This is a genomic window from Actinacidiphila oryziradicis, assembly GCF_005047355.1.
GTDB lineage: Bacteria > Actinomycetota > Actinomycetes > Streptomycetales > Streptomycetaceae > Actinacidiphila > Actinacidiphila oryziradicis.
This window is the reverse complement of the sequence record NZ_SUMC01000047.1, coordinates 1-56314: the sequence shown is the minus strand read 5'-3', so window position 1 is coordinate 56314 and position 56314 is coordinate 1. Positions and strand designations below refer to the sequence as shown.

At 69.3% G+C, this 56314-nt stretch carries 57 protein-coding genes and 8 pseudogenes (1 of these 65 cut by a window edge); 42 read left to right on the top strand and 23 right to left on the bottom strand.

Features of this window, described 5'->3' with window-relative positions; all coding sequences use genetic code 11:
* Positions 1-481, bottom strand: partial view of a molybdate ABC transporter substrate-binding protein gene (gene modA, locus FCI23_RS34705; RefSeq protein WP_136728142.1) — the 5' portion only. 350 nt of this gene lie to the left of the window's left edge; the window shows 481 of its 831 coding nt (coding positions 1-481); it begins with the start codon at positions 479-481; the stop codon falls past the left edge of the window.
* A 38-nt stretch (positions 482-519) separates the two neighbouring features.
* Entirely contained in the window at positions 520-906 is a 387-nt protein-coding gene (locus tag FCI23_RS34700) for a TOBE domain-containing protein (protein WP_211265570.1), read from the bottom strand.
* 377 nt (positions 907-1283) lie between these two features.
* Between FCI23_RS34700 and FCI23_RS34695 the strand changes: the two genes are divergently transcribed.
* The 6 genes and pseudogenes from FCI23_RS34695 to FCI23_RS34675 form a co-directional block, all read left to right on the top strand.
* Complete coding sequence (locus FCI23_RS34695; protein WP_407646069.1) at positions 1284-1718, top strand: molybdopterin-dependent oxidoreductase; 435 nt, start codon at positions 1284-1286, stop codon at positions 1716-1718.
* Positions 1719-1824: 106 nt separating this feature from the next.
* A pseudogene (locus FCI23_RS34690) lies at positions 1825-2289 on the top strand (LysR family transcriptional regulator); the annotation flags it as partial.
* Between the two features lie 31 nt (positions 2290-2320).
* Positions 2321-2443, top strand: a pseudogene (locus tag FCI23_RS62550) (LysR family transcriptional regulator); the annotation flags it as partial.
* A gap of 181 nt (positions 2444-2624) precedes the next feature.
* A pseudogene (locus FCI23_RS34685) lies at positions 2625-3426 on the top strand (IS5 family transposase).
* A 211-nt stretch (positions 3427-3637) separates the two neighbouring features.
* Positions 3638-4185, top strand: a pseudogene (locus FCI23_RS34680) (DUF1062 domain-containing protein).
* A gap of 129 nt (positions 4186-4314) precedes the next feature.
* Positions 4315-4742 (top strand): annotated as a pseudogene (locus FCI23_RS34675) (DUF4158 domain-containing protein); the annotation flags it as partial.
* Between the two features lie 367 nt (positions 4743-5109).
* Here the strand turns inward: FCI23_RS34675 and FCI23_RS34670 are convergent.
* Entirely contained in the window at positions 5110-6096 is a 987-nt protein-coding gene (locus tag FCI23_RS34670; protein ID WP_136728140.1) for a hypothetical protein, read from the bottom strand.
* Positions 6096-6689: an RNA polymerase sigma factor gene (locus FCI23_RS34665; RefSeq protein WP_136728139.1), complete on the bottom strand. Its 594-nt coding sequence runs from the start codon at positions 6687-6689 to the stop codon at positions 6096-6098. Before FCI23_RS34665 ends, FCI23_RS34670 begins: the two co-directional genes overlap by 1 nt.
* 722 nt (positions 6690-7411) lie before the next feature.
* Between FCI23_RS34665 and FCI23_RS34660 the strand changes: the two genes are divergently transcribed.
* The 5 genes from FCI23_RS34660 to FCI23_RS34640 all read left to right on the top strand — a co-directional run bounded on the left by FCI23_RS34660 (position 7412) and on the right by FCI23_RS34640 (position 11629).
* Positions 7412-7678, top strand: coding sequence for a DUF2630 family protein (locus FCI23_RS34660; protein ID WP_136728138.1), 267 nt, complete (start codon positions 7412-7414; stop codon positions 7676-7678).
* A 24-nt stretch (positions 7679-7702) separates the two neighbouring features.
* A complete protein-coding gene (locus tag FCI23_RS34655) occupies positions 7703-7963 on the top strand; it encodes a UBP-type zinc finger domain-containing protein (protein ID WP_136728137.1) in 261 nt (86 codons plus the stop codon).
* Positions 7964-8030: 67 nt separating this feature from the next.
* The gene (locus tag FCI23_RS34650) at positions 8031-9707 is read left to right on the top strand and encodes an FAD-dependent oxidoreductase (protein WP_407646068.1); all 1677 of its coding nucleotides are present in this window, start codon (positions 8031-8033) and stop codon (positions 9705-9707) included.
* Positions 9704-11146 carry an ATP-binding protein gene (locus FCI23_RS34645; RefSeq protein ID WP_136728135.1) on the top strand — a complete coding sequence of 481 codons (1443 nt, stop codon included), beginning with the start codon at positions 9704-9706 and terminating at the stop codon, positions 11144-11146. The genes FCI23_RS34650 and FCI23_RS34645 overlap by 4 nt, the downstream gene beginning before the upstream one ends.
* Before the next feature lie 105 nt (positions 11147-11251).
* Entirely contained in the window at positions 11252-11629 is a 378-nt protein-coding gene (locus tag FCI23_RS34640; RefSeq protein ID WP_136728134.1) for a hypothetical protein, read from the top strand.
* Positions 11630-11861: 232 nt separating this feature from the next.
* Here the strand turns inward: FCI23_RS34640 and FCI23_RS34635 are convergent, their stop codons facing one another.
* Positions 11862-12527 carry an SDR family NAD(P)-dependent oxidoreductase gene (locus tag FCI23_RS34635; RefSeq protein ID WP_246144348.1) on the bottom strand — a complete coding sequence of 222 codons (666 nt, stop codon included), beginning with the start codon at positions 12525-12527 and terminating at the stop codon, positions 11862-11864.
* Between FCI23_RS34635 and FCI23_RS60515 the strand changes: the two genes are divergently transcribed.
* Entirely contained in the window at positions 12408-12818 is a 411-nt protein-coding gene (locus FCI23_RS60515) for a TetR/AcrR family transcriptional regulator (protein WP_246144349.1), read from the top strand. The two genes, FCI23_RS34635 and FCI23_RS60515, sit on opposite strands and share 120 nt — an antisense overlap.
* The gene (locus tag FCI23_RS56955; RefSeq protein ID WP_169317068.1) at positions 12791-12931 is read left to right on the top strand and encodes a hypothetical protein; all 141 of its coding nucleotides are present in this window, start codon (positions 12791-12793) and stop codon (positions 12929-12931) included. The genes FCI23_RS60515 and FCI23_RS56955 overlap by 28 nt, the downstream gene beginning before the upstream one ends.
* A gap of 124 nt (positions 12932-13055) precedes the next feature.
* Here FCI23_RS56955 and FCI23_RS34630 read toward each other — a convergent pair whose 3' ends face one another.
* Positions 13056-13997, bottom strand: coding sequence for a LysR family transcriptional regulator (locus tag FCI23_RS34630; protein WP_136728132.1), 942 nt, complete (start codon positions 13995-13997; stop codon positions 13056-13058).
* 134 nt (positions 13998-14131) lie between these two features.
* On the opposite strand from FCI23_RS34630, the gene FCI23_RS34625 reads away from it, so the two are divergent.
* Together FCI23_RS34625 and FCI23_RS62545 are read left to right on the top strand one after the other, a co-directional pair.
* Positions 14132-15421, top strand: a complete 1290-nt coding sequence (locus FCI23_RS34625) for an MFS transporter (RefSeq protein WP_169317067.1) — start codon at positions 14132-14134, stop codon at positions 15419-15421.
* Positions 15422-15598: 177 nt separating this feature from the next.
* Positions 15599-16093 carry a helix-turn-helix domain-containing protein gene (locus FCI23_RS62545; RefSeq protein ID WP_211265568.1) on the top strand — a complete coding sequence of 165 codons (495 nt, stop codon included), beginning with the start codon at positions 15599-15601 and terminating at the stop codon, positions 16091-16093.
* Here FCI23_RS62545 and FCI23_RS34615 read toward each other — a convergent pair.
* From FCI23_RS34615 to FCI23_RS63220, 4 genes are all read right to left on the bottom strand, one after another.
* Complete coding sequence (locus FCI23_RS34615) at positions 16059-16502, bottom strand: Ig-like domain-containing protein (RefSeq protein WP_136728131.1); 444 nt, start codon at positions 16500-16502, stop codon at positions 16059-16061. The two genes, FCI23_RS62545 and FCI23_RS34615, sit on opposite strands and share 35 nt — an antisense overlap.
* 481 nt (positions 16503-16983) lie before the next feature.
* Positions 16984-18036 carry an IPT/TIG domain-containing protein gene (locus tag FCI23_RS34610; RefSeq protein WP_136728130.1) on the bottom strand — a complete coding sequence of 351 codons (1053 nt, stop codon included), beginning with the start codon at positions 18034-18036 and terminating at the stop codon, positions 16984-16986.
* Between the two features lie 267 nt (positions 18037-18303).
* Entirely contained in the window at positions 18304-19047 is a 744-nt protein-coding gene (locus FCI23_RS34605) for an IPT/TIG domain-containing protein (RefSeq protein ID WP_136728129.1), read from the bottom strand.
* An 809-nt stretch (positions 19048-19856) separates the two neighbouring features.
* A complete protein-coding gene (locus tag FCI23_RS63220) occupies positions 19857-20678 on the bottom strand; it encodes a hotdog fold thioesterase (RefSeq protein WP_322973928.1) in 822 nt (273 codons plus the stop codon).
* Positions 20679-21000: 322 nt separating this feature from the next.
* Between FCI23_RS63220 and FCI23_RS34585 the strand changes: the two genes are divergently transcribed.
* From FCI23_RS34585 to FCI23_RS34565, 5 genes and pseudogenes are all read left to right on the top strand, one after another.
* Entirely contained in the window at positions 21001-23193 is a 2193-nt protein-coding gene (locus FCI23_RS34585) for a phosphocholine-specific phospholipase C (RefSeq protein ID WP_136728128.1), read from the top strand.
* A gap of 325 nt (positions 23194-23518) precedes the next feature.
* A pseudogene (locus FCI23_RS64040) lies at positions 23519-23704 on the top strand (RNA polymerase subunit sigma-24); the annotation flags it as partial.
* Positions 23705-24017: 313 nt separating this feature from the next.
* The gene (locus tag FCI23_RS34575) at positions 24018-24629 is read left to right on the top strand and encodes a GOLPH3/VPS74 family protein (RefSeq protein WP_136728152.1); all 612 of its coding nucleotides are present in this window, start codon (positions 24018-24020) and stop codon (positions 24627-24629) included.
* On the top strand, positions 24550-25164 hold the full coding sequence (locus tag FCI23_RS34570; RefSeq protein WP_136728127.1) for an LLM class flavin-dependent oxidoreductase: 615 nt from the start codon (positions 24550-24552) through the stop codon (positions 25162-25164). The genes FCI23_RS34575 and FCI23_RS34570 overlap by 80 nt, the downstream gene beginning before the upstream one ends.
* A gap of 215 nt (positions 25165-25379) precedes the next feature.
* Positions 25380-25559, top strand: coding sequence for a hypothetical protein (locus FCI23_RS34565; RefSeq protein ID WP_136728126.1), 180 nt, complete (start codon positions 25380-25382; stop codon positions 25557-25559).
* A 355-nt stretch (positions 25560-25914) separates the two neighbouring features.
* Here FCI23_RS34565 and FCI23_RS34560 read toward each other — a convergent pair whose 3' ends face one another.
* Positions 25915-26451: an NUDIX hydrolase family protein gene (locus FCI23_RS34560; RefSeq protein WP_211265566.1), complete on the bottom strand. Its 537-nt coding sequence runs from the start codon at positions 26449-26451 to the stop codon at positions 25915-25917.
* 22 nt (positions 26452-26473) lie between these two features.
* Here FCI23_RS34560 and FCI23_RS34555 point away from each other — a divergent pair.
* The 3 genes and pseudogenes from FCI23_RS34555 to FCI23_RS34545 all read left to right on the top strand — a co-directional run.
* Positions 26474-27502, top strand: a pseudogene (locus tag FCI23_RS34555) (AMP-binding protein); the annotation flags it as partial.
* A gap of 345 nt (positions 27503-27847) precedes the next feature.
* The gene (locus FCI23_RS60495) at positions 27848-29677 is read left to right on the top strand and encodes a galactose-binding domain-containing protein (protein ID WP_136728124.1); all 1830 of its coding nucleotides are present in this window, start codon (positions 27848-27850) and stop codon (positions 29675-29677) included.
* 209 nt (positions 29678-29886) lie between these two features.
* Entirely contained in the window at positions 29887-30459 is a 573-nt protein-coding gene (locus tag FCI23_RS34545; protein ID WP_136728123.1) for a TetR/AcrR family transcriptional regulator, read from the top strand.
* A gap of 96 nt (positions 30460-30555) precedes the next feature.
* On the opposite strand, the gene FCI23_RS34540 is transcribed toward FCI23_RS34545, so the two are convergent.
* Positions 30556-31155, bottom strand: a complete 600-nt coding sequence (locus FCI23_RS34540) for a hypothetical protein (protein WP_169317065.1) — start codon at positions 31153-31155, stop codon at positions 30556-30558.
* On the opposite strand from FCI23_RS34540, the pseudogene FCI23_RS34535 reads away from it, so the two are divergent.
* The 5 genes and pseudogenes from FCI23_RS34535 to FCI23_RS62540 all read left to right on the top strand — a co-directional run.
* A pseudogene (locus tag FCI23_RS34535) lies at positions 31036-31767 on the top strand (ATP-binding cassette domain-containing protein); the annotation flags it as partial. The gene FCI23_RS34540 and the pseudogene FCI23_RS34535 sit on opposite strands and share 120 nt — an antisense overlap.
* 265 nt (positions 31768-32032) lie before the next feature.
* Positions 32033-32947: a hypothetical protein gene (locus FCI23_RS34530; protein ID WP_136728121.1), complete on the top strand. Its 915-nt coding sequence runs from the start codon at positions 32033-32035 to the stop codon at positions 32945-32947.
* 197 nt (positions 32948-33144) lie between these two features.
* Positions 33145-33399: a Smr/MutS family protein gene (locus FCI23_RS34525; RefSeq protein ID WP_136728120.1), complete on the top strand. Its 255-nt coding sequence runs from the start codon at positions 33145-33147 to the stop codon at positions 33397-33399.
* A 149-nt stretch (positions 33400-33548) separates the two neighbouring features.
* Positions 33549-34340 (top strand): response regulator transcription factor, encoded by a 792-nt coding sequence (locus FCI23_RS34520; protein ID WP_136728119.1) that lies wholly within the window; start codon positions 33549-33551, stop codon positions 34338-34340.
* Positions 34337-35731: a sensor histidine kinase gene (locus tag FCI23_RS62540; RefSeq protein WP_136728118.1), complete on the top strand. Its 1395-nt coding sequence runs from the start codon at positions 34337-34339 to the stop codon at positions 35729-35731. The genes FCI23_RS34520 and FCI23_RS62540 overlap by 4 nt, the downstream gene beginning before the upstream one ends.
* A gap of 316 nt (positions 35732-36047) precedes the next feature.
* Here the strand turns inward: FCI23_RS62540 and FCI23_RS62535 are convergent, their stop codons facing one another.
* Positions 36048-36176 (bottom strand): hypothetical protein, encoded by a 129-nt coding sequence (locus FCI23_RS62535; RefSeq protein WP_265737788.1) that lies wholly within the window; start codon positions 36174-36176, stop codon positions 36048-36050.
* A gap of 39 nt (positions 36177-36215) precedes the next feature.
* On the opposite strand from FCI23_RS62535, the gene FCI23_RS34505 reads away from it, so the two are divergent.
* The 5 genes from FCI23_RS34505 (at position 36216) to FCI23_RS34485 (ending at position 40035) form a co-directional block, all read left to right on the top strand.
* Positions 36216-37199, top strand: coding sequence for an FAD:protein FMN transferase (locus tag FCI23_RS34505; protein WP_136728116.1), 984 nt, complete (start codon positions 36216-36218; stop codon positions 37197-37199).
* Entirely contained in the window at positions 37196-37942 is a 747-nt protein-coding gene (locus FCI23_RS34500) for a ferric reductase-like transmembrane domain-containing protein (protein ID WP_246144336.1), read from the top strand. The genes FCI23_RS34505 and FCI23_RS34500 overlap by 4 nt, the downstream gene beginning before the upstream one ends.
* Positions 37939-39297, top strand: coding sequence for an NADH-ubiquinone oxidoreductase-F iron-sulfur binding region domain-containing protein (locus FCI23_RS34495; RefSeq protein WP_246144335.1), 1359 nt, complete (start codon positions 37939-37941; stop codon positions 39295-39297). Before FCI23_RS34500 ends, FCI23_RS34495 begins: the two co-directional genes overlap by 4 nt.
* Entirely contained in the window at positions 39288-39527 is a 240-nt protein-coding gene (locus FCI23_RS34490) for a ferredoxin (RefSeq protein ID WP_136728115.1), read from the top strand. The genes FCI23_RS34495 and FCI23_RS34490 overlap by 10 nt, the downstream gene beginning before the upstream one ends.
* 106 nt (positions 39528-39633) lie before the next feature.
* On the top strand, positions 39634-40035 hold the full coding sequence (locus tag FCI23_RS34485) for a hydantoinase/oxoprolinase N-terminal domain-containing protein (protein ID WP_169317066.1): 402 nt from the start codon (positions 39634-39636) through the stop codon (positions 40033-40035).
* Positions 40036-40156: 121 nt separating this feature from the next.
* Here FCI23_RS34485 and FCI23_RS34480 read toward each other — a convergent pair whose 3' ends face one another.
* Both FCI23_RS34480 and FCI23_RS34475 read right to left on the bottom strand, forming a co-directional pair.
* Positions 40157-40594 (bottom strand): hypothetical protein, encoded by a 438-nt coding sequence (locus FCI23_RS34480; protein WP_136728113.1) that lies wholly within the window; start codon positions 40592-40594, stop codon positions 40157-40159.
* A gap of 129 nt (positions 40595-40723) precedes the next feature.
* Positions 40724-41584, bottom strand: coding sequence for a formate/nitrite transporter family protein (locus FCI23_RS34475; protein ID WP_136728112.1), 861 nt, complete (start codon positions 41582-41584; stop codon positions 40724-40726).
* Between the two features lie 367 nt (positions 41585-41951).
* Between FCI23_RS34475 and FCI23_RS34470 the strand changes: the two genes are divergently transcribed.
* The 4 genes from FCI23_RS34470 (at position 41952) to FCI23_RS34455 (ending at position 44117) form a co-directional block, all read left to right on the top strand.
* Positions 41952-42311: an ArsR/SmtB family transcription factor gene (locus FCI23_RS34470; RefSeq protein WP_136728111.1), complete on the top strand. Its 360-nt coding sequence runs from the start codon at positions 41952-41954 to the stop codon at positions 42309-42311.
* The gene (locus FCI23_RS34465) at positions 42308-42799 is read left to right on the top strand and encodes an SRPBCC family protein (protein WP_136728110.1); all 492 of its coding nucleotides are present in this window, start codon (positions 42308-42310) and stop codon (positions 42797-42799) included. Before FCI23_RS34470 ends, FCI23_RS34465 begins: the two co-directional genes overlap by 4 nt.
* Positions 42790-43572 carry an alpha/beta fold hydrolase gene (locus FCI23_RS34460; protein ID WP_136728109.1) on the top strand — a complete coding sequence of 261 codons (783 nt, stop codon included), beginning with the start codon at positions 42790-42792 and terminating at the stop codon, positions 43570-43572. The genes FCI23_RS34465 and FCI23_RS34460 overlap by 10 nt, the downstream gene beginning before the upstream one ends.
* Before the next feature lie 164 nt (positions 43573-43736).
* Positions 43737-44117, top strand: a complete 381-nt coding sequence (locus tag FCI23_RS34455) for an MmcQ/YjbR family DNA-binding protein (RefSeq protein WP_136728108.1) — start codon at positions 43737-43739, stop codon at positions 44115-44117.
* 38 nt (positions 44118-44155) lie between these two features.
* Here the strand turns inward: FCI23_RS34455 and FCI23_RS34450 are convergent, their stop codons facing one another.
* Together FCI23_RS34450 and FCI23_RS34445 are read right to left on the bottom strand one after the other, a co-directional pair.
* Positions 44156-45535 carry an aldehyde dehydrogenase family protein gene (locus FCI23_RS34450; protein WP_136728107.1) on the bottom strand — a complete coding sequence of 460 codons (1380 nt, stop codon included), beginning with the start codon at positions 45533-45535 and terminating at the stop codon, positions 44156-44158.
* Entirely contained in the window at positions 45535-46626 is a 1092-nt protein-coding gene (locus tag FCI23_RS34445; RefSeq protein ID WP_211265565.1) for a phenylacetate--CoA ligase family protein, read from the bottom strand. The genes FCI23_RS34450 and FCI23_RS34445 overlap by 1 nt, the downstream gene beginning before the upstream one ends.
* A gap of 107 nt (positions 46627-46733) precedes the next feature.
* Here FCI23_RS34445 and FCI23_RS34440 point away from each other — a divergent pair, with 107 nt between their 5' ends.
* The 3 genes from FCI23_RS34440 to FCI23_RS34425 all read left to right on the top strand — a co-directional run bounded on the left by FCI23_RS34440 (position 46734) and on the right by FCI23_RS34425 (position 50163).
* Positions 46734-47342 (top strand): TetR/AcrR family transcriptional regulator, encoded by a 609-nt coding sequence (locus FCI23_RS34440; protein WP_136728106.1) that lies wholly within the window; start codon positions 46734-46736, stop codon positions 47340-47342.
* A gap of 328 nt (positions 47343-47670) precedes the next feature.
* A complete protein-coding gene (locus FCI23_RS34435) occupies positions 47671-49689 on the top strand; it encodes a hypothetical protein (RefSeq protein WP_136728105.1) in 2019 nt (672 codons plus the stop codon).
* Positions 49690-49824: 135 nt separating this feature from the next.
* Complete coding sequence (locus tag FCI23_RS34425) at positions 49825-50163, top strand: aldehyde dehydrogenase family protein (RefSeq protein WP_136728104.1); 339 nt, start codon at positions 49825-49827, stop codon at positions 50161-50163.
* Between the two features lie 146 nt (positions 50164-50309).
* On the opposite strand, the gene FCI23_RS34420 is transcribed toward FCI23_RS34425, so the two are convergent.
* Together FCI23_RS34420 and FCI23_RS34415 are read right to left on the bottom strand one after the other, a co-directional pair.
* Positions 50310-50483, bottom strand: a complete 174-nt coding sequence (locus FCI23_RS34420) for a hypothetical protein (RefSeq protein ID WP_211265564.1) — start codon at positions 50481-50483, stop codon at positions 50310-50312.
* A 193-nt stretch (positions 50484-50676) separates the two neighbouring features.
* A complete protein-coding gene (locus FCI23_RS34415) occupies positions 50677-51489 on the bottom strand; it encodes an SAM-dependent methyltransferase (protein ID WP_136728103.1) in 813 nt (270 codons plus the stop codon).
* A 97-nt stretch (positions 51490-51586) separates the two neighbouring features.
* Between FCI23_RS34415 and FCI23_RS34410 the strand changes: the two genes are divergently transcribed.
* Positions 51587-52999, top strand: coding sequence for a PP2C family protein-serine/threonine phosphatase (locus FCI23_RS34410; protein ID WP_322973926.1), 1413 nt, complete (start codon positions 51587-51589; stop codon positions 52997-52999).
* Positions 53000-53128: 129 nt separating this feature from the next.
* On the opposite strand, the gene FCI23_RS34405 is transcribed toward FCI23_RS34410, so the two are convergent.
* The 4 genes from FCI23_RS34405 to FCI23_RS56950 form a co-directional block, all read right to left on the bottom strand.
* The gene (locus tag FCI23_RS34405) at positions 53129-53728 is read right to left on the bottom strand and encodes a cation diffusion facilitator family transporter (protein WP_136728102.1); all 600 of its coding nucleotides are present in this window, start codon (positions 53726-53728) and stop codon (positions 53129-53131) included.
* Between the two features lie 93 nt (positions 53729-53821).
* Positions 53822-54208, bottom strand: coding sequence for a hypothetical protein (locus FCI23_RS34400; protein ID WP_136728101.1), 387 nt, complete (start codon positions 54206-54208; stop codon positions 53822-53824).
* The gene (locus tag FCI23_RS34395; protein ID WP_136728100.1) at positions 54180-54599 is read right to left on the bottom strand and encodes a hypothetical protein; all 420 of its coding nucleotides are present in this window, start codon (positions 54597-54599) and stop codon (positions 54180-54182) included. The genes FCI23_RS34400 and FCI23_RS34395 overlap by 29 nt, the downstream gene beginning before the upstream one ends.
* A gap of 126 nt (positions 54600-54725) precedes the next feature.
* Positions 54726-54932, bottom strand: coding sequence for a hypothetical protein (locus FCI23_RS56950; RefSeq protein WP_169317064.1), 207 nt, complete (start codon positions 54930-54932; stop codon positions 54726-54728).
* Between FCI23_RS56950 and FCI23_RS34390 the strand changes: the two genes are divergently transcribed.
* Positions 54918-56168, top strand: a complete 1251-nt coding sequence (locus FCI23_RS34390; protein ID WP_407646066.1) for an MFS transporter — start codon at positions 54918-54920, stop codon at positions 56166-56168. The two genes, FCI23_RS56950 and FCI23_RS34390, sit on opposite strands and share 15 nt — an antisense overlap.
* Positions 56169-56314: the final 146 nt, after the last annotated feature.

The following is a 56314-nucleotide window of genomic DNA, read 5'->3' as shown; positions in this document are numbered from 1 at the left end:
CCTTCAGGCCGGACTTGGTGAGGTCCTTCAGGGAGGCGATCTTCTTCGGGTTGCCCGGCGGAGTGGCGATCTCCAGTTGGTTGCGCGCGAAGGTGACCGGCGTGCCCGTGGCGTCCTTGGCGTCGGTGACGGTCTTCATCGTCTTGGGACTCGCGGCGGCGAAGACATCGGCCGGGGCACCAGAGGTGATGCTCGCCGCCAGGACGTCACTGCCGCCGAAGTTGAACGTCACGTTGGTACCCGGGTGGGCGGCCTCGAACTCCTTGCCCAGGGCGGTGAAGCCCTCCTTCAACGAGGCCGCGGCGAACACCGTCACCGTCCCGGAGATCTTCGACACCGAGGACGCCGAGGACGCCGACGTGCTGGGAGAGCTGGAGGACCTGTCCGAGGACGAGGAGGAACAGGCGCTGACTGCAAGCAGCACCGCAGTGCCCCCGACGGCCAACTGCAGGGTCCGGCTGCGCGCGAAACGGATCGTCACAGGGTCTCTCCCTCTCTGCCGCACACAATCGCGCGGGTTCACGGTCTTTCCACGACCACGTTGGTCGACTTGATCACGGCAACCGCCGGAACGCCGGGCTCCAGCTTCAGCTCCTCGGCGGACTCCCGGCTGATCAGCGACACCACCCGGAACGGCCCGGCCTGGATCTCCACCTGCGCCGACACATCCCCCAGGATCACCTCGGTGACGATCCCGGCGAAGCGGTTGCGGGCCGAGGACCCGGAGCTGGCCTTCTCCTCACGGCCCAGCTCACGGGCGAACGCGGCCAGGTTCGGGCCGGGGATGATCCGGCGCCCCTGGTCGTCGCGGTCCGCCTGCAGCCGACCGCTGTCGACCCAGCGCCGCAGGGTGTCGGCGCTGACCCCCATCAAGGCCGCGGCCTCACCGATCCGGTACATGTGCATACGACGATCATAGAGCCGCGTCCGCAAGCACACTGCAGCACTTCCCATTGCATAAGCCCAACGATTTGATGACGGCCGGCAGCAGGTGCGACCCATCCTGGACTGTCGTCCCGTGCCGCGGGGCAGGTATGCCGCCTCTGTACCCGCGTCATGTGACCGGGGTTGCTTCTGCGATGGATGAGTGGCTATCAGTGCCGCACATGCCCAAGGAATCTTGTTTCTGGCTTGCCTGTGCGGATTATTGTCGGCAACGAGTGGGCATGACGGCAGGGTCGGCGCCCGACGCCGGCGTTCCGCGGAGGTGGAAGCCCGTGAGCAGTTGGCCTGTACCCGTCTCGCCTGTTTCCTCCGGCGAGCCTGCTCCCGGGCCGTTCGCCGTGGTCGTCCTGGCTGGTGACCTTGCTCGCCCTGCCCGGCTCAGCGTGCGTGACCTGTATGCCTGGCCGCAGCATCGGGCTCGGGTCAGCTTCGAGTGCGCGACCAGCGGCGTCCAGCACCACTACTTCGAAGGCCCGCTGCTGCACGACGTGCTGTACGCCGCCGGGCCCGGCTTCGACCCGGCCCGCCGCAAGGACCGCCTGCGTTTCCTGATCGCCGTCACCGGTGCGGACGGCCACCACGCGGTGCTGTCCTGGGGCGAGACCGATCCGGACTTCGGTCGCGCGCCCGTCCTGCTCGCCACCCGTATCGACGACACCCCGCTGGACCGGGCCGGCCCGCAACTCGTGCTCCCCCAGGACCGTTGCGGCGCCCGGCACATCAGCGCGATCACCGCCATCCATGTGGACGGCCACTACACGTCACTGACGTGAACCCCGCGACCGCTGACGGGTGCGGTCACTCCCGTCCCGCTCGCACATACGACATGACCTGTCCCGGGGTGTGGACTGTGGCCGGTTCGGTGGGTCAGGGTGAGCCATGCTGCTTCGCCAGTTGGAATACCTGGTCGCCCTCGCCCGGGAACGGCACTTCGCGCGGGCGGCGGCCGCCTGCTACGTCTCGCAGCCGTCACTGTCCGCGGCGATCCGCAAGCTGGAGCACGAACTCGATGTGCCGATCGTGCGGCGCGGCCGCCGCTTCGAAGGCCTGACTCCGGAAGGCGAGCGGGTGCTGGCCTGGGCGCACCGGATCCTGGCCGAGCGGGACGCGCTGCGCCAGGAACTGTCGGCGATGCGCGGCGGCCTGACGGGGACATTGCGGCTCGGCGCGATCCCCACCGCGCTGACCGCCGCCTCTCTGCTGACCACGCCGTTCTGCGAGAAACACCCGCAGGCCCGGGTCAGCCTCGAATCGCTGTCCTCACAGGACATCACCAAACGGCTCGCGGAGTTCGAACTCGACGTGGCGATGACGTACCTGGACGACGACACGCTGCGGCACGTGCGCAGATTCCCCGCTGTACGAGGAGCGCTACATGCTGCTCACCCCCGTCACCGGACCGCTGGCCACGGCGCCGACGGCCAGTTGGGCGCAGGCGGCCGCGCTGCCGCTGTGCCTGCTGTCGCCCCAGATGCGCAACCGGCAGATCGTGGACGAGTACTTCGCCGCCGACGGCGCCACCGCCACCCCGGCCATCGAGACCGACAGCATCGCGGGCGCCACCATGGCACGCCCGACGACGCACCGGGCTCCCGGCGGCCGACGCGCAGGCGGCCGTGGTCGGCCGCCTCCACACCCGGCTTCTACGAGATCGGCCATGGGGACCAGCGGTACAGCCGTTGGCGCCACGGAAGAGCCACCGCAGGGTGATCGACGGGATCCTCTTCCGGGAGCGGACCGGAGTGCCCTGGCGGGATCTGCCTGCACGTTTCGGCAAGTGGAAGACCGTCTACGAACGACTCAGACGCTGGTCGGCGAACGGCACGTGGGACAAGATCCTGCGGGCCGTCCAAGCCGGCGCCGACGCGGCAGGCCGCATCGACTGGTCCATGGCGAGCGTGGATTCCACCTCCTGTCGCGCCCACCAACACGCCGCCGGAGCGCGCAAGAAACCGCCGCGAGTGCCGGGAAGAAGACACACGCCCCGACAGCACCGCCCCGACGAGGGACTCGGACGCTCCCGGGGCGGACCGACCTGCACGATCCATCTGGCCGGTGAAGGTAGGCGCCGCCCGCTGTCATTCGTGATCACACCAGGGCAGTGGGGCGACGCACCGCATCTCATTCCAGTCATGGAAGGCATCCGCGTCGCCCGCCCGGGCGGCGGGCATCCTCGCACCCGCCCCGATCACCTCGGCGGCGACAAGGCGTACAGCTCCCGCCGCAACCGCCGCTACCTGCGCAGACGCCACATCAAACACACCATCCCCGAGCCGAAGGACCAGCGGGCCAACCGCAAGCGCCGGGGCAGCAAAGGCGGTCGGCCCGCCGGCTTCGACAAGACGATCCACAAGCGTAGGAGCGAGGTCGAGCGGACGATCAACAGGCTCAAGAACTTCCGGGCCGTGGCCACGAGGTACGACAAGCGGGCTTCCACGGCACGTCACCGTCGCCGCGATCTGGCTCTGGCTTCGTCCGTGATCCGCCGGACAGAACCTGGCGGTGAGGCGCTCGAAAACCAGTGGAACAGCGCCGCTGTGCGCCATTACCGTGCTGCCGAACCAAGCCGTCTAGTCAAGGACGTGCCGTTGTACACCCTGTGAGACCTCCCGAGCGCTGAATCGTCGCGCGTCGCACATGTGCGCCGCGCTCCTTTTTGCTGCGGACTTCTCACTGAAACCGGTGTACTTCTGTGCTCAAAAACTGGGTGGTCGTGCCCACCTGCCTGCCGCTCGTTCTCCACCGTTGCCACGCGTGCGCGTCCGAGCGCTTCCGGGCAAGCGGTAAATTTCGCGTCAACGCAAACCACAAGCTCATCGACGCCTGGCTCCTCGCGCTCTGTACCGCTTGCGGGGAAACTGCAAAGCTCACGGTCCTGGAGCGGATGAATGTGCGCTCCGTACGACCTGAGCTGCTGGACCGGCTGCATGACAACGACCCTGGCCTGGCAGCTGAGCTGCTCCAGGATCCGGTCGTGCGGCGCCGTAATCGCATCGCCCTCGACTGGGACAACGCCTGGCGCCTCGACACCGGCGGATCGGATCACCTGGACCGCGAGGTGATCGACGTCTCGGTCCGCTTTGCGGCGCGGATCCCTGTCCGGCCGGTGCGACTGATCGCTGAAGGTTGCGGTCTTTCGCGGGCCGAGGTCGAGAGACTGATCACGGAGGGGAAACTCGTTTCGGCAGCCGGCTGAGCGGCAAGCTCTCCGGCGACTTCACCTTCACGCTCAAGCGCTGAGCCCTCCTCGGGACCAGGGGCCTGTCCGGCAAGATCCGCCGGACAGGCCCTAGCACAGGCGATCGGCCTGGTGCCGGGGTTCTGCGGAAGATCCTCGATCACTGGCGGAGGGTGGCTACCGTCCGCCGCATGCCGGTGGAATTTCTGACTGCTGAGCAGGCCAAGGCCTACGGGAAGTTCACCGAGGAGCCGACGAGGCCCGAGCTGGAGCGGTTCTTCTTCCTCGACGATGAGGACCGGAAGCTGATCGCGAAGCGGCGTGGTGACCACAACCGGCTCGGCTTCGCCCTCCAGATGTGTACGGTCCGCTACATCGGGCTGTTCTCGGAGGACCCACTGGCCGTGCCGTGGCCGGTGGCGGAGCACCTGGCCGCGCAGCCGGAGATCGAGGACGTCTCCTGCGTCAAGGAGTACACCGAGCGGTTGAAGACGGCGTACGAGCACGCGTGGGAGATCCGCGACGTGTACGGCTACCACCCGTTCGAGGACCACGCTCAGGCCGGAGGTTCCGGGCGTTCCTGCACGGCCGGGCGTGGACGGCGCACGCCGAGGGGCCATGCGACGGACAAGAAGGCACACATCTTCGCAACCTTCGTCTCAGCCACCGACTGCCGGCAGGAGTTGGCGGTCGCGGAAAAGGGAAACCCGGGGAGAGGCACTGCACGGAGCACACCAGGTTTTGTGCCGTCTGCGCACGCGGTGAGATTTGACTGCAACAACCCGGTCGCATGTTCCTGACTCACCTCGGAGATGTCCCTGCAAGGTCCGGGGCGGGCGGCGCTACCGGGTCCGGGACGGTGGTGCGTCCCCCCGGTCAGGCGAGCATGTCAAGGTGGAGCGCCCGGTCCGCCCGGGGCGGTTTGGCCGATGGCCGTGCCCCGGGAGCGTTGAGTGCGCGCCGGGCACGGCCATCGGTGGTGGGGGTCAGCGCGACGCGGTCGCCGACTTCGTAGTGTGGAGCAGCTTGCCATTGGCGTCGTAGGCGCGGACGACGGGGCTGCTGTTATCGGTGCCGCTGGGCTGGGGGATCACGTCGGAGGAGAACCAGACGCCGTTGGACATCTGGGCGTTGTGCGCCTTCTGGCCGCTGTACTGGACGGTTACGCGGGCAACGCCGTTCGTGTAGTGACCCATGACGGTGGCGCTGTAGACGGACTTGCCCTTGCCGTCCAGAGTCGGACTGCCGACGCCGCCGGTGTTGTACTCCAGGGTGACGGGAGTCGTGATGGCGGTGATCGGGGAGAGCCAGGCCTCGCGGCCGTTGGGGTTGGCCGCGTCGTCCGGGACCGAGCAGCTGACGACCTCTCCGCTGCGGCTGCCCTTGCCGATGTACCAGGTGGCCAGCCCGTCCTCCATCGCCCGGTAGAGGTGCGGGACGGCGATCACCACGCGGTAGTCCGAGGCTGCTTCGGTGAGCTTGGGGTGGCCCAGCCAGCTGCCGGAGTCCAGCTTCCCCGTCTCACCGGCCTTCAGGCAGGCGGTCAGCTCGTTCTTGGCCTTGGCGGCCGGGATACCGTTCAGCACCGGGAGGCTGTCGGCAGACCGGGTTACCACCGCCGGAGCGGCGGCGGCCGGCCCCGTGGGGCGGTTGGATCCGTGCAGGGCGAGGCCACCACCGACCGCGCCGGCCGCGATCACGGCGGCCGCCGCGGCGAACGGCACCCAGCGGCGCAGGCTGCGGATCAGGAGCGCGCGATCGTCGGCGGCCGGGGCCGTGGTCACGTAGTCCAGGGAACTGGACGGGCGGAGGTCGGACATGGTGGCTCCGATGAGGTCGAGACTGCGGGTGAGGGGCTGGTGGTCGAGGGCGTCGTCGTCCTGCTCGTCCCTGATCAGGGCGAGCAGTTCCGCGTGGCGGCGGTCCTTGTCGGGCAGCGGCCGGTCGGCGGGCCGGTGCGGCAGTCCGTGCATCACGAGGCCCCCAGATCGGGCAGGTCGGCGGATGGGTGGCGGGCCGTCAGAGCATGGCCGAGGCGTTGGCGGGCGCGGGCCAGCCGTGACTTGACGGTGCCCACGGCGATGCCGAGCGAGACGGCGGCGGCTTGCTGGTCCAGGCCGGTCCAGACGCAGAGTTCGATCACGTCGCGCTCGTGGGCAGGCAGCCGCGCGACCGCCTTCCGCAGCCGTGCGAGGTCGGCGGCGTCGTCCACCCGTTCGGCGACGGCCTGGGCGTGGTCGGCGACGTCGGGCTCCGGGGCCAGCCGGCCGAGGGCGGCCCGGTAGCGGCCGAGCGCACGCCGCTGATTGGCTGCCGTGTGGTTGGCCACGGCCAGTAGCCAGGGCAGCACGGAGTCGCGGTCCAGCACCACCTCGTGCCGGCGCCGCCAGGCGTGCAGGAACACCGCCGAGGTGAGGTCCTCGGCGTCGGCCGATGACTGCAGGCGCCGCCGGAGATGGTTGTAGACCGTGTCCGCGTGGCGATCGAAGAGCGTACCGAAGGCGGCCTGGTCGCCGGAACGGCCCCGCTCCCAGAGCTCGCGGTCGGTGTTGTTGCTGTCTTCCACACTGCGTTCATGTCCGCACCGGCCGGATGGTTCCCGGTCCGCTCGCCCTCATGACCCGCTCTCCGGCCCCGGCCATGACTGACACGCATGCGGCTGCCCGCGGCCGGTGAGCAAGCCGCGGCAGCCCGGGCAAGCTCGGCGGTCGCAGTGGACGCGTGCGTCGATGGCCCGGTCCCCCGTGGTACGCCCACGCCGCCCGCCGGCGGGAGGCCGAGCCACCGTCGACACGTCCTTGGCAATCATGATTCCCGGTGCATACGGAGCGCGATTTGGAAAGCATCGCTGCACGTCAGGACGTGCCGCTCTCGCCCCGCTGGTCGTGGCCATCGCCACCACGAACTCCAACGACGCACCGTCTTCCGCCCGCGGCCCAACTCGTCCGCGATCGTTGACACCCGCAGCGCGCGACAGCCGACGAACCACAACCGAACCACCCGCCACCAGGCCATATACCCACGGAATGCGGAATCCAGCACTCGGAAGACGCGGAGCTTGGCGCGGGAGCGACCGGCCGCGGCGGGCGGCGCGCCGACACCTCCTGACGGTCGGCAGCCACGGACGGTGACCAACCCGGGCGTCAGCAGTCGGCTTTGGCCGTTGGGCTGCGGTCAAAACCCGGCTTGGTTTCCCCAAGTGTGCGAGCCTGGGAGTGTCACAGCGCAGACACGATGGCAACACAGATGCGGTCCGGCCACGGGCTGCGCCCAGCCGGGAGGTGCCCTATGGCACAGGAACAGAGCGGCGGCGCCGAAGAGCAGATCCTGCACCGGATCAACTCCATGATCGATGATGAGAAGACGCTACGGGAGCTGTTGGCCGCCGGCCGGATCGACGCCGGGACGGAACACCAGCGGCTCACGACCCTGGAGCGCGAACTGGACCAGTGCTGGGACCTGCTGCGGCAGCGCCGTGCCAAGGCGCAGGCGGGTCAGGACGCAACCGAGGCCCATGTCCGCCCCTCCAGCCAGGTGGAGGGATACCTGTCGTGACGGAACCGGACCGAGAGAGCCACGATGAGTGATGAGTGTGAACATGTCCCGGCCGGTGAGCCCGCCCTGGCCCGCACCCCCGACGGCTGTGAGGAGTGCCTGGCCGGCGGCGGGCGATGGGTGCATCTTCGGCTCTGTCTGGCATGCGGGCACGTCGGGTGCTGCGACGACTCGCCCGGTCGGCACGCCGGCGGCCACTTCGCCGAGGTGGGCCATCCAGTGATCCGATCGTTCGAGCCGGGTGAGGAATGGCGCTGGTGCTTCATCGACCAGCAGATGGTGTGACGGCGGGCGCCGTCCGGCTGAGAGCGGCCGGCAGCACGGCAGCGCGTGAGTGTGCTGTGCCGATTTCTTGGGGACGGTGAGCAGCATGGCCAACCCGACGATTTTGACCGTCGATGACGATCCGGCCGTCTCTCGCGCGGTCGCCCGCGACCTCAGACGCCGTTACGGGGACCGTTACCGAGTGGTGCGCGCGTCCGGCGGGGACGAGGCACTGGAGGCCCTTCGGGAGATCAAGTTGCGCGGTGGGCAGTTGGCCGTGCTGCTCGCGGACTACCGGATGCCGAAGATGAACGGGATCGAGTTCCTGGAGGCCGCGATGGACCTCTTCCCGCTCGCCCGGCGGGTGCTGCTGACCGCGTATGCCGACACCAGTGCGGCGATCGACGCGATCAACGTCGTCGACCTCGACCACTATCTGCTCAAGCCCTGGAGCCCGCCGGAGGAGAACCTGTACCCGGTTCTCGACGGTCTGCTGGAAGTGTGGCTGGCGACCCCCGACCCGACCGCGTCCGACATCCGCGTGGTCGGGCACCGCTGGTCGGCTCCGTCGTTCGCCGTGCGGGACTTCCTCACCCGCAACCTGGTGCCCTATCGGTGGCTGCTGGCCGATGAGCCCGAGGGCGGCCGGCTACTGGCCGCCGCCGGGCTGACCGCCACGCAGGTGCCGCTGGTGGTCACCGCCGACGGCACCACGCTGGTCCGGCCGACAGAGCCGGAACTCGCCGCACAGGTCGGGCTGAGCACCGCGCCCACCGCTGAGCTCTACGACCTGGTGGTGGTCGGCGGCGGCCCGGCCGGCCTCGGTGCCGCCGTATACGGCGCGTCCGAGGGGCTGCGAACCGTCCTGGTGGAGCGGCAGGCGACCGGCGGACAGGCGGGACAGAGCAGCCGTATCGAAAACTACCTCGGCTTTCCCGACGGCGTGTCCGGCGCACAGCTGACCGACCGGGCCCGCCGCCAGGCGCTGAAGTTCGGGGCGGAGATCCTCAGCACCCGGGAGGTCGTCGCGCTGGAGGCGGCCGGGTCGGGACGGGTACTGCGGTTCGGCGACGGCACATCGATCACCGCCCACACCGTGGTCCTGGCCACCGGGGTCTCCTACCGCCGACTGGAGGCCCCGGGCCTGGACGAACTGACCGGCTGCGGCGTCTTCTACGGTTCGGCGCGGAGCGAGGCGCCCAGCTGCTCGGGCGAGGACATCTACATCGTGGGCGGTGCCAACTCCGCCGGCCAGGCGGCCGTGTACTTCTCACGCTACGCCCGGCATGTGAAGGTGCTGATCCGCGGCGAGGACCTGAGGCACTCGATGTCGAGCTATCTGATCAACCAGATCAGCACCATCGACAACATCCAGGTTCACCCGTGGACCGAAGTGGCGGGCGGGAAGGGCGACGGACACCTGGAGCGTCTGACGCTGCGCGACACCCGGCAGGGAACCACCCAGACCGTGGACGCCTCGTGGCTGTTCATCTTCATCGGCGCGCAACCCCGCACCGACTGGCTGGACGGCGTGGTCGCCCGGGACTCGCACGGCTTCGTCCTCACCGGCCCCGATCTTCTGGCCGACGGACAGCGGCCGCCGGGATGGCCGCTCGCGCGGGATCCGTACCATCTCGAAAGCAGTGTCCCCGGTGTCTTCGCCGCCGGAGATGTGCGTGCCTCCTCGGTCAAGCGGGTCGCGTCCGCCGTCGGCGACGGAGCGATGGCCGTCTCGCTGGCGCACCAGTACCTGGAGACACAGTGAGCGGCCAGGACCGGCTGGCCCCGGCACAGCTGCGGTCCCTCTTCCTGTTCGAGTCCCTCACCGACGACCAGCTGGACTGGCTGGCGGACCGGGGCCGGGTGGAGCAGCGAGCCGGCGGAAGCCTGGTCTACGGCGAGGGCGAGGCGGCCTCCTGCTTCTTCGTCCTGCTGGGCGGCGCGGTGGCGCTCAGCCGCCGCCTGCACGGGGACGACATCGAGGTGTCCCGCACCGACCAACGCGGTGTGTACGGCGGAGCGACTCAGGCCTACCTCGGCGACCGGGTCGATCAGGTCTACATCAACAGCATGCGGGCGGTCACCGACGCCGACTTCTTCGTGCTCCCGGCCGACGAGTTCGCCACCGCGCTGCGTACCTGGTTCCCGATGGCGCTGCATCTGCTGGAGGGACTGTTCTTCGGTACCCGGCTGAGCAATACGATCGTGGGCGAACGGGAGCGGCTGGTGGCCCTGGGCGCGCTGTCCGCCGGCCTCACCCATGAGCTGAACAATCCCGCGGCTGCCGCCGTACGGGCCACCTCGGCGCTGCGGGACCGGGTCGCGGGGATGCGGCAGAAGCTGGCGATGATCGCCGACGGCAGGCTGGACGGCCGTCGGCTCCACGAGCTGGTGGATCTGCAGGAAGCGGCTGTGAAGCTCGCCGCGACCGCGGAGCCGCTGACCGCGCTGGCCGCCTCGGACGCCGAGGACGTGCTCAGCGACTGGCTCGACGAGCACGGCGTCGAGGGCGGCTGGGATCTCGCCCCGACCCTGGTGGCGGGCGGTGTCGATGTGACGTGGCTGGACTCGGTCACCGTCGCGGTCGGCGAGGAGAACCTGGCCTCGGCAGTGCGCTGGCTCACCTACGGCATCGACACCGAACTCCTCATGGCGGAGATCGATGACTCCGTCTCGCGCATTTCCGGTCTGGTCAACGCGGCCGGACAGTACTCCCAGCTCGACCGGGCACCGCAGCAGACAGTCGACATCCACGCGCTGCTCGACGCGACCCTGACCATGCTGCGGGCCAAGATCCCGACCGGGATCACCATGGTCAAGGAGTACGACCGCACCCTGCCGCCGGTCGCCGCGCACGGCGCGGAACTCAACCAGGTGTGGACCAACCTGATCCGCAACGCCGTGGACGCCATGGGCACGACCGGCACCCTCACGCTGCGCACCCGGCGCGACGGCGACCGGCTGCTGGTCGAGGTGGGCGACACGGGACCGGGCATCCCCCCGGAGATCCGGCCGCGCATCTTCGAGCCCTTCTTCACCACCAAGCCGGTCGGTGAGGGCACCGGCCTCGGCCTGGACATCTCCTACCGCATCGTCGTCAACAAGCACCACGGCGACATCCGGGTGGACTCCTGCCCCGGCGACACCTGGTTCCAGGTGTGCCTACCGCTTGCACCGGACCCGGCCGACAGCACGCCCGTCTGAGCCCGGAGAGAAGGGCTTGCCGCCGCCGTGACCGGGCCGTGGGAGAGGTCTGGCCGCGGCTGAGGCCAGTTCCTCCTGGCGTCTGCGGACCAGGACGATGATCGCGTGCACGACGAGGTCGTCCGGCCGGGGGCAGCCGACGCGGCCCGCTTGCCGGGCCGAGCGGACCGGGCCGAGCAGGAACTCCCCCAAGTCGTCGAGGCTTTGCCGCTGCACCTCGGCCAACTCGGGTCAGGTCGGGTCCCATTGCCGGGCACCCACCTCGATCCTCGCCTCCAGCAGCCGCTTCCACAGGAGCCGCAGAAGGACGTCGCGCAGCCGTCCCTGCATATCGGCACAGAGCCCGAAGACGGCGAGAAAGAATCCCGGTTGCTGCTGTGTTTTCGGTCGGCGCCTACCCGCTCGGACGGTGGGTCGCGGAACAGCGACGAACAGATGCTCTCCACGCTCGGCTACAAGCGCTCTTCGTTCTCACCTACGTAGCCAGGTTGGTGCAACGGTTGTTGCCGAACCCGTCATCGGCGAGTTCGGCGCGGACTTTGACCGTGCTGCGGCGCGGCGCTTCGCGTGCTGCTGTTGCGGGCCCGGTCAGGAGGGGTCGGTGGTGCCGCGGGGCCGGTTACGGGCCCACCGCTGGAGATCCGGAGGCAGAGAGGAGTCCGGTTCCGCGCGTGCCGGCCGGGGTGATGGACGAGGAGCCGCAAGACGGCGAAGTTCAGATCAGCGCCGGTCGGCCGGCTAGTTGCGGATACAGCGCCTCTGGGCCGACGGCCAGGGCTGCCTGGACTTGCTTGCTGAAGTCGTCGGCGAGGACCTCGTGCAGTCCGGCCTCGACACCGTCGAGGGTCGCGCGGGCCACCGCGGCGGGATCGGACTTCGGAGCGGTCACCTTCGCGGCCAGCTCCGTCTCGAGGTAACTGACGTGCAGGGCTGTGACTTGCGTGCCCTGTTCTGCGAGGGCCACCCTCAATGCGTTGGTCACTGACCATTCAGCAGCCTTGGCCGCGGCATATCCGGCGCTGGCCGTGATCGATATCCAGGACAGCACGGACAGAACATTGACTACTGCGCCGCCGCCGTTGCGCCCCAGAACGGGGGCGAAGGCCCTGCTCATGGCGAGGGTGCCGAGAACGTGCGTCTCGAACTCCAACCGGAATGAATCCAAGTCCGCCGTGAGCACGTCGGCCTGGGTCGACAAACCGGCGTTGTTGATGAGGAGCGTCACGTCCTGGGCTTGGTCGGCTGCCGCGCGCACGGATTCGTGGTCGGTGATGTCGACTGCGACCGGGACCGCCCGGGCGTCGCGGAGCTGATGAACGAGGCCGGTCTGACCCACGGCGGGTTCTACAAGCACTTTGCCTCGCGCGACGACCTGATGAATCAAGCTGCGGCCCTCGCCCTGGTCGACGGGGAGCCCAAGATGGCGGAGGCCGCTCGTCGGAACCGCGAGGAGCCCCGCACGGGGCTGATCGACTCCTACCTCAGCGCCCGCCACCGTGATGCTCCTGGAACGGGCTGCGCAGTGGTGACGCTCGGCGCCGCGGCAGGGCGCGGCGAAGCCGAGATGAAGGAGGCGTACGAAAAGCAGGTGCGAAGCTTCTGGAACTCATCAGCGAGACGGCGGACGGCGACGACTCCGATGAAGTGCAGGCCGACGCCATGCTCACGCTGAGTGCGATGGTCGGCGCGCTGCTGATGTCGCGGGCGGTTGCCGACCCCGAGCTCTCCGATCAGCTTCTGCAGACGGTCGCCGCGCGGCTCAAGCGCGCGCCCCTGAAGGCCTGACCGAACGCATCCCGCTACCAGAGGGCCGACTCCATGAGGGCGCGGGCCGCCCGTTACCCACCCCCCGCCTCCTGTCTCGCCCATCCAGACTAACCCGATAAGGCGGGCGTCTCAGTCGAGACTGTCAGAGAGGGGCCCGTTGTTCCCATTTCGGTATCCAGACGTTGGTATCGGGTGAGTCTGTTCGTCTGGAGTCGAGGTAGCTGCGAAGTTCGATGAGCGCGGGATGGGGGTTGTCGTCGCGCCAGATCAGTGACATCGGGTAGACCGGTGTCGGGTCATGTATCGGTATGCGCCGCAGGTCATAGCTGTCCGGCCACAGATACCGCGAGCCTTCGCCGACCAGGGTCGCCAGGTCTGAGGAGTCGGCGATCTCAGCCAGCAGTGCCTCGTTCCCGAAGACGGGTCCAACCACGTCGATCGTGACGCCGAAGGTGGTGGCGAGTTCGTCGTAGTAGGCGGCCACCTCGCCGCGGGCGTCCAGGCCGGGCATCCAGATTCGGTGTCCGGCGAGTTGCCCGGGCGTGACGGCGCGGGCGTTGGCGAGCGGGTGGCGGGGTCCGACGAGGAGTTGGTGCGGCTCGTCGATCACGCGGGCAGCCTTGATCGCCTCGGGCAGATGCTGCTGCGCGGGAACGCCGTGGAAGGTGGCGTCGATCGTCCCAGCTTCGACAGCAGCGATCGCGCCATCGACATCGGCGTCCAGGGTCACGACATCCAATTCGATCTCGGGATGCATGCGGTAGAAGTCCTGGAGAAGCCCCGCTGGCGCGATCCGCCGGTTGACGACATCGACGCGTAGAGCGCGCCGGCCAGGACGGACGGACGCGTCAGCCCGCTCTGCTACCCGGAGAAGTTCACGGGCGTGGGGCAGGAATGCCTGGCCGTCGATGGTGAGCTGGGCGCCGCGGGCGGTGCGGGTGAACAGGCGCACATCCAGGTCTTTCTCCAGCACGGCGATGCGCTTGGAGACGGCCTGCTGGGTGATCGACAGCGCAGCGGCGGCTTGCTGGAACTGGCCAGCGTCCGCAGCGGCGACGAAGGTGCGCACGGCGTCGAGGTCCACGCACGTGACTCTACTAGGACAACAAAGGGTTGTGGCTCGCCGCCGGGTCGGTTGTTTGATCCCCCTCGCCAGTATTGATTTGATTCGTAGCGATCCAACGGCGAGTTGTGTCATGCGAAAGGAAGGTGCGGAGCTTGGTGGCGAGACGATCCCTGGGGCGGCAGTTCGGCTGGCTGTGGGCGGCATATGCGGTGAGCGCCTATGGATCCGGGCTGGGGTTCGGGGCATTCCCGCTGATCGCCGTGCTGGCGTTGCATGCCAGCCCCGCTGAAGTGTCCGCGCTGTCCGCGGTGGGGCCTGCGGTGGGCGCGCTGATCGCGGTGCCACTCGCGCCGTGGGTGGAGTTTCGGCGCAAGCGCCCGGTCATGATCGCGATGGACCTGACCCGGCTTGCGGTCATGGCGACGATCCCGGTCGCCTACGCCTTCGGCCGGCTCAGTTTCGTCCAGCTGCTCGTGATCTCGGCCGTGGTCGCCGCAGCCAAGATCGCCTTCAACGCGGCCAGCGGCGCCTACCTCAAGGCCCTCGTCCGGCCGGATGACCTGCTCGTGGCCAACGCGCGGTTCGAGTCCACGAACTGGAGCTCCATCGCGGTCGGGCCACCGCTGGGCGGGGTGGCGATCGGGCTGTTCGGGCCGGTCACCACCGTGGTGGCCGACGCGCTCAGCTACCTGTTCTCTGCGCTGGGCATCACCGCGATTCACGGCCGAGAAGAAGCGCCGCAAACAACCGACAAAAGCCCGGTCCGGGCGGGCGCATTGCTTGACGGCTGGCGACACATCCTGGGCGATCCCGGTTTGCGGCCGCTCTACCTCAACAACATGCTCGTCGCCGGTCTGATCATGGCCACCGAGCCGCTGCTGGCCGTGCTCCTACTTCGCCAGCTCGGGTTCCCACCCTGGCAGTACGGCCTCGCCTTCGCCGCCCCCTGCGTCGGCGGACTCATCGGCTCCCGGCTAGCCCGCCGCGTCGTGGCCCGCTACGGCCAGCACGGGGTCTTCCGGACCGTCGGCACCCTGCGCGCCATCTGGCTGATCGGCCTGGCCTTCGTCCGTCCCGGCGTCGTCGGCCTCGTCACCGTGATAGCTGTCGAGCTGGCGATCATCATCAACATGAGCCTGTACACCCCGGTGCTCGCCACCTACCGGCTCGAACACACCCCCAAGCATCTCGTCGCCCGCACCCTGTCGGCCTGGTCAATCGGCCAGCAGGCGTCCATCGCCATCTTCACCGCGCTCGGCGGGCTGCTCGCCGACGTCACCAGCCCACGCACCGCTCTCACGGTCGCGGGACTGCTCATCCTCACCAGCCCGCTGCTACTGCCCCGCCGCCAGCATCCCGCGCCCGTGGATGACCGTGAACTGGCCACATCCGGCTCAGGCCCTCAACAACCGATCCCAAGCAGTACGCCAGCACAGCCATGACCGCAAGATCGCCAAGCTCGTCGGCGCAGCAACAGCACTTGTCAGATCATGTGACACCAAACTGCACTCCCTGCACGGCTCCTACTGGATCCCGAGGACTGACCAGCGCGAACCGGTCGTTGTCAGTGGCACCCGTTCACCATGGACTGTCACCGAGTGGGTTGACGGTGACATGAGATGCGCATGGTGCAGCACGGCAGCGGCCGTGAAGGCCCCGGGATAGCCCGGTCCGGCATGTCCAGCCAGTACGGGGGGATCATGGCCGGGCACCCCAACGCTCCGCTGACCCCGGAGGGACGGCTGCGCCTGTGCCTGCGCATCGACGCCGGGCGGCCGATCACGCACGTCGCCGTCGAAGCCGGGACCTCCCGACGCTGCCTGCCCAAGTGGTACGCCCGCTGGCGAGCCCACGGGGAGGGTGGCCGGAGAAACGGTGAGTCCGGCCTCGCGTCCTTTACCGTGGCGGAAGTCCGAAGGCTCCTGCGCACTCTCCCGTGCGCTGAGCCGGTCTCGCTGGCGCACGCGACATCAGGCCCTCGCCCACCGCTGCCGCTACCAACGCCGAACTGCCGCACCCGGCGGAGGAATCACCGTAGCATGACGGTGCGTCAACCCAGTAGACTCCAAATCAGGCTTCTCACCTGTGTGAATGGCGAAACACTAGTTTATTAGTAGTGGGTCCGTTGTGGACGTCGCCGACGTTGTAATCGACCACGCCACCGCTGCCGCAGAGAAGAAGGCACGGAAGTGTGGGGAGTACCGAGACCTCGACCGTGGTCGAGCCGTTCGAAGCGCTGCAGTTGTCGTTACCGTTGTATGCAGCCGTGATCGTGTGACCGCCGGCGGAGGCGAAGCTGGCCGTGTATGCCGCTCCCCCGTCAGCCCCGACGGGCACGGTGGCCAAGATGTCCCCGCCGTCGAAGAACGTCATGCCGAGGCCGCCGCTGGGGTCTTCCGCGCAAGTCACCGTCGCGGTCAGACCGACTGATTGCCCGATGGCCGCTGTCTGGGGCGTTGCTTGGACCGTGGTCCCCGACTGCGCTGCCGCTGCCGGTGAAGCAACGGCCACCACTGCGGCCATAGCCGCGGGAATAGCCATTCCCCAAGCTTTCCGTTCTTGCCAACGTCTCACTGATTCGACTCCTTGATCAGCTGTTGGGCGAGGTTCGCCGTAACTGGTCGGGGAGCATTACCCTACGCTGCGGGCTCGCGCATTCCAGGGAGCTGTCGGCGCGACCAACCCACTTGGGTCAGGGTGTCCCCCGAATGGGCGGGGGCGTTATTTCCGGCCCGAAGGCGGTAATTCGGTCTCAGTACCCCATGGCCTTTGCGGGAATCACGCTGGCCGGAGCGGGGAGGAATGCTGACCGGTTCCCGGTGCTGTTCCCGGTGCAGTGCCGTAGCAAGGGACGCCGCGCGGCAGTGACGGACCACCCCCTTCACGATCCGTGTCCGCGGCATGCGGCCGGGGCCTGTCCGGCCGGTCTGCGTGGAGGGGGGAGGTGGGGGCACCTCTCAGCGGTAGCCGGGGAGGCATACCAGCCGTAGCGGCCGGACGGGCCCTACACCGTGGGAGGCGCTACACGCGTGTAGGTGAGGGAGTTGCTGGTGCCGCCGAGTGTGGTGACGTTGACGGGGACGGCGCCCGCCGAGGCGGCCGGGGCGAGTGCGGCGATGGTGGTGTCGGACAGCACGGTGAATGCGGCGGGGGTGCCGCCGAAGAGGACGGCGGTCGTGGTGGTCAGGGCGCTGCCGGTGAGGGTGACGCCGGCTCCGGCGCTGGTGGGTCCCTGGGCGGGGGTGAGGACGGTGAGGACCGGTGCCGTCACATACGTGTACACGACCGGGTTGCTGGTGCCACCCGGGGCGGTGACGGTGAGGGCGACGGACCCCGTGCCGACGGGCGCGAGGGCCGTGATCTGCGTAGGGGAATTGACGGTATAGGTGGTGGCGGCCGTGCTGCCGAAAGTAACCGCCGTGGCCCCGGTGAGGCCGGTACCGGTGAGGGTGACGGTGGTACCGCCGGAAACCGGGCCCTGGCTGGGCGAGACGGTAATGAGGGAGGGTGCGCTCACGTAGAAGAAGTAAACGGGGCCGGTGGTACCGCCGAGTGTGGTGACGGTGACGGGCACAGCACCTGTGCCGGCTGGCGCGACGGCGGTGATCTGCGTCGAGGAATTGACGGTATAGGTGGTGGCGGCCGTGCTGCCGAAAGTAACCGCCGTGGCCCCGGTGAGGCCGCTGCCGGTGAGGGTGACGGTGGTACCGCCGGAAACCGGGCCCTGCCCGGGCGAGATGGCGGTGAGGGCCGGTGTCGCCGCATAGGTGTAGGTGATCGAGTTACTGGTCCCGCCGGGGGTTTTGACGGTGACGGGGACGGCGCCCGTGCCGGGCGGGGTCATCGCGGTGATCGTCGTCGCCGAGTTGACCGTGTAGGAGAGGGCAGCGTTGGTGCCGAAGGTGACCACGGTGGCTCCGGTGAAACCGGTGCCGTTCAGCGTGACGGTGCTCTGGCCTGCCGCAGGACCGGTGTTGGGTACGACCGAGCTGAGAGCGGGGACGGCGGCGACGGCGATTGGCCGGACTGCTCCCACCGCGAGGTCATTGTTTTCCACGGTGCCTCCGTAGGGTGTCAACCGGCCCGGGACGGCCGGAGAGGGTTCATTGGATCTTGCTCGCTGCCCTGGTACGGGCTCCGGCGTCCCCGGAAGTCTGCCCTGGTCAACGTCCGATCGTCGTGACTGGTCAGGCGGGCCAAGGGCCCCCGGCCCAGAAGAATTCTGAGCCGGGGGCCTTGGGAGGCGGACGTGGCGCTCTGCAGAGTTACCGCGTCCGCTCCCGGTCGGATCGTTCCCGGGGGTGGCCGCGCTTGGAGGGCGCGGTCAGATGCCGGGACCTGCGGTGTACGTGAACGCGCCCACGGCAGTCGCGCTGCCGGCGTCGTTGCTCACGACGACGTCGACGGCGCCGGCGGTCCCGGCAGGGGTGACGGCCGACACCGCGGTGTCGGAGATCACGGTGAAGGGCGCCGGGTTGCCGCCGAAGGTGACCGCGGTGGTGCTGGTGAGGCCGGTGCCGGACACGGTCACCGTCGTGCCGCCTGAGGTCGGTCCCTCTGCGGGGACGACCGTCGTCACCGTCGGGACGGCGACGTAGGTGTACGCGAGCCCGTTGTTGGTGCCGCCCGCTGTGGTGACGCTGACTCCCACCGAGCCGGCGGTGCCTGCCGGTGTGGCGACGGTGATCTGACCGTCGGACACCACCGTCGGCACCGCGGTGTTGGCGCCGAAAGCGACGCTGCTGGCGGTGGAGAGACCCGTACCGTTGATGGTGACGGTCTGGCCGCCCGCAGTAGACCCGGAGGCCGGACTGAGGGTCTGCTTGAACGGCGCCCCGACGTAATAGAACGGAACGGGGTTGCTCGTCCCTCCCGGAGTGGTCAGGGTGACGCCGACTGCCCCGTTGCCAGAGGGGGAGATGGCGGTGACCTGCGTGGGCGAGACGACGGTGACGGCAGTGGCGACCTTGGTGCCGAAGCGCACCGCCGAGGTGCCGCTCAGATTTGTGCCGGTGACGGTGACGAGTGTGCCGCCGCCGCTGGATCCTTGGTTCGGACTGATGGGCATGGGATTCCTCCTCGCTCGGAATGCGGTACATTGCCGAGCAGTGATGGGAATGCTCCGACCGGAGTACGTCCCGGGTGGATGCGAGCCAGCTCTCGTGTCCACTGGCCAGGTGGTATCTCGATGGCCTTGCGCTGGTGCTGATTGGCGGTCTGCGGCCGCCTGCATCGCACGGGGCTATCGAGGAACACTGCCGCTCCGGCGTCAGCTGCCGCCGGACCGGGGCTTCCTCGCGTCCGTCGAGGATTCGTACGCCCGCCGAAGCGGACACAGGAAGTAACCCATCAGGATGGTTCTTAAGACAAGACTCTAGACACAGTGTCAACCGTTCAGTGGAGCGCCAAGAGGCGAAACACGGCGCACATATAGCGTATTTACGAATAGCTATTGATAATTTCATATTATCCGCCGCACCCGGATTTGATCTCTGCAGCACCGCGAAACGCTCTAACGCCGCCCACAGTCACCACAGAAGCCGGTCAGAGAGGCACGTTCGCCGGCCGTTACGAAGCTGCCCCAGGCAGCGCCTGATGACGACCGGCTGGGTGTTGACGGTGCCGGCGACACGCTCCGACGTTACGATTTCCTGGCCGTTCCGCCGCTGGAGCCATCCAGGTCAGCACGACAGGCGCAGGGGATGCCCGCTTCACGCAGGCGACGCACCAGGTAGGCCCGAGCACTGCCGTGCCGTCCTGCAGCTCAGCGATGAGGACGGGGCCTGGTTCCGTAGGGCTGTGCTCTTCGCTATCCGCCCGCACCGCGGTGAAGTCAGGAGGTCGCCGTTCTGCAGCGCGGTCAGGACATGGATGCCGTCAATCGCGGATGATCAGGCAGCTGCTGATGGCGGTGGCGAGCAGCCGGCCGTCCTTGTCGGTGAGTTTGGCTTCGGTCAGGGCGGTGCGCTTGCCCAGGTGGGTGACAGTGCCGGTGGACAGGAGTTGCCCGGTGTCGGTGGTGACCGGGCGGAGGAACTTCACGGTCAGGTCCAAGCTGGTGTAGCGGACGCCCGCTGGGAGCAACGAGTGGACGGCGCAGCCCGCGGCCGAGTCGAGGAGCGTGGCGTAGACACCTCCGTGGACCGAGCCGATCGGGTTGTAGTGGTACTCGTCCGGGGTCAGTTCGAAGACCGCGGAGCCCGCCGTGACGGAAATGAGGTCGAAGCTCATGAGACGGGCGATGGGCGGGCCCGGCAGCGTGCCGTCGATGATGGCCTGGAGCACCTCGATCCCCGGCCTGTCATGTGCCGCGACCGGCAGGGACAGCACATACCCGGACTCCTGGCACCTCGGGAACCCGGCACGAACGCTGGCCGAGACGTGGCGCGCGAGATGCCCGCTGATCCTCGAGGCCTCGACCCTCGGCTGGCGCACCTCGAACATGAGCCGGTAGTGGCCGGGATTGTCCAGAGCGAACCGGCAGTAGGCCTGCGCCTGCGCCCGCAGCGGCTCCCGGGGATCAGCACCGTCGGCGGCGTCATCCGCAGCGGCCATCCTGGCGACGAGGTCGTCGTACTTGTCCGACAGGGCCGCCCGTACCAGCTCGGCCTTGTCCTCGAAGTGCAGATAGATGCTCGGAGCCGCGACCCCGACCTCTTTGGCAACCGCCCGGATGGTCAGTTTGTCGACACTGCCCACTCCATCAGCAGGCCGTTGACCGCGGCCAGGATCTCCCGCCGCAGCTGCTCGCCCTGCCCCCGAGGGCTGCGCGCCCTGCCTGAGCCGCCCGTCGGGATAACCCACGGAGCCACCAGCCTGCCCCGTCCACGCACCCGGGCCAGCGACCTTGCCTACCTGGTCAGCGCCGCTTCGGCCACCCCGGGAACGGTTCTGGTCCTGTGACGAACCGGCGCCGAGAAATGTGATCATTTCTGCTGTTGTTAATGCTCTCTTCGCCGACACGCCCGAAACGATCAATAGGTTTCTCGACACCCCCAAACCCTCCCGGAGGTGTTGATCCATGTCAGAACTGTCCCGCAGAAGCTTCCTCGGTGCGGCCGCTGCGATCACCGGTGCTGCGGCGATCGGCGTGGCCGCTCCGGTGGCTGAGGCCGCGTCGACCCCGAAGCCGAAGCTGCACGGCGATATCCGCGACATAAAGCGGGTCGTGATCCTGATGCAGGAGAACCGCAGCTTCGACCACTACTACGGTTCGCTGCGCGGGGTCCGCGGCTTCGCCGATCGCTCCGCGATCACCCTGCCCGGTGGCCTGTCGGTCTTCGAGCAGCCCACCTCGAAGCCCGGCCAGCCGATCACCGGGACGCAGTACCCGTGGCGCCTGAGCGACGCGCCCGTCTCGGCCTACCCTGCCGGGCACCAGCCGCCCAGCTCGGAGGCCGGGGCGCAGAACTACGGTGGGACCGACCACAGCTGGGAGACCCAGCACGAGGCGTGGTACGGCGGACTGATGAACGCCTGGTACTCCAGCAAGGGTGGCCCGACCACCCTGGGTTACCTGGACCGGGCGGACCTGCCGTTCCACTACGCCCTGGCCGACGAGTACACGATCGGCGACGCGTACCACTGCTCGGTACTCAGCGCGACCGGCCCGAACCGCACCTACCACTGGGGCGGCACGATCGACGCGCAGAACAAGTACAGCAGCTACACCGCCTACAGCGGTGGCGACGAACTCGGCAAGAACCTGCTGTGGGAGTCCTACGCCGAGACGCTGCAGAAGGCCGGGATCAGCTGGAAGGTCTACCAGGGCACCGACAACTACGGCGACAACGCCCTGGAGTACTTCAAGACTTTCGCCCAGTACGACCCCGAGCAGGGCGGCACCCCCGCACCCGGTAACGTGTTCTACGACAACGGCGTCGCGATCGTGCCGGAGCCGAACGACTACCAGACCGGCAACGCCGACAACCTGGCCCTGGCGGTCAAGAAGGACGTGCTGGCCGGCACGTTGCCGCAGGTTACCTGGCTGGTCACGAACCAGCAGTTCTCCGAGCACCCGGACGGCGCCCCGACCGACGGCGCCTACTACGTGAACGAGGTACTCAAGGCGCTCAACGCGGACCCGGACGTCTTCAACTCGACGCTGGTGATCATCAACTTCGACGAGAACGACGGCCAGTTCGACCACGTGCCGCCGCCGGTGCCCGCGCCGGGGGAGACAGACGAGTTCGTCGCCGGCACCGATCTGTCCAAGTACGGGTTCACACAGCCGGCTCCGGTCGGGTTGGGCTTCAGGGTGCCCATGCTGCTGGTCTCGCCGTGGACGCGCGGCGGCTGGGTCACCTCGGAGGTCTCCGACCACACCTCGGTCATTCAGTTCATGGAGAAGTGGACCGGCGCGCTCGGCAAGCCCGCGATCTGCCGGAACATCAGCGACTGGCGCCGCCGGGTCTGCGGTGACCTCACCAATGCCTTCGACTTCAAGTCGCCGGTCTTCGGCCTGCCGAGGCTGCCGGGCCTCACTCCCATCGGCGAGCCGAAAACCGGCTACACCCCGCCGGTCACGACGAACGCGCTGCCGGAGCAGGAATCGGGCACGAAGCAGGCGCGGCCGCTGCCGTACCAGCCGAACGCGAACCTCGTCGGCTTCACGACCGACAGCAGCGGGTCAGTCACGGCGAACCTGGCGTTGAGCAACAACGGTCCGCACGTGGGCAAGGCGAGCCACTTCTCGGTCTACAACAACCTCGCGAATACGCCGTCGCTGACCGACTACCCCGCGAAGTTCCCGGGGCAATACACGGTCGACCCCTCATACACGCTCTCCAACAAGACCGTCGCCGGGACGGCCCAGGTCGGCGCGGCCGCCGGCGATACCGCGTACGACATCACCGTCGTCGGACCGAACCGTTTCCTGCGGCACTTCACCGGTGATGTCGGCGCCTCCGGCAAGACGGCGCAGGTGGAGGCGGAGTACTACGTTGACGGCTACAGCTCCAAGCCCAGGCTCGCGCTGAAGTTGACCAACACCAGCAGCAAGGCCGTGACCTTCACGGTCGTGTCGAACCACTACATCAAGGACCGCGCGATCAGCTACCACGTCCCCGCGCACGGCCACACGACGCACACGATAGACCCACTGGCCAAGAGCAAAGGCTGGTACGACCTGTCCGTGACGGTGAACGGTGACTCCTCCTGGTCGCGCCGCTACACCGGCCACCTCGAGGACGGTTCGGACAGCGTCACCGGCTGATCCCGGCGACGCACGGCGGCTCCCACCCCGATCGGTGTGGGGCTGTCGTGCTCGTCCGATTGACGGCCGGCGCGCCGTGGGCATCGAGGCCTGTGCCGCTCGAAAACAGGCATGGCGCAGGTCGTCTGCGTCCTCGACCTGGGGATAGCCGCCACCTTGGATCCGGCCGCCAAAGACGGTGTGATCGGTGTTATCAACAGCGCCTCCGCGCTCAGGGGAAAATCGGACTGACATGTGGGTGCGGCCCAGGTGATAACCGCACCGGTGCCCATTGTGTACTGTCACCGCAGGCGGCGGATGCCTCCCATCTTCCGAGCGAGTCCGCCGCTCGTCGATGGCGAAGATCGACAACCCGCGCGCCTATGTGGTGCGGATAGCGGTGAACCACGCGCTCGCCCGGCGGGACAGCATCAGCCGCCGCCGCGAGACCTATGTCGGGCCGTGGCTGCCCGAACCACTGGTCACGGGAACCACCGCCGACACCGCCGACGCGGCCGACCGGGCGTTGCGCACCGGGGGCCGGGAGAGGGGTTCACGGCGGCTGCGGCGGCCGAGCAGCTTGGTGACCACTTCGGGGTCCATGACCGTGCCGACCCGACTGATCACCCGGGGCTCGGGCGAGCCATGAATCGGAGAATTCCACCGTGCCTGAACCCGGCCGCGCCCCGTACCCGACCTGGTCACCGTGATCGGCAAAGCCCTCATCGCCTCGCTCCCCAACAGGTTCAGCCCCGGGAATGCCGTGTCCCTCACTGACGGGCGTGGTCTCCGCGAGCGACAATCGCCGAGGCAGGCTGATTACTACCCCTGACGTGGAGCCATTCATGACCACACCGCGGGACCTGTTGATCATTGCCATGGACATGACGTCCAGTCGCCCTGTGGAGCGAGGCGATCTGTCGCTGGCGCTCGCGGGAGCCGAGGCAATCGACCTCCTCGATGCCGAAGCCATCACCCTGGACGGCGATCACATCGTGCCGGGCTACCGGCGAGCTATAACTGATCGCCTGTTGGATGAGGCGGCGGCGCTTGCCCGACAGGCGCCGTACGAGTCCGTCGGCGACTGGCTGTGGCGCAGAGGCCGTGGCCTGTCCGCGGCCTATCTGACCGCCCTTGAGGCGGAAGGGCAGCTCACTCGGCAACGACACCGCCGCTGGATGTTCTTCCGGACCAGTCGGACAGTGCTGGTCGATTCGCCCGCTCGCCGCTCGGCGGCAAACCGCTGGACATCGGATGAGCCCGTCCTCGCCGCCCTTGTGGCGGCTCTCGGGATCCGCGACAAGCGAACTGGAGACTTCCCGAGCGTGGCCGACGACGCGGTGGCGACCGTGCTCGGCGCCGTCAATGACGCGTTGAGTGAACTGGCGGCCGAACGGCAACGGCGAGCCCGAAGGCGCAACGAGGCGGCCGCGGACAACGTTCGGCGAGGCTACTGACGACCGAACAAACTCCGCAGCCAGTGCCGGCGGATCGAAGGAACGGGCCGCGCGGTTCGGGAACGGGTGGCTCCCCGCCTGTCTCACGCCTTCGGAAATATCTGGCGGTGTGGCCGAGATCAGGGCAGGCGCCGAGCAATCCGGTCGGGCACTTCCCGCGGACTTCGACGTTGCACCGCAACTGGCCGTGGCACTGGGACGCACCCGCGAAGAGGCGCTGAAAACATTCGAGGAGTCCCAGATCTTCACCCACATGCGCTCGCTGTCCGAGTCGACATTGAACAGCCGCCAAGCCGACTTGACCGAACGCAACCTGATCGGTTCGCCCGACGACGTGCTCGAGCAGGTGCAGCGCTACGCCGACGCGGGCGCCACCACACTTTCGGCATTGCTTTTCGCCGCGAACGACGTCCCGCAGACTCTGGAACAGATGCAGGAGTTCTCCGAGTCGATCATCGCGGTGGTCAACGATCGCGTCGAGGGAACAGATCAAGCAGCCCTTGGACGTCACGGCCCACGTCCTCGCCGCGTGTAAGAACGACCGTGTACAAGCCCGCGAGTCCGTGCGGCATCCGCTTGCCTTTTACCTTGGTGTGCATGGCGACCATGACATTACGCGGGTGGCGGGTCTTGACGCCGAGATATGCGCTCGTTTCCGCACCGGTTGGTTGACGGGGCAGCCCGCGCGGGAACTCGTCGGCGACACGATCATCGACACGTTCGCCGTGGCCGGAGATCTCGACGACTGCCTTGCGGGTCGACACGGCAGGGCTGGACTGCGCGGTGCTGCGTGATCCGGGTGACGCTTCGGTCAACGGGCTGCTCGGCCTGGCCACGGCCTACGTCGCGCGGACCGGCGGGCAGTCGAAACGGGTGGCGGCATCGGGGGGCGGTGACCTGACGCAGATCGTCAGCCGAGGATTCGCGTGATCTCGGTCTGACGGTGCACATGGCCTCGGATCTGGTTTGATCTTCGTGCTTGTGTCGCACGGGTCCATCGCGGAAGAAACCCCCGTCACCGCCTCCACTCGTGCGGGATGGGGCACGCCGATCCGCTCTCGACGCGGCCGCGGACGGCGTGCCCGACGCGAACAGGCGCCGTGGCCACCACGCCGCCACCGCCCGTCCGCCGCCGAAGCCCCGTCGCACCGCTGTGGCGATGTATCGGCACGGGAAGGGCCGGATGACGTCAGTATCGTTGCCGGTGGCCGTCGGGGCGGCACGCGTCTGTCTCGCAGTCTTGTTCTTCGGCTCCTTCGGCGCCGGCGAAGGAGCCGCCCCGCGGTCAGGACAGGCAACCGACATGCGCGAGGGCCTGCTTGAGGAGTACCCCCTGGCCGCCCGGCATCTCCTGCTGTACCAGCGGCGATGAGGCCTCCTGCGGGCTGAACCAGACCAGGTCGAGAGCGTCCTGCCGGGGGCGGCAGTCGCCCGCCACCGGGACGATGTAGGCGAGGGACACCGCGTGCTGGCGGGGGTCGTGGTAGGGCGTGATCCCTTGTGTCGGGAAGTACTCGGCGATGGTGAAGGGCTGCGGAGAGGCCGGGACCCGGGGCAGCGCCACCGGGCCGAGATCCTTCTCCAGATGGCGCAGGAGCGCGTCGCGGACCCGCTCATGGTGCAGCACCCGGCCGGAGACGAGGGCGCGGCTGACCTTGCCGTCCGGCCCGATACGCAGAAGAAGTCCGATGTGTGTGACTTCCCCGCTGTCGTCGACCCGCACTGGCACAGCGTCGACGTACAGGATCGGCATCCGTGCGCGCGTCAGTTCGAGTTCGTCGGGAGCGAGCCAGCCAGGGGTGGTTTCGGTTATGTCAGCCATTGGCTGATCGTACTTTGAGCGCTCTCCGGTTCACGCGCTCGGCGCGGCGGTGGCGCTGAGCCGGACGTTCTCCGCGTCGGGCTTTCTGCCCGACGTACGGGCGTACGGGGCCACGTGCTTCACGTATGTCGGCCGCGCGGTCCAGTACCTACTGGCCGCCCCCGAACACCCCGGGGACGGGGACCACTCCCTCCGGCACGGCTTCGGCACCGGGGCGGGCCCGGTGGACGCGGCCCGGTTCGCCAAGCGCTTCGGGGTGCCGCTGACCGAGGGGTACGGCTCCTCCGAGGGCGGCGCCGCGCTCCAGCGCCCTGCGGACGCACCGCTCGGCGCCGCCGGCCGCGGCGCCCCCGGTACCGACCTGGCGGTGGTCAACCGCAGCACCGGCGAGGAACTGCCGCGCGGCTGGCTGGACGGGACCGGCCGGCTGGTGAACGGCGACGAGGCAATACGCGAACTGGCCAACCGCGCCCCGAACCCGTTCGAGGGCTACTGGAAGAACCAGGCCGCCGACACCGAGCGCAACCGGCGTGGCTGGTTCTGGACCGGCGACCTGTTCTTCCGCGACCAGGACGGCTGGTTCCACTTCGCCGGGCGCGCCGAGGACCGGCTGCGGGTGGACGGCGAGAACCTGGCGGCAGCGGTCGTCGAGGAGATCCTGGCCCGCTTCCCGGACGCCGTGGCGGCGGCCGTGCAAGCCGTCCCCGACCCCGCCTCCGGCGACCAGGTGATGGCCGCGCTCGCTCTGCGCGAGGGCGCCGGTTTCGACCCGGACGCCTTCGCCGCGTTCCTGGCCGGACAGCCGGATCTGGGTGCGAAGATAGCGCCCCGGTTCGTCCGGATCGTGACATCCATGCCGGTCACGGCGACGAACAAGGTGCACCGGGCCCGGCTGCGCCGGGAGGGGTTCCGCTGCGCCGACCCGGTGTGGCGGTCGCCGCCGGACGCCGGGCGGCGCGGGGCCGCGTACCAGCCACTCACCGCCGACGACCTCGCCGCCCTGCTCGCCGCCTACCGCGACCACGGCCGGGAAGCGCTACTGGACCACTGAGCCGGCCCCCGGCACCGTCCCGAAGTGCGCTGCCGCCGTACCCGGAGGCCGGGTGGAGCGGCTCACCGAGACCTGCCGCGTGATCGTGGAGAAGAGGCCGCTGTGCCGCCGCTGACCGCCCTCTGCCCGGCCACCAGGGACGAGGCCCAACCGCCGACCCGGCGCACGATCGGCTCCCAAGTCCTGCCGAGCCTGTGAGAGTTACGTAAACGTTGCCGTTCTCTTGACAGCGCTCCAAGCGAGGAAGATCCTCCAGAGAGCGCTCTCTCAGCTCTCCCCTGTCAAGGGCACACCGTTTCCCGGCCAGATGCGGTCGCCCTCCCCCCACTAGGAGAAGGAGTACGCATGTCGATCAGAGGCAAGCGCTTCCGACTACCGCACCGTCAACCGAATGGACGGCTCTCGGTCGGCCTGCTGGCCCTCACCGCCATCGCGGCGGTCACGTTGGCCGGCTCACCTTCGGCCACCGCCACCGCTTCCGCCCCGCCGGCCGTTTCCCGGGCCGGGGTCGCCGCGGCGCAGCCTGCCGCCGCAGCGCAACCGGCCGCCGTGCCGGCGTCGCCGACAGGCTTCACCAGCACCTGGAGCGACGACTTCAACGGCGCGGCCAATTCCGCCCTGGACACCACGACTTGGCGCTACGACGCCGGCGCCGGCAGCAGCTTCGGCACCGGCGAGATCGAGACAACGACCACCAGCACCAACAACGTGTACCAGGACGGCAGCGGCCACCTGGTGCTCAAGGCCCTGCACTCGGGTACCGACCCGAACACCGGCTGGACCTCCGGCCGGGTCGAGACGCAGGCCGACGGCTTCGGCGCCCAGCCCGGCGGAGTGGTGCGGATACAGGCCTCCATCCAGCAGCCGAATGTCACCACGGCGAACGGAGCCGGGTACTGGCCGGCGTTCTGGATGCTGGGCTCGCCGCTGCGCATCGGCGTCCCTTGGCCGGGCTCCGGCGAGATCGACATGATGGAGGACATCAACGGTCGCAGTTCGCTCTTCGGCACGCTGCACTGCGGCGTCAGCCCGGGCGGCGCGTGCAACGAGTCCACCGGACTCGGCAGCGGCGAGCGCGCCTGCAGTGGGTGCCAGACCGGCTACCACACCTACGCGGTGGAGGTCGACAGGTCGACCTCGCCCGAGCAGATCCGCTGGTACCTCGACGGCGCCAACTACTTCACCGTCAACTCCAGCCAGATGGACGCGACCACGTGGGCCAACGCGGTCGACCACAGCTTCTTCCCCATCTTCGACCTGGCCATAGGCGGCGCGTTCCCCGCCGCGTTCGGCGGCGGCCCCAACGCCAGCACCGTCTCCGGCGGCCAGATGAACATCGACTACGTCGCCGTGTACAACAAGGCCCCGGCCGGCACCTCAGGTACCAACATCGCCCAGGGCAAGCCCACCACGGCCTCGTCGGTGGAGAGCACCGCCTTCCCGGCGTCCAGCGCGACCGACGGCAACATCACCACCCGCTGGTCGAGCGGATTCTCCGACCCGCAGTGGCTCCAGGTCGACCTCGGCCAGTCCTACAACTTCACGCACGCGACCTTGACCTGGGAGGCGTCGGCCGCATCGGCCTATCAGATACAGACGTCCAACGACGGCACGACATGGACCACCATCTACTCGAACAACAACAGCCCAGCCGACCTCCAGGACACCGCACTGTCCGGCTCCGGGCGTTATGTCCGGGTGTACGCGACAAGCAGAGCCTCACAATGGGGCGATTCACTCTACGAATTGGCGCTCTACGGCTCACCGACGTCCGGTGGCAGCGGCAGCAGCACTCTGCTGTCGCAGGGCAAGACGGCGACCGCCTCGTCCGCGGAGAGCACCAGCTTCGCCGCGCCGAACGCGGTCGACGGCAACACCGGCACCCGGTGGTCGAGCGGATTCTCCGACCCGCAGTGGCTCCAGGTCGACCTGGGCGCCAGCCACACGATCAGCCAGGTGGTGCTCAACTGGGAGGCCGCCTACGGCACCGCGTTCCAGATCCAGACCTCGGCGGACGGTTCGACCTGGACCACCGTCTACTCCACCACCAGCGGTACCGGTGGCACCCAGACGCTGCCGGTATCCGGATCCGGCCGCTACGTGCGCATGTACGGCACCGCACGGGCCACCCAATACGGGTACTCGCTGTGGGAGTTCCAGGTCTTCGGCACCTGACCCGGACGCCCTGGTGCGCCACCCGCGCACCAGGGCGCTCCCCGCGTCAGGATCCGCGCCGTTCGGATCTGATCACGGTCACCCCCCGCGGCCGCGCCGGCCGCGGGGGGCTTCATCCCCCGGCGATCTCGGCCCCTGAGGCGCAGGACGGTGCGTGGCAAGGTCTTGTTGAAGATGATTGGTCATATTGCTGCGAGGGGGTACTCCCGGTGGGCAGAAAGAGCATGCGCGAGGAGATCGTCGAAGCGGCGGTCGAGCAGTTCCATACGTACGGGTTCAACGCGGCGGGTGTCAAAGACATCACCAATAGCGCAGGTGTCCCGAAGGGTTCGTTCTACAACCACTTCGAGAGCAAGGAAGCGCTGGCCGTGGTGGCCCTGGAGCGATACGGCGAGAGCATCCGGCTCGGGGAGCTCACCGAGGCGTCCACCGATCCGCTGCTGCGGCTGCGGCAGCACTTCGAGTTCCTCCGCGAGGAGAACATTAGCCGGGGCTTCGCCCGTGGCTGCCTCGTCGGCGGCTTCGGCGCGGAGATGGCCGACCACAGCGACATGATCCGCGAGGCGGTACGGCTCAGCCTGGAGGGCTGGGCGCAGGCGCTCGCGGCTCCGATCGCCCAGGCGCAGGAGTCGGGCCAGGTGGCGGCGGCCACAGACGCGAAGACGCTCGCCCGGTTCATTCTGAACGCCTGGGAGGGGACGCTCATCTCCGCCCGGTCCGACCATTCGGAAGACTCCTACGACATTTTCTTCGACACGGTGTTCGGCACACTGCTTGCCTGACGCCTTGCTGTGCTTTCTGCGGTTCTATGGTTCTACGGTTTCGACGACGAAGCCCCCGGCTGCAGGCGGCCTGGGGCTTCATGGTGGCACCGCACATCACTCGAGCGTGATCCCGTCGAGGTCGATGCTGACGAGCAGCAGATCCCGGTTGGCCGTTCCGTCCTCGGCGAGGGGGTAGACCCGTCGCTTGGTCGGGATCATGATCCCGTCGAACTCCCGGTACTCCGAGGGGTAGTGCGCGGCCGGGCCGCCCGCGACAACCTCGGCGTCGTAGTCGTGCCGCTTGATGAGACCGTCGCTGCCGATGTAGAAGGTCTGCTCCTTGGAGTGGGTCGCGATGTCGTCGGGGAACGTCACCTTCAGCCGCCGCCAGGTCTGGCCGTCCTCCTCCCAGGGCGTCACCTCCTCGGTCTCGAAGCCGGGCATGGTGAACGAGAAGGGCTCGGTCAGATACGTCCACATCGCGTATCCGGCGAAGTAAGCCAACTGCAGTTCGTCCCACGGGGTTTCGAGGACGTGTCCCGCGAAGGAGTCCCGCGGGTTGTCCCGTTCGGCCAGGACCTCGCCCGAATCGGTCTCGATGACGCGCGCGAGCAACTCGAGGAGGCCGCGGACGCGATCCGCGACGACGCCGAGATCCGTGTCGGCCTTCCCCATACCGCCGTGCCCGCAGGCCGCACCGTCCTGAGCCTGCACGAGTTGCACCTGCGGTTCGGCAAGCTGCACGACGGCAATCTCCATGTACACGGTCCCGAACGCATCGCGCTGGTCGGGCGCAACGGAGCCGGTAAGACCACGCTGCTGCGCACCCTCACCGGGGAACTCGCGCCGCTGTCCGGCCAGGCCAGGACGTTCGTGCCACTGCGGTTCCTTCCGCAGCGCCTGGATGTGCTGGACGAGGAGCTGAGCGTCGCGGCGAACGTGGCCCGCCTGGCCCCCCGGGTCACCGACAACCACATCCGCTCCCAGCTCGCGCGCTTCCTGTTCAAGGGGGCACGCGCCGAACAGTTGGCCGGCACCCTCTCGGGCGGAGAACGCTTCCGGGCCGCCCTCGCAGCGACGATGCTCGCCGCTCCGGCCCCGCAGTTGCTGATGCTGGACGAGCCGACCAATAATCTCGATATGGCCAGCGTGCGGCAGTTGACGAGCGCTCTCGACTCCTACCAGGGCGCACTCCTGATCGCCGGCCACGATCTGCCCTTCCTCGAATCGGTCGGCATCACCCGTTGGCTGCTCCTGGCAGAAGAGCTCCAGGAGACCACCGCCGAAGAGGTCCGCGACCTACTCCAGGCGCCGGAAGCCGACTGAGCAGCCGCGCGGCCCCTCTCGTGCGGGTGACGCAGGCCGCCGTTCCTGGCCGACATCCACGCCCACTCGAGGAGGTGCCGCACCGGGTCGGCGTCGGCCCAGGCCATGCAGGCCCGGAGCCCTACGGTCAAGCCCGTCCGCAGAGCTGTGCAGTTGTGGCCACGACTTCGTTATCATCACCAACACAGCACGAGCACAAATCGGCATGACAGAGCACAGAAAGCGAGTGGTCCTGGTGTCAGATCCCCTTCCGCACAGCGAGAGTTTGCAGACTCGGTACAAGGAGAAACTCGCTGCCGATCTGCAGAGCAACTCGGAGGATCACCAACTGGTCACCGCCCGAGTAGCTGAACTCCAGGAACAACTCACGGTCCTCGAACGAGACCGCGAGCTGCTGCTGAACCTCCAAGCGGCAATCAGCACCAAGACCGCACCGGGGCAGCCCGAACAGGACTTGCCCGGCGCGCCGCTGCCCGTTCACGACTCCGAAGTGAGCAGCCCGGTCGCTGATGACACGCCGGACACGAAGCCCGCGGCGAAGCACGGCGGAGCCGCGGAGAAGCCTGCCCGGGCCCGGCGCGGCAAGCCCGCTCCCTCCGGAAAGCAGGAAAGCGAGAGTGGCACCGACAGCACGGGCAAGTCGCCCACGCTGATCGACGTGGTTGACGACTACCTCCGGCAGCAGACCGGCCCCAGGACGGCAGCGGAGGTCGCCGAGGGTGCATCGACACCGGGGCGACCGGTCGACGCCGGCCAGGCTCGCGCCGCGCTCGAGGGCCTGGTGAGCAGGTCCGCGGCCAACCGTGCCAGGCAAGGCCGCACGGTCTACTACGAGACGACAGCAGGCCGACCGGCCACCGGCGAAGAGCCGAACCGCCCCGAGGTGACGCTCCCGGAAGCGGCACAGCCGGCGGACGCTCCCCCCGAGGAGGGCACAAGCCCTGACACGGAGCACACACCGTCCAGCGAACCCCTCTCTTCCGACCGGGTCCTGGCGGCCCTGAGGGAGCTCGGCGGCGCGCAGACGGCCCGCGGCATCGCCGAGCACCTCTATGAGGCGGCAGTGGACAACCCGACCACGAACCGGGTCCGCACGACGCTGACCCGGCTGGTCGAGAAGGCACTGGCAGTCAAGAGCACCCAGGACAGCAAGGTGGTGTACGAGGCGAAGGCATCCTGACACCCGTATCTCCACAAGGGTGACCCCCTTTCGCGGCTCTGTCGGCCTGCCCGGCGTCCATAGCGGTGCCCCACTCCGCGAGCGGAAACCGAACGGAGCGTGTCTGTCCACGCCTGAGTACGAGATGGCACACTCGGACCACTCGCGGCGGCGTATCCGTGACTTCGCGGGAGGCCGACCCCAACAGGAGGCTTGCGATGCTGACCCTGGATCTGCACCCGATCTACCGGAACAACCGGGACATCGAGTTGTCTCTGCGGCAGACCATCTTCCAGGCGATCCGTGCGGGCGAACCCGTTGTGGAGATCATTCCCGGTAAGGGAACGGGCCAGCTCAAGAAACGCGTGCTCGCGTTCCTCGGCCAGAAACACATCAGGAAGTTGTACGACCACGTGGAGACCGACGTGACCAACGCCGGCCGGGTGCTCGTCCACTTCGCACCGCGTCCGTGATCCGGGCCGGGCCGGGCCCACGCGGGCGTCGGCCCGGCCCCTGCCACGAGACGGACGTTGCTCTAATCTGCACCCGATATTGCTTAGAGGGCCCGGCAGTAGGCGGGGCCTCTTATATTCTTTTTAATTTGCGCACCTACAGTGGGCGCATGAAGGTGAGTGCCAACGCAGAGCCGGACCCCGACGCCCTACGGGTGCTGGTGGTCGAGGACGATCAGGGGATCGCAAGGTCACTGGTGCTGGGGCTGACCCGGGCCGGTTATCTGGCAGAGAGCGTGGACACCGGGCACGCGGCTCTCGCGGCGGCCCCTGCGCCTGATGTCGTACTGCTCGATCTCGGTCTGCCCGACGTCGACGGGGTCGAGGTCTGCCGCACGCTGCGCCGGAGGTCGGATATGCCGATCATCGTGGTGACGTCGCGGGGCGAGGAGGGCGACCGGGTGGCGGCGCTGGACGAGGGCGCGGACGACTACATGGTCAAACCATTCGGTCTGGCCGAGCTCCTGGCCCGGATCCGTGCCGTGCTGCGCCGCACCCGGCCGTCGGAGCCGGAGCTGCTGCGGCACGGACCGCTGGCAGTGAACCCCCGGACCCGCGAGGTGACCGTGGGTGAGCGGACGATCGCGCTGACGCCCAAGGAGTTCGACATCCTGGAATGCCTGGTGACCGATCCAGGGCGGGTGGTGACCCGGCAGGAGATCCTGGAGCGTGCCTGGGACGCCCACTGGTACGGCCCGACAAAGGTGCTGGATGTGCATATGGCGGCGCTGCGCCGGAAGCTGGGTGTGCCGGGGCTGGTGGAGACGGTCTACGGCCGGGGCTTCCGCCTCGGCCGGACCGTCGAGCCCGTGGGGCCCATGGTGCCTGCGCAGACTGTGGGGCCCGGCGAGGTGGAGCGCCCGGCGAGCCCGGCGTTCCACCTGGACCCCCGCCCGCGGTGACCCGTCGTATCGCGCTGAGCGTCCTCGCGCTGATCACCGCACTGCTGGTGCTCGCAGTCGTCCCCTTGGGGCTGCTGATGACGCACCATGAGCGCACCTCGTTCCGGCAGACCGCGGAGGCGACCGCCACTGCGATCGCGTCCGCCGCGGAGGAGCACCTCTCGGATCATCACCCCACCGCGGCGATGCTGCGTCTTCTCGACAAGTCGCGGCAGCAGAACAGCTGCGCCGCGGTCTACGACACCTCCGGACGGACCATCGCCAAGGCCTCCTGCGGTATGCCGCCGAGTGCCGACATCACACCGCAGATCAAGGCCGTACTGACCCACCCGGAGACGCGCACCGTGCAGAGCGGCGACCGGCTGACGGTCGCGGTGCCGATCGGGGAGACCGGCCACCCGGTGGGGGTGACGGTGCTCAGCCGTTCCACCGGGCCGCTGGACGGGCGGCTCGCGGCGATGTGGGGCGGCCTCGCCGTCATCGGCGGGGCGGGGCTCGTCGCGGCGGTTCTGCTGTCGGTCGGGCTGGCCCGCTGGGTGGGACGTCCGCTGCGCGAGGTGGACGCCGCGGCGCAGCGGCTGGGCGAGGGCGCGCTGGACGAACGTGCGCCGGTCGGCCGTGGGCCGCAGGAGGTGCGCAGGCTCGCCGCGACGTTCAACACCATGGCCGGCCGGACCCAGGCGCTGGTGCACGGGCACCGGGCGGTGGTCGCCGATGTATCGCACCAGCTGCGCACCCCGCTGGCGGCGCTGCGGCTGCGGTTGGACCTGCTCTCCGCCGATGCCGAGGCGGATGTGGCGGCCGAGCTGGTGGGGGCGCAGGAGGAGATCGCCCGGCTGTCCCGGCTGGTGGACGGTCTGCTCGCGGTGGCGCGGGCGGAGAACGCGGTACCCCGCCCGGTCGCGGTGCGGCTGGACCAGCTGATCGCCGAGCGGGTGGCGGCCTGGGAGCCGGTGGCGGCCGAACGCGAGGTGGCTCTCGTCGCGTCCTGCCGGGCCGGGCTGAGCGCGTATGCCGGTGACGGTGATGTGGAGCAGGTGCTCGACAACCTGGTGGCCAATGCGCTGGACGCCGTCCCGGCCGGAGGCCGGGTGCGGATCGAAGGCACGACGGCCCAGGACACCGTCCGGATCAGGGTGGCCGACAACGGGCCGGGCATGACCGCCGAGGCGAGGGAGTCCGCGTTCCGACGGTTCGGCGCCACGTCACCGGGCGGGGCGGGGCTGGGTTTGGCCATCGTGCACCGGTTGATCACCGCGAACGGTGGCGCCGTCCGGCTGGAGGACACCCCCGGGGGCGGCCTGACCGCCGTCCTCGAACTGCCGCCGGTGCCGCGTGAGCACGGGCGCAACCATGGGCGGGGTGCCGCCGCAGGGGACCGTACGACCTGACGATCATTGTTCACGACTTGTTCGTGACGGTTTCACCGCTGCTGACCTGCGGATTCGGCGATCTTTGCCGGTTCCGAAGATTTCCTGAACGGGATCCCGACGACTCACTGCGCACGCTGGTGTGACAAGACGCGCAAGGTGCGCGTCTTCGACAGGTGAGGAGTTCCGGTATGCCGCATCCCGACGGTGACCGAGAGCGAAACGCAATACCCGGCGAAGCGGTCCGACGGCGTGACCGAGGGCTGCGGCGAGTCAGCCGCACAACACTCGCGGTGGCCGTGGTCGCCGCTGCCGGTTCCGTGGCCCTCGGCACCAGCTACGCCCAGACGATGGCCGCGGCGGCATCCCCCTCCGCACCCCAGCCCGCCGCACCCCAGCCCGCCGCCACCTCGGCCCCGAAGCCGAGGTCCACCATCCAGGCACCCGCCCAGCCTCCGACCCCCACGCAGCAGGCTCCGCAGACGACGTCAGGGGCGTCGTGACCATGGCCGCGACGGCTTCCCCGGCCATCCGCAGGACCGCGCCCCGGACCGCCCCCGCGCCGCTCGTCGGGTCCGTCGCCTTCCCGGCGCTCGGAACGACCGCTGTGCTACTGGTCACGGACCCGGCCGCCCTGGAGGCCGCCCGCGGCGCCCTGGCGGCAGAGCTTGCCTCGATCGACGCGGCGTGCAGCCGCTTCCGGGCCGATTCGGAACTGTCCCGGGCCAATGCCGCGGCGGGCACGCCGGTCGAGGTCGGCCGGTTGTTCGCCGAGGCGCTGCGGGTGGCACTGCGTGCCGCCGAGCTCACCGATGGCGCGGTCGACCCGACGGTGGGCTCTTCCGTGGTGGCGCTTGGCTACGACCGTACGTTCGTCTCCGTACGCCCGGAGGACTTCCGACCGGCCACCGTCCGTCGGCCCAGCAGCCGGTGGCAGGCCATCGAATGGGACCCGGCGACGCGGCGTCTGCGGCTGCCGGCCGGGACCACGCTGGACCTCGGGGCGACCGCCAAGGCACTGGCGGCCGACCGGGCCGCCCGACGGGCCGCCCGGGTGGCCGGGTGCGGGGTGCTGGTGAACCTGGGCGGCGACCTGTCCGCCGCCGGGGAGGTGCCGCCCGGTGGCTGGCGCGTGGGGATCGCCGACGACCACGCGGCGCCGGATCCGGTCCCGGGTCCGACGGTGGTGGTCCTGGGCGGCGGCCTGGCCACCTCCGGCACCGCCGCGCGCACCTGGCGGCGCGCCGGACGCACCCTTCACCACATCGTCGACCCCGCTACCGGGGACATCCCGCTGCCGGTCTGGCGCACCGTGAGTGTCGCCGCTGCCAGCTGCGTGGACGCCAACACCGCCAGTACGGCAGCAGTCGTACTCGGCGAGCGCGCCCCCGGATGGCTGGCCGACCGGGGGCTGCCCGCGCGGCTGGTCCGTACCGACGGCACCGTGGTCGCCGTCGGCGGCTGGCCGGCGGAGGGAGGCCCCCGATGAGCGGCGGCACCGGCCTGACCGGCCTGGTGCAGCTCGCCGCGAGCGGTCCCAGCCCCCTGTGGTACGCGACCAGAGCCGGCGGCACCGTCGCCCTGGTGCTGCTCACCGCCACCGTCGCGCTCGGCATCGCCACAGGCGGCCAGTACGTGCCCCGGCGGATGGCCCGGTTCGAACTCGGCACCCTGCACCGCAATCTGTCCCTGCTCACCCTCGCCTTCCTGGCCCTGCACATCGTCACCGCGATCGCCGACACCTATGTCACCCTGAGCTGGTACGACGCCGTGCTGCCGTTCGGCGCCTCCTACCGCCCGCTGTGGCTGGGCCTGGGCACCGTCGCGTTCGACCTCATGCTCGCGATCCTGGCCACCAGCGCGATCCGGCTCCGGCTCGGCCGGCGCCGCTGGAAGGCCGTCCACTGGCTGGCGTACGCCTCCTGGCCGCTCGCGCTCTTCCATGGCGCCGGCACCGGCTCGGACACCCGGCTGACGCTGCAACTGGTGATCTACGTCGGCTGTCTCGCTCTTGTCATCGCCGCCATCTGGTGGCGGCTCTACCGAGCGGGCCCCGGCCGCGTCGCCGCCCGGCTCTGGGCTGCCGTCGCCGCGGGCGCCGTCCCCGCCGTACTCGCCGGATTCCTGACGGCGGGCCCACTCCAGCCCGGCTGGGCAAACCGCGCTGCGCCGGCAGGGACCGCCAGGACCACGGCATCCGCGCCCGCGCACCAGGAAGAAGGTATTGAGTGAATCCGGAAACAAACACCATGCTCACCGACGAAGGCAACGACAGCAGCGACAGCTCCACCGGTCCCTATGACAGCCGCCTGCTGCACGGCTGGTTCAGCACCGGCGGCGCGGCGGACCTGGACGAGCACCTGCGCCGCTACGGGCCACCGCCGCTGCCCCGCGCCCAAGGCCGCCGCCCCGCTATGCACCTGGTGCGCGCCGTGGAGGAGGCCGGGCTGACCGGCCGAGGGGGCGCCGCTTTCCCCACCGGCCGCAAGCTGCGCTCGGTGGCCGAGGGCTCCGGGCGACCCGTGGTCGTCGCCAACGGCATGGAGAGCGAGTTCGCGAGCCGGAAGGACGAGACCCTGCTCGGCCTCGCCCCGCACCTCGTGCTGGACGGTGCCGCGCTGGCCGCGGCGGCCGTCGGTGCCGACGCGGTGCACCTGTGCCTGCCCCGCACCCGGGAGGACCAGATCCGGGAGTTGCACGCCGCCGCCGAGGAGCGCTACCACCGCGGGATCGATCCCCTTCCGGTACAGGTCCACGCGCTGCCGCACCACTACGTCTCCAGCGAGGAGACGTCGCTGGTCCGCTGGCTGAACGGCGGCGAGGCCCGCCCGGCCGCCACCCCGCCCCGGCCGTTCGAGAAGGGTGTGGCCGGGCGCCCCACCCTCATCGACAACGTCGAGACGCTGGCCCATCTCGCACTCATCGCACGTTACGGCCCCGCCTGGTTCCGTACCACCGGCCGCGCGGACGCGCCCGGCACCACGCTGGTGACGCTTTCCGGCGCCGTCCGGATCCCCGGGGTGTACGAAGTCCCCCTGGCCACCCCGATCGGTGAGGTGCTGAACTCGGCGGGCGGAGCGGTCCGTCCGCTGTCCGCCGTACTGGTCGGCGGCTTCTTCGGCAGCTGGCTCCCCGCCGACCAGGCCTTCCGGATCCCCTTCGCCAGATCCGATCTCGCCGCCGCGGGGGCAGGTCCGGGCGCTGGCGTCCTCGTCGCCCTCCCGAGCGACGCGTGCGGGCTCGCCGAAACCGCCCGTGTGCTCGCCTATCTGGCCGACCAGAGCGCCCGCCAGTGCGGACCATGCCGGTACGGGCTCCCTGCCGCCGCCGACGACTTCGCCGAACTCGCCTGGGGCCGCCCGGGCCCGGCGCTGCTGAACCGTCTGCGCCAGCGGGTCGGGCTGCTCCCCGGCCGCGGCGCCTGCCGTCACCCCGACGGGGCGTCCCGGCTGGCCGCCACCGCGCTTGAGACGTTCGCCGACGACGTCCGACGCCATCTGCACAGCGGCCCCTGCGCCGCGGCCGGCTTCATGGCCGTACTACCGGTACCCGACGCCCCCGGGCCGGAGAGCGAGGGATGGCGTTGAGGACGCGCACCCACATCATCGCCATCGACCGCATCGCCTGCGACGGCCGGGGCCTGTGCGCGGAACTGCTCCCCGAACTCATCGACCTGGACGAATGGGGCTACCCCGTCATCGGCGACCCCGTCCTCCCGCAGGAGATGCTCCCCCATGCGAGGCGTGCCGTCGCCGCCTGCCCCGTCCTGGCACTGCGCCTGGAAGAGCGCGCCTCCCCGCCGACGCGGGCGGGGTGAACATCCGGGGCCCTCGCTCCCTCCAGCGCGGCGGTGATCGACCACCGCGTCGGGTCTTCCGTTCATCCCGCTACGAGTTTTTCTGCGAGGCGAGTCGAACCGAGCTGTGCGTCCTTGGTCTCGGGCCCACGGGGTGGAGTGGGGCCAGGTCGACCAGATCACGGTGGGCAGCACGTTGGCCCTCAACGCGGTGAGCGAGGGTCGTGGCGCGCCCACCGCGCTTGTCACGACCCGTGGCTTCGGCGATGTCCTGGATATCGCCCGGGAGCGCCGGTCGGCCCTGTACGACCTGCAACAGGTGGTAGCCGCGCCGCTGATCCCCCGGCAGCTCCGCTACGAGGTGGACGAGCGGGTGGCCGCCGATGGCGAGATCGTCTCCCCGCTGGACCTCGACCGGGCCGCCGGGCCGCTGCTGGCGTGGTTGGATGCGTCCGGCGTGGAGTCAGTCGCGATCTCGCTGGTCAACTCCTACGCCTGGTCGGGCACGAGGAGCAGCTCAGAGACCTGATCGAGGCCGAACGGCCCGACTTGTTCGTCTGCGCGTCGACGGACGTGCTGCGGCAGTATCGCGAGTACGAGCGAACCCTGGTGACCGCCATCAACGCCTATGTCGGTCCGACGATGCGCGACTAGCTGCGGCGGTTGGAGACGTCCATCGCACAGATCGCTCCGCAGGCGGCCGTGCGCATCACCGACTCCGTCGGCGGCGCCATGAACATGACGGCGGCGGCCGACCGGCCGTCGACGTGCTCGTGGAGCTGGTCGGTGCGCCGCATCGAGCAGCCGTCCAAGCGCAGGCCGGTCACCGGTGGCAATACCTCGAAGGCGAGCGACTGCGAGAGCCCGAACACTCTCCCCATGCCGGGAAGAAGCCGGCTCAGATCGAGCAGCGGTGTGCCGTTGTGCCGGAGTGCATCGTGCAGGTCATCGGCCGCCGCAGCGAGTGCCTCGGCGAACGATCGGCTGGGCCGCGTGTGGTGGCGCAGCAGTACCGCGTCGAGGAACAGCGCAACGGTGCTCAGCGCATCCTCACTGTGCCGTGCCCCGCAGATGGTCAGGCTGCCCACTCGTAGCGCACGGCTGCGCCCGGTGCGGCAGCAGCGGACGTCCCGGGGGCTGACGAGACGACGACGCCTTGCGCAGCCTGCAGGCCGTGCCGCCGGATCGTCCGGCGGCACGGCCTGCGGAGGGGTTGTTCAGGCGGAACTCATGGCAGCAGCAGCGGGCTCCTGTTCGGCAGGCTCGCTGGTGGACGTCTGTGATGCGCTGCGGCGTCCCGCAAAGCCGTAGGAGGCGCCGACGAGCAGTCCTCCGCCGACGAGGTTGCCCAACCCGACCAGCAGCAGATTCCGGGCGAACGCGCCCGCGGTCGCGCCCGGCACATGCTCGAACATGCCAAGCGAGAAGTAGGTCATATTGGCCACGACGTGCTCGAACCCCGACGCGACGAACGCCAGCAGGCACCAGAAGATCAGCATGAGCTTGGCGCCGTCGGACTTGGTCCGTGCCGCCATCCACACGGCCAGGCAGACCAGGAAGTTGCACAGGACCCCGCGGAAGAACAGCGCCGAGCCGGACTCGGCCGCTTTGGCTTTGATCACACTCGCGAGCAGGGCAAGTCCCGGGGCGGCGTGGCCCGGGGTCGCTCCGGAGCTGAGGACACCACTGGCATGTACCAGCCACGCAAATACGACGGAACCGACAAGGTTCCCGACGAATGACCCGAGGATCACGGCTACGGCGCCGCCGATGGTGGCGCGTCCGGCGATCACCCCCTGGACCGTGGTCATCATGTTGCCGGTCGACAATTCGGCGCCGGCAAACACGACCAGGGTCAGTGCGACGCCGAACACCAGGCCCTCGATCAGCTTTGTCCACGGCGACGAGGCGGCCAGCAGCGGGCCGGCGACGGAGAGCAGCAGCACTACCGCGACCCCGATATACGCGCCGGCCAGCATGGAGCTGACCAGGTAGGGGCCGGGCTTGCGAAGACTGTCAATCTTGTCGGCGGCTGTTTCTCCCTGGTCAGCAAGAGCCGTAGATATAGAAATGGGCACGATTCGGCCTCCTGGGATGCAATCCGCCCGTGCGATCCAACGATTTATTGCCCGGTAGCCCTGTTGCCCATAACGGACGTATAGGGACTTGATTAGCCAAGGGCGCCGGCCAACTGACTGAGCGATGCAAGCATATGTGAACTTGAATTGAGTCACGTGAGACTTGAATCACGTTACAGATCGCCACCATTCGATTACGTCAAGGGCGTCTCGTGCTGCGGAGGCAGTCATTGAGCCTGGCACTGCGCCAGCAGCTCGCACGACGACGTCGTCAACGCCACGGGGGGGTCTGACCACGCCGATCTCGTCGGCGGGGATCCACAACCTCTTGGTTGTGCAAACTCACGGTTGTGGGTACGGTCAGGGCATGGCAGTCGTTGAAGACGAGTTGAGCCTGGTGTTCTCGGCGCTGGCCGATCCCACCAGGCGCGCGATCCTGGAGCGCCTGGCAAGTGGCGACGCGACGGCCCACCAGCTCGCCGAGCCGTTCGCGATGACGCAGCAGGCGGTCTCGAAGCACCTGAAGGTGCTCGAGCGCGCCCGCCTCATCTCGCGGACCCGAACCGCGCAGTCACGGCCCTGCGTTCTGGAAACGGTGCGCCTCGACGGAGCCGCCGACTGGATCGGGCGTCACCGGCAGATCTGGGCCGACCGACATGACCGCCTCGAGGAGCACCTGGCCGCTTTGCATGCCGAGCAGCGCCACGACGAGGGGACGACACCATGACCGCGACAGGCGAGCTTACCTATCGGCGTGTGCACCGAGCGTCGCGCGAGTTGCTGTTCGACTCCATGACCACGCCGGAGCACCTCACCCATTTCTGGGGCCCGGCCGGGACGACCACGCCGGTCGGCAACATCGTCATCGACCTGCGGCCCGGCGGGGTTTTCGAGACCACCATGGTCAGCGATGCCGACGGCAGCACGTACACCATGCGGGCCGTCTACGTCGAGGTCCGCCGGCCGGACCGGCTGGTGTGGATCGAGGGCGACATCGAAGGCGGCATGCGAACCACGATCACCTTCGTCGGCCTGAACGACGGGCGCACCGAGGTGGTCACCCATCAGACCAATGTGCCGGCCGCATACCTGAGCGCCGAGGCGAGGGCCGGCTTCAGCACCAGCCTCGACCGCTTCGACGCCTACCTGACCGGTCTCGACGCCGAGCAAGAACACCAGCAAGAGTCAAGAGTAAGGAGCACGGAATGCCAGTAGTCACGTCAGCCGACGGCACCGCGATCGCCTACGAGCGCACTGGCAGCGGGCCGGCACTCGTCCTCGTCGACGGCGCCATGTGCTACCGCGCTGCGGGGCCGATGCAGCCACTCGCCGCTCTGCTGCAGGACAACTTCAGCGTCTACACGTACGACCGTCGCGGCCGGGGTGAGAGCTCGGACACCACGCCTTACGCGGTCGCCCGTGAGGTCGAGGACCTGCAGGCCCTCATTGCGCAGGCCGGCGGAGAGGCATACGTCTACGCCATCTCCTCCGGTGTGGCTCTCGCCTTGGCGACCGCGGCAGCCGGCCCCTGGATCACCAAGTTGGCGCTCTATGAGCCACCGTTCATGGCCGAAATCGGAGACAGCGCCCGGATCAAGGAATACACCGAACGCCTGAGCGAGCTGCTCGACGCCGGGCGCAGGGGCGACGCCGTGGCGCTGTTCATGACGAACGTCGGCATTCCGGCGGAGGCCGTGGCCGGCATTCGGGCACAACCGGGCTGGGCCGCGTTGGAGGCACTCGCCCCGACGCTCGCCTACGACGACGAGGTGCTGGGCGACGGCAGCGTGCCGCGCGACCTGGCGTCGACGATCGCCGTTCCGGCACTGGTCCTCGGCGGTGGCGCCAGCCCGCAGAGCCTTCAGCAGGCGGCGAAGGCGACCGCGGATTCGCTTCCCGCGGCCGAGCACCGGACGCTCGACGGCCAGACGCACGACGTGGCCCCGGACGTACTCACCCCGGTGTTGGTCGAGTTCTTCGGCGCCTGACGACGCGGCCACAAAAGCGAACCGGGCAGGGGCTCACCGAGAAACGCGCGGCACAACGGGCATGCCGAACTTCCCGCGCGGGGGAATCGACGGGACCGTCGGGGCCTCCGGTGGCCCGGGCGAGGCCGGAGCGTGGTGTCACTGGCGCGCGGCAGACTGATCCCATGAAACCCGATGTGCTCAAAGCCGCCTGCCTCGCGCTGAACGGAACTGCCGAGACCTTCCCGTTCAATGCGGAGACCTCGGTCTTCAAGGTCTGCGGGAAGATCTTCGCGCTCAGCGCCCTGGACGCCACTCCACTGAGTGTGAGCCTGAAATGCGAACCCGAGCTGGCCCTGCGGCTGCGGGCGGCACATCCGTCGATCACCGGCGGCTGGCATCTCAACAAGCGTCACTGGAACACGGTGACCCTCGACGGCTCGCTGACCGAGCGCCTGGTCCGCGAGATGATCGAGGACTCCTACGACTTGGTCGTAGCCCGGCTCCCGCGCGCCGAGCAGTTGCTGCTGGACTGGCCCGGCAGCCGAAGGGCGGACGAGCACTGAACACGGATCAGCCCGTCCTCCGCGCGCCGGGAATCCGGTCAGTCACGGATGACGGCTTTGGTGCGCATGAGGAACTCGCCCAGATAGGCGTCGTGCGGGACGCCTGGCGCCATCCAGTACGTCGGGTGGTTGCCGATGTAGAGGTTCCTGATCGTCGGGTCGGCGAGCAGCCGGTCCAGCAGTTGCTCGTCCTTGGTGACCGCGGTGAGGACCAGGGTCTCCTTGAACGGAGCAGTGCCCGCCTCCCGGGTCCACGGTGCCACCCATACGCACGGGAATGCCAGCTCGATGTTGGCTTGCTCGGCGTGCGGGCTGTCCAGTTGGTGCACCGCGGGCCGCAGCACGGCGCTGCCGTCGCCCAGCGTGTCCACCACCGCGTCGCCGCCCAGGTGCGCCCTGGTCCCCGCGGCCTTGGCCAGCAGGTAGCCCTCGACCTTCTTCGCGGCCGCCTGGGAGTAGGCGGTGAGCACCGCCTTCTCGTCTTCCGGCGGCAGGCTCGGGATCGCCGAGAGGCGCTCGGCGATCGCCGCCGCGACCGGCGTCGGATCACCCTCCACGAACACCGCCGTGGTGTTGACGCAGGCCGTCCCGCCCTCGTGGCTGACCGAGTCGACGATCATGTCGAGGTAGTCACGCCAGTCCGAGTCGGCGGTGATCAGAATCTTCGACCGGCCCGGCCCGTTCGGCAGCACCGTGGGATCCGTGGCGTACTTGTCGATGACCTCCTGCCCGCCGTAGACCATGCCCAGGTCGGCCTGGCGCAGGATCTCGTCCGCGGCCTCGTAGTCGGTGGGCAGCAGTACCACCTGGTCGTCGCCGAACCCGGAAGCACGCAGCGCGGAGATCAGCCGGTACGGGGTGAGCGGTTCCCGCCGGGACGGGCGGATGGCCACCCGGTAGCCGGCCGCGAGGGCCTCCAGCCACAGTGCGTGCACGCCGGGATGGTTGCCTGCCGCGTGCACCGCGAAGACGTCCCCACGCCGGATCCACACCGCTGTGCCCTGCCGGGCGTTCGGGTCGCGCCAGTCGTTCACCGCGCCGACGGGCCGGGCGGCCTGCAGGCTGCGGTATGCCCCGGCGGCCATGCCGGCGATGCCGGCGACGGCCGTCCGTACGATGGCCAGCGGCGTGCCCGACATCCGGCTGACCCTGTACTGGTAGTCGGCGGCCGACATGCCGTCGACTTCTCCGGTGGCGAAGAGCTCACCCGCCCTGGCCAGCGCCGCCAGGCGGTCCTCCAGCGGCAGGGTCTCGGCCTTGCGCAGCGCGGACATGGCACGGGTGACGAACAGCTTCGGCACCAGGCTCAGCTCGGCGAACGGTTTGCCCGCCACGTCCGGGATGGCCAGCTTGTTGCGCGCCCGGTAGGGGCCGTTCGGGCCCAGCGCGTCCAAAGCGATCGGGGTGCGGGTGTTCATCAGTACACCCCCTCAATGACGGCTTCGTTGTCGAACAGCGCGACCGGAGTGACGTCGGCGACCGAATCGCCCACGGTGCCCGCCGGTGCTGCCACCCGGGTGGCCAGGTCGCGCTCCAGGTTGTTGGGCATCAGCATGTTCTTGCTGACATGGTTCATCACGACCTGGCCGCGCTCGCCGTAGCCGACCTTGCGGCCGGTCTGCGGGTCAATGACGGAGAAAGTGATGAAGGGCGAGAATGCGTCGAACACGCAGGGATCGTCGTCGCTGAGGCCGAGGCGCTCGGCGGCACCGCCGAGCACCATCGTGCTTCCGTAAAACCCGTAGAGCCGCGCACCGGGGAAGACCTCGGTCCGGTACAGGTACCGGGTGTCGCCGTCCATGTGCGCTCCGCCCCACATGATCCCCTGCACCTTCTCATTGATCAGCTCGACCAGGTCGTCGCGGCGGGCGATCCGTTCCAGCATCGGCGGGGTGGTCAGGATGATGCCGATGTCCTGGGTGCGCAACGGGAACACCGCCTGCTCAAGGAGGTGCTCGGCGTAGGCCTCGGCCTCCCCGGCCTTGCCCGCGGCGATGAGTTTCTTGACCCACCGCGGGTCCATGTCGATCGAGAACTTGATGCCACCGCGGTCGATGGCCTGCTTGGCGACGATCTCACCGATGAAGTGCGGCCCGCTCGGAGTGATACCCAGCCAGTTCACGTTCCGCGGCAGTCCGTGCGCGTCCGCATGGGCGCTCATCCAGGCTCCCGTCCGGTCCCACCAGTCGCGGAGAACGACGACCCGCTTGGGCGCGCCGGTGGTGCCGCCGCTTTCGTAGACGCCGATGACGTCGGGGTGCGCGCCGTAGCCGCGCGGGATGAGGTCCTCGATCCGGATGTCACGCAACTCGTTGATGAGGTTCGGGAAGAGCGCGAGGTCTTCGTGGCTCTTGACGTCCTTCCGCGGGTCGAATTCGAGTGACCCGGCCCGCTCCAGCCAGAACCTCGAGCCGGTCTCGGGGCTGAAGTGCCACTCCATGGCAGCACGGATGAACTCGTCGGGGTCGGGCGGGACGTCGTACGGGAGGTCCAGGACAGATGTGCCCATTTCATACACCTTCCTATTCATTTGTTCCATTTCTACCAGAGTGGTAACCCGTTACGTGACTGTCAAGTAAAGTTACCTTTGTTGTCTTTTCCGATGAGAGGGGATGTATGGGTACGGAACGACTGGAGAGACCTCGGGGCAGGCCGCGGGACCCGCTGATCGAGGAGGCGATCCTTCGCGCGGCGCACCAGCGACTTGCCGCCGAGGGCTACTCCCGTATGACCATCGGCAACGTCGCCGCCGACGCCGGTGTCACCCGTCCGACGGTTTACCGCCGCTGGTCGACGAAACACGATCTCGTCGTGGACGCGCTCGACTACCGCTTCCGCGCCGAACAGGCCGCATACCCGCCGATGGACCTCGACACGATGTCCGCGCGGGAAGCGGTGATCGAGGCGGTGCGGCGGGCCAATCCCCGTGGACGCAGCAAGACCGGGATGACCCTGATCGGGAATGTGCTGGCCGAGTCCGAGCACCCGCCAGGCTTTCTGGACCTGGTGCGCGAGCACGCGGTGAAGCCCCGGCGGAAGCGGCTTCTCGACACCCTCCGCGCCGTCCAGGCACGTGGCGGAATCCGGACGGACCTGGACTTGGACCTCTTCGCGGACCTGTGCATGGGCACCTACTTCGCGGCGTACGTCCGCACCGGCGAAGACGATCCGAACCTCCCGGCCCGGGTGGTCAACACCCTCTGGTCCACCATGCTCGCCGCATGATCCCGGTGCGGCCCGACGCCCACGGGCGCGGCGTTTTCACCGCCTGCTACGGTCCTGCTACGGTCATGGTCGGCCTCCGCTGCCATTTCCCCAACTACGCGGGGCCCGGCCCTCGAACGGGCGGCGCGAGGACACCGGATCATGCACGAACGGGCACATTTCGCGGTCCTTCCGGACCCGCCTCCCGCCCCCGGCCCCGAGCACGTTACGACATGTCATACGGTAGGTGTGTGCTGGTCTCCACGGGATTCCCCCCTGCCCCGTCAGAGTCCGGCCCGCGTGTGGCGAGGCCGATGTCGCCAGGCCCGATGCGCAGGGAGGGTTCAGCGTGAAGCCCGGGGAGCCGGTGACGCCTGCTCCGAGGCCCGGTGGGGGGCCGGCGCTGAGACGGCGCTTCGGGGGCCAGTCTCCGCTGGCGTGCGTCGAAGTCGGCGAGGCGTTGCTCATCTACCCCGCAGGCAGACTCGACCCGCAGGCGCAGGCGTTGGCGGGCGGTGTGGCGCGGGACCCGGAGCACACCGTGGTGGTGCTGGACCTGCCGTTGGACGCACCCGCGGAGTGGTGGACGTCCGTGGTCCGACTGCTGAAACGGCAGAACGAGGGTCTGCGGCTGATCTTCGGGCGGCAGCATGGGAACACATCACCGGCGATCGCGCAGATGCTGGCCGACCGGCTCCGCCGTCCCTTGCTCGCCCCGGACGGACCGGTGACGCCCACCGCGGGCGGTGTTCTCTTCGTGCCCACGGACCGTGGCGCCGGCTGGCTGACCTTCCGGCCGGGCGTTCCACCTCGACGGGAGTCCCGGCGATTCCCCAAGCCTCGCTGGGAGCCCGACGAGGAGAACGGCCCCTGGTACACGAGCGAAGTCTCGGTCGCCGAGGCCCTTCCGGCGGGCGTGTGGGCCAGGCCCATGGGCGACGATCCGCACGACCACCGGCAACGACTGGTCGGCGGCCTGCTGTTCCGGGCGGAGCTGCTGACGATCGTACTCGGCTGCCCGGGCGCGCCCGCCCTGCCGCTGAAGGAGGTGGCGCGGTTGTGGGACGCGCTCCAGCCCGCCGCCCGGAACGCGGTCCGGTTCGTCCAGTACGGTCCGGTGGCAGTCCCGGAGGCCAGCGGCGGTCTCGGGCAGGAGTTGGCTGATCTGCTGCGGGTTCCGGTGAGGCTGTGCACCGGGCTACCCACTGGCCGGGCGGGAGACCACAGTGCCGACATGTACACGATCTGCGAGGACGGCTCTCCCGGTTGGCGCCCCTTCGCGCGGGAATTCGGCCACGTTCCGCGACCGGAGGGCGGCGGTGCGGCACCAGCGGCGGCGGCGCCGCCCGAGATCGTGTCCCACCGTCGTCCGCTGCCCGGCATTCCGGAGACCATGCGCGGGGTGTACCAGTACATCTACCAATACGCGCCGGGCGCGGTGCTGGAAGTGGTCCGGAGCGGGCTGTGGATGCGTCCGCCGGAGGACCACGGGGATATAGGGGCGGTACGTTCGGCTCCGATGGATCCGGCGGTTCCCGTGATCTGGTACGACGCGGGCTCGCGCGAGACCGAGCAGCGGATGCGGCGGCTCGCGGAGGAGGCGCGCCAACATCTCGACCCGCTCACGCGCGAGGTGTGCCGCGTGCTCCCGGCGGTCAGCGGCGCGTCCGCAGCGGGAGCACTGAGCCCGCGTGCGCTGCCCCCCGCCGCCCGCCCGGCTCGCCCCGAGACACCGGCCGCAGCAGAGGTCCGGGCTCCGGCACGTCGTCCGGGCCCGGGTCCGGCAACGCCCGACGCCCCAGCCGCCGCACTCCGGTCACCGGTACACGTGGCTGCCCACAGCGGGCTCGGCGGGCAGGTATCCCGGCACGCCGCCACCGCTCTGACGGCGGTTCCCGCGCAGGTGGCCGAGCCGCTGCCGGATCCGCACCGGGCGATCTGGCAAGCCGCACAGGCCGGACGCCACACGGAGGCGGCCGCCATGGTGGCCGCCATGGAGGAGCACGCGCTGCGGACCGCGGGGCCCGACTCCCCAGAAACACGGCACTGGCTGGAGATCCGGGCCGACCTGGCACGGCGCGCCGACGACTACGTACGGGCCACAGAACTGTGCATCGCCGTCGCCCACGCCCTGCTGCGCCATCACGGCCCGGACACGCCCGAGGCGGGCACCGCGGTCGACAACGCGCACCACTGCTGGGAGCGCGTCACCGACCCCGTCGAATTCCGCCGCATCGCCCCCGACCTGATCGCGCTGCGCCAAGCGGTCCCCGGTCCCGACGACCGCTTCCTACGGGCCGCCCGGCGCCGTTTGGAGCAGCTGGACACCAGGACGGCGTCCTCTTCCCCGGTCGCCCGACGGGCCTGACACCTCGATGGCGCTGACAGCCCGCCCAGCATCGCCGGGGCCGTCCCGAGCAACTGGTGTACGAGGTGGCTGCGCGGCCGCAGCCCGCGCCGGGAGAGGTGCTGGTCGCCGTGTACGCGACCGCCGTCACCACCGATGAACTCGGCTGGGACGCCAACTGGACCGACAGCTTCGACGGGACGGGGCGCGACCGCACGCCCGGCGCAGGTCGACCGTGCCGTGCGCGCGGCACAGGCGGCGTTCCCCGAGTGGGCGGCCACCACCCGCGCGCAGCGCCAGGAAGCGCTGCTGTCACTGGCCGATGCCCTGGTCGTGCGAGCCCAGGAGTTCGCCGACGCGGAGTGCCGGGAGACAGGGAAGATCCGCCGGGTCGTCCTGGAGGAGGAGATCCCCCAGTGCGCCGACCAGATCCGCTTCTTCGCGGGCCCGGCCCGGCTGCCGCACTCCGGTGCGGCTGGTCCCTCTGATGATTGACCGGACACTCTTGCTCACTTCGTAAAGGCGACACAATCATTTTGCGTGATCGCTTTCTCGCGGGCCAGGTCCGCCAACGCGGCCACATGGCAGCTTCGTGCCGACAAGATCGGTAAGCGTGCCCGCCGACGAAGAGGTGCAGATGGTCACAGGCGGACAGCGACCAGGGCGATGTCGTCGGGGGCGCCGCCGTTGACTTCGAGGCGGCCCAGCAGAACGTCGGCCAGGCGCCGCGGTCCGAGCCGGCTGTATTGGGACAGGGCGTCGGTCACCGACTGGAGTACGACCGAGCTGACCGCACGGGCGGCCGGCTGACCCACACGGCAAGCCGTCCGCCCCAGTTCCTTTCTCCGTGGCCCCCCACAGGGCTCCTGGCCTCCGGCGGCCTGTGCCGTGAGCCGGGCGGGGGTGCCGGACGCGGTCAGCCGGTCCGTACGGCCCCTCTCCCCGGCCCCTTCCTTCAGGCGGCTCCCTCCGGGCGCACTACGGCATACTGCCGTCGGCGTTCCGGCATCAGCCGTCCTTGCGGCCGACGCCCGCGAACACCCAGAACTCCGAGGGGTTGTCGGGAATCTCGTCCTCGGCATCGGGGCGCCACAGCGGGACATAGACGAGCCCGGGGTCGACCAGGCCGAAGCCGTCGAACAGTCCCCGGATCTGCTTGCGCGAGCGGGCGGTGACGGGAGAGGTGGCCTTCGAGCGGTAGAGCTTGCCGACGGCGGCCGCGGTGTTCGGGCGGTCCTCGTCGGTGGCGTGGGTGAGCGCGAGCCAGCTGCCGGCGGGGAGGGCGTCACGATAGGCCGATACCAGAGCGGCCGGGTCCTCGTCGTCCGTGATGAAGTGCAGGATCGTGATCATCAGAACGGCTATCGGCTGGTCGAAGTCGAGCAGTTCCCGTACCTGGGGCGAGCGCAGTACTTCTTCGGGGTCGCGGATGTCGGCGTTGACGATTGCGGCGAGTGGGGTGTCGGCGAGCAGCGAGGAGCTGTGGGCGACCGCCACGGGATCGTTGTCGACGTAGACCACGCGCGAGCCGGGCGCGGCGGCCTGTGCCACCTCGTGCACGTTGCCCTGGGTGGGGATACCGGACCCGAGGTCGAGGAACTGCCGTACGCCATGGGCCGCGAGGAAGTGCACCGCCCGGCCCAGGAAGGCACGGTTGGCGCGGGCCAGCGAGCGCACCTGCGGATCGATCGCGGTGAAGGCGGCCAGCGCTTCGCGGTCGATGGCGAAATTGTGGCCGCCCCCCAGCATGGCGTCGTAGATGCGGGCGACACTCGCCTTGCCGGGATCGACACCCTCCGGCACGCCTGTGCGATCGTTCACATCAACGTCCTTTCTGAATATGACAGTTGACGATGCATCCTAGGATCTTCCGTGGTCGTCGTGCCCGGTACACGACCGGTGCGGTATGCCAGGATTCTTGTCGAGGAAGGGCGCGGCCGTGCTGGAAGACGCGATGCACCCGCCGGAGCGAAGCCGCGCGGAAGCCGGACCGCTCCTCGGCACGGCCGCATTACGGCGTCGGCTGACCGCCTCGGCCGCGGGCGACGCCATAGGATCCGTGCTCGACCTGCGCACGACAGGTGATCATGTAGTCCACGCGCTGACCCCCGGTTTCTGCCGGGCGGCATCGGTCTACGTGCTGGAGCGGTGGCTGGTCGGGGAGTCGGCGGGGATGCCCGTCGACCCGCCCCGCATCGAGGCCCGGCGCCTCGCCCTGCGCATGGGACCGGGCGCGCGCGAGGAGTACAGCGACGTCCTGCCGATAGGGGAGGTGCTGGTCTTCCCCCGCGACACCCCTTACGCCCGCGCATTGGCCACCGGCCAGCCGCAGATCCTCGCAGCCGTCGACGCCCACACCGCGGACCGGCTGGCCAGTTCGGGCCCCGGCGACGCCCGGATCGACGCGCTGCTGCGCTCCACGTCATTCCTGGTGGCCCCGCTACGGCTGCGCGGTTCGGCGGTGGGCTTCATCGCCTGTACCCGCGGCGAGGGCGAGCCGGCTTTCTCGGTCGCCGACGTCGCGGCCCTGGAGTCACTGGCCACACGCGCTGTCGTCGCGCTCGACAACGCCCGGCTCTACGAGCGCGAACGCCGCACGGCCCTGGCCATCCGCGCGAGCCTGCTGCCCACCGGCGCCGCGTCCGGAGTCGAGGGCTGCCGGGTCGCGCATGCCTATCGGCCCGCCGGGGACGGCGATCTCGTGGGCGGCGACTGGTTCGACGTGCTCCGGCGCTCGAATGACCGCGTCGGCCTGATCGTGGGCGACGCGATGGGTCACGGGCCCGAGGCCGCGGTCGCCATGATCCAACTGCGGACCGCGGCCCGCACCCTTGCCGGCCTCGACGTCGACCCCCAGGGGCTGATGCGGGGGCTCGATGCGCTCGCCGCTGACACCCCCGGCGCCTCCTTCGCTACGTGCGTCTACGCCGAGTGGGACCTACGGCGGGGCGTCTGCACCCTGATCTCGGCCGGCCACCCGCCGCCGCTGATCCGCGTGAACGGCGGCCCCGCCCAGACCGTCGCCCTCAGCGCCGGACTCCCTCTGGGGCTTGGCGACTGGACCGGCGAACCGGTGGACATACCGGTGCGGGAGTCGACGCTCCTGCTGCTCTACAGCGACGGGCTGGTCGAGTCGCGCGATGCCGACATCGACGTCGGCATCGCCCGTCTGGCCCGGGCGCTGGACGAAGTCAAGGACATCGACGAAGCCGAGGACGCCGACGACGGCTTGTCCGGCGTGTGCGGCCGGATCATGGACAGCCCGCTCACCGCGGGTACGGCGGACGACCTGACCCTGCTGCTGGCGCGGCTGACGCCACCGACCTCCTGACGGCCTCGGTCGAGATCAGCGTGGAAGGTGGTTTCATGTGCGGGTCCGGCACGGCAGATCGTACGGACCCCGATCAACCCACCTGCTGTGGAATATCCTCCTGCGGTGTTGTCGCGGGCGGGCGGGCGGTCAGTGACCGTCGGAGAAGATGTGCCGGGCCTCGCGGGCGGCGTAGTAGACCAGCACGTAGCCGGCGGCGGGGTCGGCCCACCACCAGCCCAGGCTCGCGTTGAGCGCCAGGCCGAGCAGGACGGCGGTGGCCAGCAGTCCGTCGACGAAGGTGACCCGCCCCTCCGTTGCCAGGACAGGGTTGTCCAGCGCTGCCCCGGTACGGGCCTTGCCTGCCGCGAGGGCGGACATCACCACGGCGGTCACCGCCGTCCAGGCCATGCCCAGCATCGAGTGACGCGGCTGATAGCCGGTGGCCAGAGCCACCGTGGACTGCACCAGCAGATACGCCGCCAGCAGCGTGAACGCGCTCCCGATCAGGCGCAGCGCCCGGCGCCGGCGGTCCTCGCCCGTGCCGGACAGCTCCCACAGCACCACGGTCGAGGCGCCGATCTCGATCAGTGAGTCCAGGCCGAACCCGGCCAGTGCCACCGAGCGGGCCGACAGCGCGGCCACCGCCAGCACGACGATGCCGATCACGTTCCAGCCGAGAGTGGCGTACTCAAGAGCGAAACCACGGCGGAGCAGGATCCTGCTGCTGGCGTCGTCCGGGTGGGTCACTGTGGCAGTCTCCCAGAAGCCCTTCCCCCGTGGTCAAGAGCGTACGGAGGCGGCGCGGGGCCCCGGGCTCCGGTCGTCGGCTGGTGGAGGAGCTTAGCGGCCGCGGGTGCCTGCGGGCAGGCTGATCGTCTTCTGCGGGTAGTTCCTGCTGCTGTCCTTGCAGGCGCTGACCTGCGCCGCCAGGTCGTTGGCGTATGCCGTGCAGCCGCCGCACGCCTTGGGCGTGAAGCTGCCGGTGACGGGGCCCGTGCAGAGGATCTCGACCTCGTCGGGGCTGTCGTTGCTGACCTTGACGGATATGCCGCCGCCGGAGGCCGTCGAGGGCAGATGCCGGCCGGCGGCGGGCAGGACCTGGGCTATCTCGGCAGCAATGGCGATCTTCTTGGCGCGTGCCCGGTTGTTGTCGTGCTTGTATGTGCCGACGAAGTCGTTCATCGTCTTGAGCGCCGCATCAAAATGGCCGCCCTTGTACTCGTCCACGCCACATGCGTATGTACCGGCTTGCACAGCTTTGTCGGCTTTGCCGGCGTCCTTGCTCAGGGCGGCCGGCCACGCCCGCCCTCTCCCCGGGCAGGGCCGAGGCCTGGACGCTGAGGGTGTGCAGACGAGTATTGGCCGAGCAGGGATCGCCGCCCTTCAGGCCCTTGGCGACCTTGTCGATCATGGAGCTGACGGCCGGTTCCACCTTCGCGGCCTGAGGGGACTGGGGGAAGGTGGTCAGGAGCTCGCCGAGGTCCCCGCCGTTCGCGGCGGCGCTGCTCCGGCCGGAGCCGAGAACGCCCACTCCGCACTCGTAGAGCGAGGTGGCGAGCCGGGCGTCGGGCCAGTTGGCCAGGGAACCGAGGTTTTTCTCGCGGATGGTGCCGGGCACTGTGCGCAGGTACTTCAGCGGCGCGATCGCGTCGCAGTAGTTCTGCTGGTCGTACGGAGCGCCGACCGCGTGTAGTACGGGTGCAGCCGGAGGCGGCCGGTGCCTCGGCCCGGCTACGGCATCAGCTCAGCGGGGCAGCGACAGGCCGTTCAGCAGCAGCTCGGCCACATTCTCGGCATAGAGCCGCACGCGGGTCTCCTGCGGTGCGGTCATCTCCGGGTTCATCAGCGACGCCATCCCGGTCTGGCTGTAAGGCGCAGATCCGCCCGACGAGAGAAGAAAATAGACGACCTCGGATGGGATGTTCTTGATTCTCCCTTGCTCGCGCAGCACCGCCGGTGGGTCAGGTCGATCCACCCGGCTGCCCCGGGGACCTTCACCGGTATCCAGCACCACTTCAACGTCTCATCCGGCGAGACCGGCACCATCGTCGCCTCCGCGCTGCTCGGCTCCGCCATCGGCGCCGCCATCGCGGGACGCCTCGCCGACCGCATCGGCAGGCTGCGCGTGATGCACATCGCCGCCGCGCTCTTCGCGATCAGTGCGCTCGGCTCCTCCATGCCCTTCTCCGTGTGGGACCTGGGCATCTGGCGGGTCTTCGGCGGCATCGCCATCGGCCTCGCCTCGCTGATCGGCCCCACTTACATCGCCGAAGTCGCCCCCGCCAGCCACCGCGGCCGCCTGGCATCCTTCCAACAGGCCGCGATCGTGCTCGGCATCACCGCCTCCCAACTCGTCAACTGGGCGATCGCCCAGGGCGCCGACGGCAAGAGCCAGAACCCGCTCGGCCCCCTGGACGCATGGCAGTGGATGCTGATGGCCGCTGTCCTCCCGGCAATCGGCTACTACGTCCTCACCTCGCGCATCCCCGAGTCCCCGCACTTCCTGGTCGCCACCGGCCGCCTGGACCAGGCCCGAACCGTGCTGCGCGACGTCGAAGGACCTGGCATTGACGCCAACGCCCGCGTCTCGGAGATCGGGCACTCGCTCAGGTCCGACGAAAAGCCCCGGATGCGTGAGCTGTTCGGCGGCCGCTTCGGACTGCTGCCGATCATCTGGGCCGGGATCGGCCTGGCCGTCTTCCAGCAGTTCGTCGGCATCAACGTGATCTTCTACTACTCATCGATCCTGTGGCAGTCGGTCGGCATCGACCAGTCCAGCTCGCTGCTAATCAGCCTCTCGACCTCGGTCGTCAACATCGTCGGCACCGTGGTGGCGATACTCATCGGCACCGGCTCCGAGGTCCAACTCGCCGTCGAGGCCCGACAGCAGCTGCAGGCAGACGGCATCCCCACGCGAGTGGTGTCCATGCCGTCCGTAGAGTGGTTCGAGGAGCAGGACCAGGCCTACCGCGACAGGGTCCTGCCCCGCGAGGTGAAGGCACGTGTCGCCGTCGAAGCCGGCATCGCTCTCACCTGGTACCGCTTCGTCGGCGAGGACGGCCGGATCGTATCGCTGGAGCACTTCGGGGCCTCGGCTGACGCGAAGGTGCTCTACCGCGAGTTCGGCTTCAGCGCGGAAGCCGTTGCCGCCGCCGCCCGCGAGTCCCTGGCTGCCACGACCCACTGACGTCCGCACACATTCCAACGAGGAGATGCAGAACCCATGACAGACGCACTCAAGCGCCTCTCCGACGAAGGCGTCGCGATCTGGCTCGACGACCTGTCCCGCAAGCGGATCACGTCCGGTAACCTCGCCGAGCTGATCGACTCCAG

Excerpts from the sequence above, each read along its gene's own strand:
- FCI23_RS34525 (WP_136728120.1), top strand. The coding sequence starts at position 33,145 with ATGCTGACCCTGGATCTGCACCCGATCTACCGGAACAACCGGGACATC.
- FCI23_RS34445 (WP_211265565.1), bottom strand. The coding sequence starts at position 46,626 with ATGGGCACATCTGTCCTGGACCTCCCGTACGACGTCCCGCCCGACCCC.
- FCI23_RS34520 (WP_136728119.1), top strand. The coding sequence starts at position 33,549 with ATGAAGGTGAGTGCCAACGCAGAGCCGGACCCCGACGCCCTACGGGTG.
- FCI23_RS34465 (WP_136728110.1), top strand. The coding sequence starts at position 42,308 with ATGACCGCGACAGGCGAGCTTACCTATCGGCGTGTGCACCGAGCGTCG.
- FCI23_RS62545 (WP_211265568.1), top strand. The coding sequence starts at position 15,599 with ATGCGCATGGTGCAGCACGGCAGCGGCCGTGAAGGCCCCGGGATAGCC.
- FCI23_RS34670 (WP_136728140.1), bottom strand. The coding sequence starts at position 6,096 with ATGCACGGACTGCCGCACCGGCCCGCCGACCGGCCGCTGCCCGACAAG.
- FCI23_RS34615 (WP_136728131.1), bottom strand. The coding sequence starts at position 16,502 with ATGGCCGCAGTGGTGGCCGTTGCTTCACCGGCAGCGGCAGCGCAGTCG.
- FCI23_RS34560 (WP_211265566.1), bottom strand. The coding sequence starts at position 26,451 with ATGGCTGACATAACCGAAACCACCCCTGGCTGGCTCGCTCCCGACGAA.
- FCI23_RS34505 (WP_136728116.1), top strand. The coding sequence starts at position 36,216 with ATGGCCGCGACGGCTTCCCCGGCCATCCGCAGGACCGCGCCCCGGACC.
- FCI23_RS34655 (WP_136728137.1), top strand. The coding sequence starts at position 7,703 with ATGAGTGATGAGTGTGAACATGTCCCGGCCGGTGAGCCCGCCCTGGCC.
- FCI23_RS34425 (WP_136728104.1), top strand. The coding sequence starts at position 49,825 with ATGAACTCGGCTGGGACGCCAACTGGACCGACAGCTTCGACGGGACGG.
- FCI23_RS60495 (WP_136728124.1), top strand. The coding sequence starts at position 27,848 with ATGTCGATCAGAGGCAAGCGCTTCCGACTACCGCACCGTCAACCGAAT.
- FCI23_RS34500 (WP_246144336.1), top strand. The coding sequence starts at position 37,196 with ATGAGCGGCGGCACCGGCCTGACCGGCCTGGTGCAGCTCGCCGCGAGC.
- FCI23_RS34455 (WP_136728108.1), top strand. The coding sequence starts at position 43,737 with ATGAAACCCGATGTGCTCAAAGCCGCCTGCCTCGCGCTGAACGGAACT.
- FCI23_RS34470 (WP_136728111.1), top strand. The coding sequence starts at position 41,952 with ATGGCAGTCGTTGAAGACGAGTTGAGCCTGGTGTTCTCGGCGCTGGCC.
- FCI23_RS34440 (WP_136728106.1), top strand. The coding sequence starts at position 46,734 with ATGGGTACGGAACGACTGGAGAGACCTCGGGGCAGGCCGCGGGACCCG.
- FCI23_RS34605 (WP_136728129.1), bottom strand. The coding sequence starts at position 19,047 with ATGCCCATCAGTCCGAACCAAGGATCCAGCGGCGGCGGCACACTCGTC.
- FCI23_RS34460 (WP_136728109.1), top strand. The coding sequence starts at position 42,790 with ATGCCAGTAGTCACGTCAGCCGACGGCACCGCGATCGCCTACGAGCGC.
- FCI23_RS34490 (WP_136728115.1), top strand. The coding sequence starts at position 39,288 with ATGGCGTTGAGGACGCGCACCCACATCATCGCCATCGACCGCATCGCC.
- FCI23_RS34700 (WP_211265570.1), bottom strand. The coding sequence starts at position 906 with ATGCACATGTACCGGATCGGTGAGGCCGCGGCCTTGATGGGGGTCAGC.
- FCI23_RS34585 (WP_136728128.1), top strand. The coding sequence starts at position 21,001 with ATGTCAGAACTGTCCCGCAGAAGCTTCCTCGGTGCGGCCGCTGCGATC.
- FCI23_RS34660 (WP_136728138.1), top strand. The coding sequence starts at position 7,412 with ATGGCACAGGAACAGAGCGGCGGCGCCGAAGAGCAGATCCTGCACCGG.
- FCI23_RS34575 (WP_136728152.1), top strand. The coding sequence starts at position 24,018 with ATGACCACACCGCGGGACCTGTTGATCATTGCCATGGACATGACGTCC.
- FCI23_RS34450 (WP_136728107.1), bottom strand. The coding sequence starts at position 45,535 with ATGAACACCCGCACCCCGATCGCTTTGGACGCGCTGGGCCCGAACGGC.